Source organism: Phyllobacterium endophyticum (assembly GCF_003010935.1).
GTDB classification, from domain to species: Bacteria; Pseudomonadota; Alphaproteobacteria; order Rhizobiales; family Rhizobiaceae; genus Phyllobacterium; species Phyllobacterium endophyticum.
Map to the genome: position 1 here is coordinate 56597 of NZ_PGGN01000002.1, position 56948 is coordinate 113544.

54 protein-coding genes (2 of these 54 running past the window's edge) are annotated in these 56948 nt (G+C 56.4%); 28 read left to right on the top strand and 26 right to left on the bottom strand.

The genetic code is table 11. The features are described from left to right. The 3 genes in view from CU100_RS08150 to CU100_RS08160 are tightly spaced (at most 18 nt apart) and all read right to left on the bottom strand, a layout consistent with a single transcriptional unit that may run on beyond the window. Positions 1 to 96: the 5' end (the start) of a retropepsin-like aspartic protease family protein gene (locus CU100_RS08150; protein ID WP_106716115.1), read on the bottom strand. The gene continues 609 nt to the left of window position 1, outside the view; 96 of the gene's 705 nt are visible here — the first part of the coding sequence; its start codon is at positions 94 to 96; its stop codon lies off the left edge, out of view. Positions 97 to 101: 5 nt separating this feature from the next. Then, positions 102 to 332: a DUF1289 domain-containing protein gene (locus CU100_RS08155; RefSeq protein ID WP_106716116.1), complete on the bottom strand. Its 231-nt coding sequence runs from the start codon at positions 330 to 332 to the stop codon at positions 102 to 104. Positions 333 to 350: 18 nt separating this feature from the next. Beyond that, positions 351 to 1124, bottom strand: coding sequence for an adenosylcobinamide-GDP ribazoletransferase (locus CU100_RS08160; RefSeq protein ID WP_106716117.1), 774 nt, complete (start codon positions 1122 to 1124; stop codon positions 351 to 353). A gap of 113 nt (positions 1125 to 1237) precedes the next feature. Between CU100_RS08160 and cobT the strand changes: the two genes are divergently transcribed. Continuing rightward, positions 1238 to 2257, top strand: a complete 1020-nt coding sequence (gene cobT, locus CU100_RS08165) for a nicotinate-nucleotide--dimethylbenzimidazole phosphoribosyltransferase (RefSeq protein ID WP_106716118.1) — start codon at positions 1238 to 1240, stop codon at positions 2255 to 2257. 38 nt (positions 2258 to 2295) lie between these two features. Here the strand turns inward: cobT and CU100_RS08170 are convergent, their stop codons facing one another. After that, positions 2296 to 2742, bottom strand: coding sequence for a DoxX family protein (locus tag CU100_RS08170; RefSeq protein ID WP_106716119.1), 447 nt, complete (start codon positions 2740 to 2742; stop codon positions 2296 to 2298). A gap of 88 nt (positions 2743 to 2830) precedes the next feature. Further along, the gene (locus tag CU100_RS08175) at positions 2831 to 4354 is read right to left on the bottom strand and encodes a sensor histidine kinase (RefSeq protein ID WP_106716120.1); all 1524 of its coding nucleotides are present in this window, start codon (positions 4352 to 4354) and stop codon (positions 2831 to 2833) included. 252 nt (positions 4355 to 4606) lie between these two features. On the opposite strand from CU100_RS08175, the gene CU100_RS08180 reads away from it, so the two are divergent. The 4 genes from CU100_RS08180 to CU100_RS08195 all read left to right on the top strand — a co-directional run bounded on the left by CU100_RS08180 (position 4607) and on the right by CU100_RS08195 (position 6985). Further along, positions 4607 to 5152, top strand: a complete 546-nt coding sequence (locus tag CU100_RS08180; RefSeq protein ID WP_245419007.1) for a thermonuclease family protein — start codon at positions 4607 to 4609, stop codon at positions 5150 to 5152. Then, a complete protein-coding gene (locus CU100_RS08185; protein ID WP_106716122.1) occupies positions 5152 to 5763 on the top strand; it encodes a glutathione S-transferase family protein in 612 nt (203 codons plus the stop codon). The genes CU100_RS08180 and CU100_RS08185 overlap by 1 nt, the downstream gene beginning before the upstream one ends. Before the next feature lie 12 nt (positions 5764 to 5775). Continuing rightward, positions 5776 to 6396 carry a uracil-DNA glycosylase family protein gene (locus CU100_RS08190; RefSeq protein WP_106716123.1) on the top strand — a complete coding sequence of 207 codons (621 nt, stop codon included), beginning with the start codon at positions 5776 to 5778 and terminating at the stop codon, positions 6394 to 6396. Positions 6397 to 6505: 109 nt separating this feature from the next. Then, positions 6506 to 6985 carry an Lrp/AsnC family transcriptional regulator gene (locus CU100_RS08195; RefSeq protein WP_106716124.1) on the top strand — a complete coding sequence of 160 codons (480 nt, stop codon included), beginning with the start codon at positions 6506 to 6508 and terminating at the stop codon, positions 6983 to 6985. 23 nt (positions 6986 to 7008) lie between these two features. Here the strand turns inward: CU100_RS08195 and CU100_RS08200 are convergent, their stop codons facing one another. Beyond that, positions 7009 to 7878 carry an NAD(P)-dependent oxidoreductase gene (locus tag CU100_RS08200; protein ID WP_106716125.1) on the bottom strand — a complete coding sequence of 290 codons (870 nt, stop codon included), beginning with the start codon at positions 7876 to 7878 and terminating at the stop codon, positions 7009 to 7011. A 61-nt stretch (positions 7879 to 7939) separates the two neighbouring features. On the opposite strand from CU100_RS08200, the gene CU100_RS08205 reads away from it, so the two are divergent. After that, entirely contained in the window at positions 7940 to 10396 is a 2457-nt protein-coding gene (locus tag CU100_RS08205; protein WP_106716126.1) for a penicillin acylase family protein, read from the top strand. Positions 10397 to 10407: 11 nt separating this feature from the next. On the opposite strand, the gene CU100_RS08210 is transcribed toward CU100_RS08205, so the two are convergent. The 8 genes from CU100_RS08210 to moaA form a co-directional block, all read right to left on the bottom strand. Next, complete coding sequence (locus tag CU100_RS08210; protein ID WP_106716127.1) at positions 10408 to 11028, bottom strand: glutathione S-transferase family protein; 621 nt, start codon at positions 11026 to 11028, stop codon at positions 10408 to 10410. Between the two features lie 26 nt (positions 11029 to 11054). Continuing rightward, entirely contained in the window at positions 11055 to 11891 is an 837-nt protein-coding gene (locus CU100_RS08215) for an ABC transporter permease (RefSeq protein WP_106716128.1), read from the bottom strand. Continuing rightward, positions 11888 to 12601 (bottom strand): ABC transporter permease, encoded by a 714-nt coding sequence (locus CU100_RS08220; protein ID WP_106716129.1) that lies wholly within the window; start codon positions 12599 to 12601, stop codon positions 11888 to 11890. The genes CU100_RS08215 and CU100_RS08220 overlap by 4 nt, the downstream gene beginning before the upstream one ends. Before the next feature lie 129 nt (positions 12602 to 12730). Then, a complete protein-coding gene (locus CU100_RS08225) occupies positions 12731 to 13522 on the bottom strand; it encodes an ABC transporter substrate-binding protein (RefSeq protein WP_106716130.1) in 792 nt (263 codons plus the stop codon). A gap of 215 nt (positions 13523 to 13737) precedes the next feature. Continuing rightward, positions 13738 to 14262 carry a molybdopterin-guanine dinucleotide biosynthesis protein B gene (mobB, locus tag CU100_RS08230; protein ID WP_106716131.1) on the bottom strand — a complete coding sequence of 175 codons (525 nt, stop codon included), beginning with the start codon at positions 14260 to 14262 and terminating at the stop codon, positions 13738 to 13740. Further along, positions 14259 to 14888, bottom strand: a complete 630-nt coding sequence (gene mobA, locus CU100_RS08235; RefSeq protein WP_245418968.1) for a molybdenum cofactor guanylyltransferase MobA — start codon at positions 14886 to 14888, stop codon at positions 14259 to 14261. Before mobA ends, mobB begins: the two co-directional genes overlap by 4 nt. 2 nt (positions 14889 to 14890) lie before the next feature. Continuing rightward, positions 14891 to 15814, bottom strand: a complete 924-nt coding sequence (locus CU100_RS08240; protein WP_245418969.1) for a DMT family transporter — start codon at positions 15812 to 15814, stop codon at positions 14891 to 14893. Between the two features lie 98 nt (positions 15815 to 15912). After that, positions 15913 to 16902 (bottom strand): GTP 3',8-cyclase MoaA, encoded by a 990-nt coding sequence (moaA, locus tag CU100_RS08245; protein ID WP_106717164.1) that lies wholly within the window; start codon positions 16900 to 16902, stop codon positions 15913 to 15915. 237 nt (positions 16903 to 17139) lie between these two features. Here moaA and CU100_RS08250 point away from each other — a divergent pair, with 237 nt between their 5' ends. Further along, positions 17140 to 17520 (top strand): gamma-butyrobetaine hydroxylase-like domain-containing protein, encoded by a 381-nt coding sequence (locus CU100_RS08250; RefSeq protein WP_106717165.1) that lies wholly within the window; start codon positions 17140 to 17142, stop codon positions 17518 to 17520. 1 nt (position 17521) lies between these two features. Here the strand turns inward: CU100_RS08250 and CU100_RS08255 are convergent, their stop codons facing one another. After that, positions 17522 to 18130: a L,D-transpeptidase gene (locus tag CU100_RS08255; protein WP_106716133.1), complete on the bottom strand. Its 609-nt coding sequence runs from the start codon at positions 18128 to 18130 to the stop codon at positions 17522 to 17524. A gap of 294 nt (positions 18131 to 18424) precedes the next feature. Between CU100_RS08255 and CU100_RS08260 the strand changes: the two genes are divergently transcribed. Continuing rightward, positions 18425 to 20362: a L,D-transpeptidase family protein gene (locus tag CU100_RS08260; protein WP_106717166.1), complete on the top strand. Its 1938-nt coding sequence runs from the start codon at positions 18425 to 18427 to the stop codon at positions 20360 to 20362. Positions 20363 to 20369: 7 nt separating this feature from the next. On the opposite strand, the gene CU100_RS08265 is transcribed toward CU100_RS08260, so the two are convergent. The 6 genes from CU100_RS08265 to CU100_RS08290 all read right to left on the bottom strand — a co-directional run bounded on the left by CU100_RS08265 (position 20370) and on the right by CU100_RS08290 (position 25887). Further along, a complete protein-coding gene (locus CU100_RS08265; RefSeq protein ID WP_106716134.1) occupies positions 20370 to 21110 on the bottom strand; it encodes a proteasome-type protease in 741 nt (246 codons plus the stop codon). A gap of 31 nt (positions 21111 to 21141) precedes the next feature. Next, positions 21142 to 21939, bottom strand: coding sequence for a transglutaminase family protein (locus tag CU100_RS08270; protein WP_106716135.1), 798 nt, complete (start codon positions 21937 to 21939; stop codon positions 21142 to 21144). Between the two features lie 5 nt (positions 21940 to 21944). Then, positions 21945 to 22886, bottom strand: coding sequence for an alpha-E domain-containing protein (locus CU100_RS08275; protein WP_106716136.1), 942 nt, complete (start codon positions 22884 to 22886; stop codon positions 21945 to 21947). Between the two features lie 66 nt (positions 22887 to 22952). Next, positions 22953 to 24365, bottom strand: coding sequence for a circularly permuted type 2 ATP-grasp protein (locus tag CU100_RS08280; RefSeq protein ID WP_106716137.1), 1413 nt, complete (start codon positions 24363 to 24365; stop codon positions 22953 to 22955). Positions 24366 to 24590: 225 nt separating this feature from the next. Then, complete coding sequence (locus tag CU100_RS08285) at positions 24591 to 25028, bottom strand: BA14K family protein (RefSeq protein WP_106717167.1); 438 nt, start codon at positions 25026 to 25028, stop codon at positions 24591 to 24593. A 175-nt stretch (positions 25029 to 25203) separates the two neighbouring features. Further along, the gene (locus CU100_RS08290) at positions 25204 to 25887 is read right to left on the bottom strand and encodes an HAD family hydrolase (protein ID WP_106717168.1); all 684 of its coding nucleotides are present in this window, start codon (positions 25885 to 25887) and stop codon (positions 25204 to 25206) included. A gap of 195 nt (positions 25888 to 26082) precedes the next feature. Between CU100_RS08290 and rpiA the strand changes: the two genes are divergently transcribed. The 4 genes from rpiA (at position 26083) to CU100_RS08310 (ending at position 29601) form a co-directional block, all read left to right on the top strand. Beyond that, positions 26083 to 26790 (top strand): ribose-5-phosphate isomerase RpiA, encoded by a 708-nt coding sequence (gene rpiA / locus CU100_RS08295; protein ID WP_106716138.1) that lies wholly within the window; start codon positions 26083 to 26085, stop codon positions 26788 to 26790. A gap of 89 nt (positions 26791 to 26879) precedes the next feature. Continuing rightward, complete coding sequence (locus CU100_RS08300; protein WP_106716139.1) at positions 26880 to 27458, top strand: DUF2059 domain-containing protein; 579 nt, start codon at positions 26880 to 26882, stop codon at positions 27456 to 27458. A gap of 117 nt (positions 27459 to 27575) precedes the next feature. Next, positions 27576 to 28970, top strand: a complete 1395-nt coding sequence (gene gor, locus CU100_RS08305; RefSeq protein ID WP_106716140.1) for a glutathione-disulfide reductase — start codon at positions 27576 to 27578, stop codon at positions 28968 to 28970. Continuing rightward, positions 28963 to 29601, top strand: coding sequence for a gamma-glutamylcyclotransferase family protein (locus tag CU100_RS08310; RefSeq protein WP_170113776.1), 639 nt, complete (start codon positions 28963 to 28965; stop codon positions 29599 to 29601). The genes gor and CU100_RS08310 overlap by 8 nt, the downstream gene beginning before the upstream one ends. A 1-nt stretch (position 29602) precedes the next feature. Here the strand turns inward: CU100_RS08310 and CU100_RS08315 are convergent, their stop codons facing one another. Continuing rightward, on the bottom strand, positions 29603 to 30481 hold the full coding sequence (locus CU100_RS08315; RefSeq protein ID WP_245418970.1) for an alpha/beta hydrolase family protein: 879 nt from the start codon (positions 30479 to 30481) through the stop codon (positions 29603 to 29605). Positions 30482 to 30699: 218 nt separating this feature from the next. Between CU100_RS08315 and CU100_RS08320 the strand changes: the two genes are divergently transcribed. The 8 genes from CU100_RS08320 to gltX all read left to right on the top strand — a co-directional run bounded on the left by CU100_RS08320 (position 30700) and on the right by gltX (position 39864). Then, positions 30700 to 32079: a class II 3-deoxy-7-phosphoheptulonate synthase gene (locus tag CU100_RS08320; RefSeq protein ID WP_106716142.1), complete on the top strand. Its 1380-nt coding sequence runs from the start codon at positions 30700 to 30702 to the stop codon at positions 32077 to 32079. Between the two features lie 81 nt (positions 32080 to 32160). Then, complete coding sequence (locus CU100_RS26790) at positions 32161 to 32334, top strand: hypothetical protein (protein WP_170113777.1); 174 nt, start codon at positions 32161 to 32163, stop codon at positions 32332 to 32334. A 108-nt stretch (positions 32335 to 32442) separates the two neighbouring features. Further along, a complete protein-coding gene (gene nhaA / locus CU100_RS08325) occupies positions 32443 to 33618 on the top strand; it encodes a Na+/H+ antiporter NhaA (protein WP_106716143.1) in 1176 nt (391 codons plus the stop codon). A 64-nt stretch (positions 33619 to 33682) separates the two neighbouring features. Further along, positions 33683 to 34099, top strand: a complete 417-nt coding sequence (locus CU100_RS08330; RefSeq protein WP_170113778.1) for a GFA family protein — start codon at positions 33683 to 33685, stop codon at positions 34097 to 34099. 61 nt (positions 34100 to 34160) lie between these two features. Beyond that, on the top strand, positions 34161 to 34511 hold the full coding sequence (locus tag CU100_RS08335; protein WP_106716145.1) for a diacylglycerol kinase: 351 nt from the start codon (positions 34161 to 34163) through the stop codon (positions 34509 to 34511). A 44-nt stretch (positions 34512 to 34555) separates the two neighbouring features. After that, on the top strand, positions 34556 to 36241 hold the full coding sequence (locus tag CU100_RS08340; protein ID WP_407070315.1) for an NAD+ synthase: 1686 nt from the start codon (positions 34556 to 34558) through the stop codon (positions 36239 to 36241). A gap of 358 nt (positions 36242 to 36599) precedes the next feature. Continuing rightward, positions 36600 to 38414: an ABC transporter ATP-binding protein gene (locus CU100_RS08345; protein ID WP_106717170.1), complete on the top strand. Its 1815-nt coding sequence runs from the start codon at positions 36600 to 36602 to the stop codon at positions 38412 to 38414. 76 nt (positions 38415 to 38490) lie between these two features. Then, the gene (gltX, locus tag CU100_RS08350) at positions 38491 to 39864 is read left to right on the top strand and encodes a glutamate--tRNA ligase (protein ID WP_106716146.1); all 1374 of its coding nucleotides are present in this window, start codon (positions 38491 to 38493) and stop codon (positions 39862 to 39864) included. Here gltX and CU100_RS08355 read toward each other — a convergent pair. Further along, a complete protein-coding gene (locus CU100_RS08355; protein WP_106716147.1) occupies positions 39782 to 40711 on the bottom strand; it encodes a DUF2865 domain-containing protein in 930 nt (309 codons plus the stop codon). The two genes, gltX and CU100_RS08355, sit on opposite strands and share 83 nt — an antisense overlap. Positions 40712 to 40794: 83 nt before the next feature. Then, on the bottom strand, positions 40795 to 43092 hold the full coding sequence (locus tag CU100_RS08360; protein WP_106716148.1) for an NADP-dependent malic enzyme: 2298 nt from the start codon (positions 43090 to 43092) through the stop codon (positions 40795 to 40797). A gap of 221 nt (positions 43093 to 43313) precedes the next feature. Here CU100_RS08360 and CU100_RS08365 point away from each other — a divergent pair, with 221 nt between their 5' ends. From CU100_RS08365 to CU100_RS08375, 3 genes are all read left to right on the top strand, one after another. After that, on the top strand, positions 43314 to 44135 hold the full coding sequence (locus CU100_RS08365; RefSeq protein WP_106717171.1) for a UDP-2,3-diacylglucosamine diphosphatase: 822 nt from the start codon (positions 43314 to 43316) through the stop codon (positions 44133 to 44135). Next, a complete protein-coding gene (locus tag CU100_RS08370; protein ID WP_106716149.1) occupies positions 44125 to 45201 on the top strand; it encodes a glycosyltransferase family 4 protein in 1077 nt (358 codons plus the stop codon). Before CU100_RS08365 ends, CU100_RS08370 begins: the two co-directional genes overlap by 11 nt. Before the next feature lie 162 nt (positions 45202 to 45363). Then, a complete protein-coding gene (locus CU100_RS08375) occupies positions 45364 to 46533 on the top strand; it encodes an MFS transporter (RefSeq protein ID WP_106716150.1) in 1170 nt (389 codons plus the stop codon). Here the strand turns inward: CU100_RS08375 and dgcA are convergent. Next, complete coding sequence (dgcA, locus tag CU100_RS08380; RefSeq protein WP_106716151.1) at positions 46530 to 47513, bottom strand: N-acetyl-D-Glu racemase DgcA; 984 nt, start codon at positions 47511 to 47513, stop codon at positions 46530 to 46532. The genes CU100_RS08375 and dgcA overlap by 4 nt on opposite strands. Positions 47514 to 47571: 58 nt before the next feature. Here dgcA and CU100_RS08385 point away from each other — a divergent pair, with 58 nt between their 5' ends. From CU100_RS08385 to CU100_RS08400, 4 genes are all read left to right on the top strand, one after another. Beyond that, positions 47572 to 48747, top strand: coding sequence for an ABC transporter permease (locus CU100_RS08385; protein ID WP_106716152.1), 1176 nt, complete (start codon positions 47572 to 47574; stop codon positions 48745 to 48747). Positions 48748 to 48755: 8 nt separating this feature from the next. Further along, positions 48756 to 49622 carry an ABC transporter ATP-binding protein gene (locus CU100_RS08390; protein ID WP_106716153.1) on the top strand — a complete coding sequence of 289 codons (867 nt, stop codon included), beginning with the start codon at positions 48756 to 48758 and terminating at the stop codon, positions 49620 to 49622. 3 nt (positions 49623 to 49625) lie between these two features. Beyond that, a complete protein-coding gene (locus CU100_RS08395) occupies positions 49626 to 50618 on the top strand; it encodes an MlaD family protein (RefSeq protein WP_106716154.1) in 993 nt (330 codons plus the stop codon). 69 nt (positions 50619 to 50687) lie between these two features. Further along, a complete protein-coding gene (locus CU100_RS08400) occupies positions 50688 to 51275 on the top strand; it encodes an ABC-type transport auxiliary lipoprotein family protein (RefSeq protein ID WP_106717172.1) in 588 nt (195 codons plus the stop codon). Between the two features lie 194 nt (positions 51276 to 51469). Here CU100_RS08400 and CU100_RS08405 read toward each other — a convergent pair whose 3' ends face one another. Continuing rightward, positions 51470 to 56446 (bottom strand): apolipoprotein A-IV repeat region-like domain-containing protein, encoded by a 4977-nt coding sequence (locus tag CU100_RS08405; protein WP_106716155.1) that lies wholly within the window; start codon positions 56444 to 56446, stop codon positions 51470 to 51472. A gap of 303 nt (positions 56447 to 56749) precedes the next feature. On the opposite strand from CU100_RS08405, the gene CU100_RS08410 reads away from it, so the two are divergent. After that, positions 56750 to 56948, top strand: partial view of an Hpt domain-containing protein gene (locus CU100_RS08410; RefSeq protein WP_106716156.1) — the 5' portion only. 170 nt of this gene lie beyond the right edge of the window; 199 of the gene's 369 nt are visible here — the first part of the coding sequence; it begins with the start codon at positions 56750 to 56752; the stop codon falls past the right edge of the window.

A 56948-nucleotide genomic window follows, 5' to 3' on the forward strand; every position in this document is an offset into this window, starting at 1 on the left:
GGCCACACCAAGAATTGACCCGCTGTCATTGTTGGCCATCAAAAGTAGCAGCGTGGCGCCAATCAATGCAATTATGATCCAGAAGAGGCGGCCCATCGTCGTCAGCCTTGTTGTTTTTCGCGCGCCAAAAGACTGCGCCGTGTTTCGCGGCGAGGTCTACGCTCAACGGTTTCCAGTCGCGCGGCCAAGTCGGCCATGACGCTGCGGCGAGCCTCGGGTGACATGATCGACCACGCGCCTATTTCCTCACGCGTGCGCCCGCAGCCGAAGCAGAAGCCGGTTTTCATGTCGATGGCGCAGACAAGGACGCAGGGTGACTCGGTTATGGTCATGATAGAGATCTGGTACGGTTAGAGCACGATGACAAGGCCGAGCAGCAGTGAATTTGTCGCGAGCTGCTGCATCGCGCCGAGCGTATCGCCTGTCTGCCCGCCAATCTTGTCGCGGCAGAGGGCGGAGAAGCCGAGATAGACCAGCGCAGTCAAACATACTGCGACGACGATCCCGAAAAGCCCGCCCGCAGCGCCATAGCAGATTGCAAGAACAACAGCGCCAATTATAAGTGCGTAGTTAGCAGCTTCGACGCTTGGCGTTCCTGATTGATCAGCGACGCCACCGAGACGTACGGATGGCAGGGATTGCCAGAGTTTCACCATAACGGACCGGCTGCCAGCTTCCGTTCCTATGAGAACAAGCACCGCCTGAAACGTATCAAGTTCGTCTATTATTGTCGCGAACAATGCGGCTCGCAAAAACACGGAGACAACCAAGGAGAGAGCACCATAGGAACCGGTCGCCGAGTCCTTCATGATCTCGAGGCGTCGATTGACGGTTGCGCCGCCGTAGAAGCCATCCGCCACGTCGGCAAGACCATCTTCGTGGAGTGCACCCGTCGCAATCATCAATGCAACAATGACCAACAAGGCGGTTATGCTATCGGGCAGGTCGAAGGCTTGAGCGATCAGCAGCACGAGCGAAGCGGGCAGCGCGATAAGCATGCCCGCTAGCGGAAAACCGCGCACAGCGTCACTTAACGGGCCGTCATATCCCTTGAACCAGCTTGCGGAGAGGGGCATTCTTGAAAGGAAGCCCAGCGCCCGCATCGTGTCTTTGATCAAGCCCATGTTGTATTCCTCTAACCACGGCGGTCGCGACACTCTGTGCCGTGCGTGGGCCTTTGCGTTTTATCACCCAGCGCTTATAGGACGGTGTTTGCCAATTTGCCATCGCAAGGAACATCATGACCACCGGTCTGCCGTTTGACGATTTTCGCACGCTTATTGCCACGTTGCCGGGACCCGATGAGGCGGCTGTTGCAGCTGTACGACGCCGGGACGCCACCCTCACCAAACCGCCGGGTTCGCTCGGGCGAATGGAGGAGATCGTGGAGTGGCTTGCGGCCTGGACCGGACGCTCCCGCCCACAGATAACGCGCCCTCTGGTCGCGGTTTTCGCGGGCAACCATGGCGTTACCGCCAAAGGCGTTTCGCCCTACCCCTCCTCGGTCACCGCGCAAATGGTGGAAAACTTTGCGGCCGGTGGCGCTGCGATCAACCAGATCTGCATCGCCAACGATCTCGGCCTTAAAATTTTCGACCTCGCCCTGGAATATCCAACCGCCGATATTACCGAAGAAGCGGCAATGGACGAGAAGACCTGCGCCGCCACAATGGCGTTTGGGATGGAATCGATTGCTGGCGGGACCGACCTTCTTTGTATCGGTGAGATGGGGATCGGCAATACGACGATCGCGGCTGCAATTTTCCACGGCCTCTATGGGGGAACGGCGGAAGATTGGGTAGGTCCGGGCACCGGTTCCACCAGTGACGGCATGCGGCGCAAGGCCGATGCCGTGCGCACAGCAGTCGCACTCCATGCATCCCATTTGAAGGACCCTCTGGAAGTTCTTCGACGCCTTGGGGGGCGTGAAATCGCGGCCATGGTCGGGGCAATTCTCGCGACGCGCGTAGAGAAGATTCCGGTGATCATCGATGGTTACGTTGCGACTGCCGCCGCGTCGATCCTGCACGCGGCGAATCCCGATGCAATCGAACACTGCCTGTTCGGCCACGTCTCTGCGGAACCGGGCCATCGCAAGGTGCTGGAGAAACTTGGCAAGAAGCCATTGCTCGACCTTGGCATGCGCTTGGGAGAAGGCACGGGGGCAGCGTTAGCGGCCGGTATCGTCAAAGCGGCAGCTATGTGCCACGGCGGCATGGCAACATTTGATCAGGCGGGCGTCAGCAATCGGGATTGAAGCAGAAGATCCGCTATAAGACCTTCTGTAGGCAAGAGCTAAAACTCCCTGCCGAGCCTGGCGTCGACGGAATGGTTACTCGCGCCGCGAATGACAAAGAAAAACAGGATTGCTGTCCACAGAATGGATTTTTCTGATCCGCTCCATCCTTGTCCTTGCACGAAGCCGTGGAAATATATCGTGACGGCGAGGACAATCATGGTGGCAAATGCCGCTGGACGGGTCAGCAGGCCGATTACCAAAAGGATGCCGCCAAGGAATTCGGTCGCTGCGAGGAGCGGTGACCAGAATACGCCGGGGTAGAAGCCGAGGCTTTCGACCATTCCCACGGATCCCATCGGATTGATGATCTTGCCCGAGCCGTGGACGACGAGCGCCGCCCCGGCCACCACACGCAGTATTGTCTCCGAAACTTCTCCCAAAGCAGTATAGAGTCCACCAAGCCCCGGGATGATCAAAGGGCGGTTATTGCCACTCGAATTCATGGATACGTTTCCCACCGTTGTTGCATCGAGTGAGGAATGGCGGGCTGCTAAATGACGAGCAAATAACAATAAGTTGAACTGGAGTGTTCTAGGCAGCACTCTTCTGCAGAAGCCTCTTCTGAAGTGCTCGTGCATTCGGTAACACACGGCCTCGCGGGAACGTCGCCAAAGCCTCTGTTCCCTCGCGCAGCTTGGAGAACAAATGAAATTCTCCATCATGGATGTGGACGAGCGCCTGAACGATGGGCAGTCCCAGACCCGTGCCCTGTTCTGCATTCTTGATTGCAATGGAGCCCTGACCGAAAGCGGAGAGAACAACCGGTATTTCCTCAGGCGGAATGCCAGGCCCCGTGTCGCGCACGGAGATGTACTGCCCGCCGCCAGCAGTCCATCCAATCTTAACGAAGATCTTTCCATTCGGTGGTGTGAATTTGACGGCATTGGCCATGAGATTGAGCAGAATTTGCCGGATCGAGCGCTCGTCCGCGTTGAGCCGCAACATACCTGTCTCGAATTGTGGAACCAGCGCTATATCCTTGTTGCGTGCCTTCAAATTCATCATGTGAATGCATTCGCTGGCGATGTCGGTCAGCATGAGCGGCTCTTCGTTGATTGAGTACCGCCCGGCCTCGATACGGCTCAAGTCGAGTATTTCGTTTATGAGGTTGAGCAAATGTTCGCCAGACGCGTGAATGTCGCTGGCATATTCGCGGTAGGTGCCGTTGTTGATTGGACCAAGCACCTCCTTGGCCATAACTTCCGAAAACCCTAGAATGGCATTGAGAGGCGTGCGTAGTTCGTGGCTCATCGAGGCCAAGAAGCGCGACTTGGCAAGATTTGCTTCCTCTGCACGCCGCCTTCCTTCGTCAGACATGGCATTGGCAGTCTCGAGTTCAGCAATGAGGCCATCCTTTTCCGCCTGCAAGGCCAAACTCATTGCAACTGATTGGTTGAGGCGGGTTGCAACCAGATAAAAAAAGGCCAGGCCGGCCACCAGCATTATCACCATCGTCGCCTGAACGGGATTGTCGAAATGCTTCCATGCGAGCAGCGTGTAAGTCAGAACTGGAAGAGTGAATGCCGCTAGAATGGCTGCACGAAGTGCCGATGAGATTATCGCTGTGATCGCCATCGCGAGGATGATGACCACGGCCTTGACTACCGGAAACAAGCTTGCACCGCATGTTGTGCAATCGAGAAACGTGAAGCAAGCCCAACCCAGGCTCGTCATGAAATGACCGCTAAGATAAATGATCTGCCACTTCCGGATTTCCTCGTCGGTCACTCCTGTTTTTTCCAGACGCCGCGCCAGAAGTCCCAAAATTGCATAAAGTCCAATCGCAAAGGCAGCCCAGGGCACGATCGTCTGTTCAAAACCGGCGAACACGCCTGACACGACAATCATGGCAATCAATAGCGGAATGGTTGCTGAGTTTATGATGAGCGCGCGCGTGTGCATGAAAAGCAACTCACGGTCGAACTGGCGGCTGCCTGCGCGCTGCATCAGACGATCGCGAGCTCCGCGCATAACGTCCGTCAGGTCCTTGTTGCGCGGCAATCTGCGGCGATCAACAATGTTCTTGTCTGCGCTGGTCGCGTCGAGTGATGCCATGCATCCCGTTCCAGATGTAAGTTGGCGATAAAAATCTGCTCTTGTGGCCAAAAGCCTATTCACAAATGATTAACACAAGTTCAAACCAAAGCTGAGAATGATAGCGACCGAATTAGCCCGAAAGGACTACATGAACTATCCTGTGATCTTTGAGTGCCCATGAGCAGAGGCTACCGCACCCCTGATCGCAGGTGGCGCCGTGGACCGCCCGTGCGGCGTTCCTTTGGTCGCAGGGTGCTGGACTATGGCTTGGTGGCAATCTTCTTCATCCTGGTCGCTGCGCTGGCAGCTAGACTGGGCCAGCCAAAAGCTCCGACACAATTGCTGACTGGCAAAGCCTATGTCATCGACGGCGATACGCTTTCCATTTCGGGCAACCATATCCGTCTCAAAGGCATTGATGCTCCCGAGCTCCAACAGAATTGCGGCGCGGATGCATGTGGCAAAGCATCCAGACAAGCATTGATTCAGCTGATCCAGGGCAGGCCAGTCCGGTGCGACGAACAAGGCCGCGACAAGTACAATCGCAGCTTGGCTATCTGCTCCATTGGTACTTTGAATCTCAATCGCGCCATGGTTGAGGCTGGACAAGCGATCGCTTATGGCAATTATCGTGATGTTGAACTTCGGGCCCGCAGGGATAAGAAAGGAATGTGGTCAGGAACATTCGAAACACCGCAGGAGTGGCGTAGGGAGCACGAACAGTTGTCTGAGTCTACGGAACCACAAGTCAACGGTGCCAGTGGTTTCATTGACCGATTCATCGCGTGGGTCCGCGTGGTAGTGGGAGGTCTATGATGAAACTATATGACGGGGGACGCGCGCCCAATCCGCGTCGCATTCGTATCTTCCTGGCGGAGAAGGGTGTTGATGTGCCGCTTGTACCGGTGGACATGTCTGCCATGGAACATAAAACGCCACAATATACGGCGCTAAACCCATTTCAACGCCTGCCTGCCCTGGAACTCGATGATGGAACTGTTATCAGTGAGTCGGTGGCAATATCGCGGTACTTCGAGGAATTATATCCCAACCCGCCATTATTCGGCACGGGTGCCCTCGGCAAGGCTCAGGTCGAGATGTGGAACCGCCGAGCTGATCTTCACCTTCTTACGCTGGTCATGGCGGTATTCCGGCACACGCACCCGGCCATGGTTGAGTGGGAGGTACCGCAAATTCCCGCTTGGGGAGAGGTGAACCGGCCGAGGGCACTGGCGTCGATGAAGATCATGGATGATCAGCTGGCAACCAGTGAGTTCATAGCCGGCAATGAGTTTTCAATTGCCGATATCACTCTGCTGGTATCCATCGACTTTCTCAAGCTCGCCAAGATCCAGATGCCTGAAGAACTGGGAAACCTGCGCCGATGGCACAATGCAGTGTCGAGCCGCCCCAGTGCGAAAGCGTGAGATCCGAACTACTTGAAGTCACCACTCGATTCTTTGTCCTTGGAAATCAAAGCGTGCCGGATATGCCGTAACGCACCGCGCTACGGTGTCCCTTTAACGAATGAGCCAAATCCGGTTTGTGTCCTATCGCCGGTCGCACGCATCGTTATCTGCGGTCAGGCCCCGGGTATTCGCGTGCATGACACCGGGCTGCCGTTCAACGATCCCTCCGGCGTCCGCTTGCGCGATTGGCTCGGCGTCGATCGCGAGACATTTTACGATCCGGGCAAGTTCGCAATTGTGCCCATGGGCTTTTGTTTTCCAGGCTATGATGCGCACGGCAGCGATTTGCCTCCTCGCCGCGAATGTCGTGAGACATGGCACGATCAGGTCTTTCTCTCAATGCCGCAGGTTGAACTCATTCTGGCGATCGGTCAGTACGCGCAGGCCTATCATCTCGGTACGCGCCGCCGCAGCAGTGTGACAGAAACAGTATCCAACTGGCGCGAATATTTTGAGCGGGATTCGACCCCCTCAATTCTGCCGCTTCCACACCCGTCATGGCGCAATAGTTCATGGTTGAAAACGAATCCGTGGTTTGCTCAAGACGTTCTCCCCTTGCTAAAGGAGAAGGTCAGAATTCTAACTTTGTAGGTTTTAGAACGAAACTTTTTCCGAGATCAAAAAGTTTAGAATAATTTTCTTGTACGCTGCCGACTTATCAGCCCATAAAGTATCCTATTCCAATGGGATGAAAGCAAACATGGACAGACTCGACCGAAAGATACTTCGTCTCCTGCAAGAGGATGCAACGCTTGCCGTGGCTGATGTCGCCAAGAAAGTCGGACTATCCACCACGCCTTGCTGGCGTCGCATTCAGAAGCTGGAAGAAGATGGCGTGATCCAGCGTCGCGTGGCGATCCTTGATCCCATCCGTGTCAATACAAGGGTCACAGTCTTCGTGTCTATCCGCACCGGTTCGCACAGCAATGAATGGTTGAAGCGTTTCTCGGAGGTTGTGCAGGAATTCCCGGAAGTTGTTGAATTCTACCGGATGAGCGGCGACGTGGATTACCTCCTGCGTGTTGTCGTCCCGGACATCGCCGCTTATGACGCCGTCTACAAGCGGTTGATTAGCAAGATCGACATTCGGGACGTATCGTCTGCATTCGCCATGGAGCAGATCAAGTACACCACCGAATTGCCGCTTGACTATATGAGCATCGACAAGGAATCGAACTGACCTTCAGTTCGAGTCTTCCCGCACTATCTCTCCAGTCGCGCCAGCAAGGATGACGTGTCCCAGCGTTTCCCGCCCATGACTTGAACATCCTTGTAGAACTGATCGACCAAGGCAGTGACCGGCAATCTGGCACTGTTGCGGTCAGCTTCGGCAAGGCAGATGCCGAGATCCTTGCGCATCCAGTCTACGGCGAAGCCGAAATCATACTTGCCGGCGTTCATCGTTTTGTGGCGATTTTCCATCTGCCATGAACCGGCGGCTCCTTTTGAAATCACCTCGATGACTTTTTCAATGTCGAGGCCGGCTTTCTTACCGAAGTGAATGCCTTCGGCGAGGCCCTGCACCAAGCCCGCAATGCAAATCTGATTGACCATCTTGGTTAATTGACCGGCGCCGGAGGGGCCCATCAAACCAACCATCTTGGCGAAGGAATCTATGATCGGCTTTGCTTTCTCAAAAGCCTCCTCGGAACCGCCGACCATGACGGTGAGAGCACCGTTTTCGGCACCCGCCTGACCGCCCGAAACAGGCGCATCGAGGAAATGAATTCCGCGCTTGTGCGCTTCCGCATCGAGTTCCCGCGCAACTGCCGCAGACGCGGTGGTATTATCAATGAAGATGGCGCCTTTCTTCATTGCGTGAAATGCGCCGTTCTCACCAATCGTCACCGCACGCAAATCATCGTCATTGCCCACGCATGAAAAGACGAAATCCTTGTCCCTTGCCGCTTCCTGCGGCGTCGCCGCATCGCTGCCACCAAATTGCTCAGTCCATTTCTTCGCCTTCTCGCTGCTGCGATTGAAGACCGTGACCTCATGGCCGCCGCGCGATTTCAGATGACCCGCCATCGGGTAACCCATGACTCCAAGACCAATGAACGCAACCCTTGCCATTCCGCGATTTCCTCTGTCATATGAGATTTTTTCTTGAAGCGATTTGGGGGAGGTTAGAATATTGCGGCGTATACTCAAAGTCCTATTATGGATCGTGTTCTCCCTCATCCCCATTGCGCTGGTCGGCGTTATCCTTGGTTATGTCTGGCTCGCACGCTCGGTGACGCCTGCAACCGGAGAGATGGTCCTCACGGGTCTGTCCGCACCGGTTACAGTCACGCGCGACGGAAATGCTGTTCCGCACATTAGCGGCGCTTCGATCCAGGACGTGTTGACGGCATTGGGCTTTGTCCATGCGCAGGAGCGTTTGTGGCAAATGGAAGTGAACCGCATGGCAGGCCAAGGCCGTTTGTCGGAGCTTTTTGGCGACAAGACTATATTCACTGACCGCTTCATCCGGTCGATGGGCCTTTACGAATCCGCCCAAAGCTCCGCCTCGGCACTCGATGAGACGGACCGGAAAAAGGTTGATGCATATGTTCGCGGCATCAATGCGTTTATCGACAGTCCCGGGCCGGTCTTCGGCTCGAAATATTCTCCCGAGTTTGTTATTCTTGGCCACGCTCCGGAGCACTGGACCTCTGCTGATGTGATCGTGACGCTAAAGCTGATGTCCGTAACGCTTGCTGCAAATATCGACGATGAAGTCTTTCGTTTGAAATTCTCGCGGCTTGGCATGAGCGATCCTGAGATCACCGACTTGCTGCCTCCGGTACCAGGTGATACGCCGCCGCCCTTGCCGGATTTGCGGCAGGTACTTGGCCTGCAGAGTGGTACACTGAAGACAGGCGCAGCAGCGGCTGACAGCCAGTTCGCGGCGTTGAACGAGATCATGTCTACCGGCGCGTCCAACAATTGGGTGGTAGGCGGGGCACGAACCGAAACTGGCAAGCCGATCCTCGCCAACGATCCACATCTCGGCTTGACGGCACCCGCGCTGTGGTATCTGGCGCACCTGCAGGTCAAGAACGGTGAGGGGTCTTCCAAGAATCTCGTCGGCGTCACGTTGCCGGGAGCACCCTTGGTGCTCCTCGGACGCAATGACAGGGTGGCATGGGGCTTCACAAATACCGGATCCGACGTTCAGGACATTTTTGTCGAGAGGATCAATCCTGCCAATCCAGATGAGTATGAGACGCCTCAGGGCTTTTCACCATTCGAGAAAACTCCGGTTGCCATCAAAGTCAAGGGTGGTGACACTGTAACCTTTGAACGCAGGACCACACGCCACGGTCCGGTCTTGCCGGCGGATTATCGCGGGCTTGATCACTATCTGCCTGGTGCCACGGTCGCATCCCTGTCCTGGACCGCTCTGGCCGGCGATGACAAGACGATCTCTGCCGGGTTGAAACTGTGGGATTTTGCGAATGTCACTGATTTTCAGGATGGCATGCGTGACTTCGTGACGCCGATGCAGTCGATCGTGATTGCGGATACCGATGGAAATATCGGCATGATCGCGCCCGGCAGGGTACCCGTGCGTGACCCAGCCAATCAAATCATGGGGCGAGCGCCATCCCCGGGTTGGGACGCCACCTATGACTGGAAAAGCTTCATTCCCTACGAAGAACTGCCGCGCATCTATAATCCCGCGGACAATGTGCTCGCAACCGCCAATACCAAGATCGTCGATGCAAATTATCCGCATTTCCTCACGTTCGACTGGGACGAGCCATGGCGTTTTGATCGCATCAAGACGCTGATCTACAACGCAAACCAACAAACGCTCGAGACGAACGGCAAGGTCCAGGGCGACGCGTACACCAGTGCTTACGCGGCCTTGGCGCGCGTCATGCTGAAACTGATGGACGGCAGAGAGGATGTAGACCTCGACGTGATCAAGCGATTGCGGGCGTGGGACTTTACGGAAGATCGTACGACGGCCGAGCCGCTATTGTTCAACGCTTGGCTCAGAATGGCCATGAAGCGCATGCTTGAAGACGATCTCGGCGATGCGTTTCCATCCTATTGGCAGGCTCGTGCCGACGCCATGATGCGTTGGCTTGAGCCGAATGGCGCGCGTGACTGGTGTGATGACGGTCGTACGCCTGTCAAGGAAAGCTGCGGTGACATCCTGGCTCTGTCACTCGGCGACGCAATCAAGGATTTAGATGCGCGTCTTGGTTCGGATCGTTCGAAATGGAACTGGGGCCTACTCCATTACGCCTACGGCGCACACCGCCCCTTTGCTCAGGTCAGCCCGCTGGACCAGCTATTCAATGTAACAGTGCCCGCATCTGGTGGCGCCTACACCCTCGATCGTGGCAAGTCGGCATTCGCGGATGATGTGAACCCCTACCGCGTGACCCATGGATCCAGCTATCGTGGGCTGTTTGATCTGGCCGATCTCAATCGCTCGACTTATATCCAGACCACAGGCCAGTCAGGCAATGTATTCTCGTCCAATTATCGCGACTTCGCCGAAAGATGGGCCAATATCCGTGGGATCACAATTTCGACCGACGAGCGGATGTACCATGACGGACTGTTGGGCATATGGCATCTGAAGCCTCAATGACCTGTCCAGACCTAGGTTAATGCCGTCATCACTGACTTCTGGTAGGCCGGACGTTCTTTCAAGCGTTCATACCAGGCTTGAAGGTTGGGAAGATCCGGGCGTTCGATCGGCATCTCGAACCAGGCATAGGCAAAGCACCCAACGGGGATATCCCCGATGCCGAAATCTGAGCCCGAGAGATACGGCTTCGTGGTGAGGGCGGTATCTACGATTGCGAAGAGCTTGCTGCAAGCTTGCAGGCCCTTCTCCATCGCCGCATGATCACGTTGTTCTTCGGACATGCGAACGCGGTTCCAGAACAAGTCTCGAAAAGGAGCGGCGAGGGTGGACGTCGACCAGTCCATCCATCGTTCGGCCTTAGCACGGTGTGCGGCGTCGGGAATGAATAGTGACGACTGTCCGTATTGTGCGGCAAGATAGCGGACGATCGTGTTGCTCTCCCAGAGGACCAGATCGTTGTCTTCCAGCGTCGGCACCAAACCATTCGGGTTCATGGCGCGGTAGGAAGCATCAGCTACGACACCATAGGCGCCACCGGCGGGAATATTTTCGTAGGGTATACCGACCTCTTCGGCCGTCCACAGCGCCTTCTTGACGTTGGTCGAGTTTATGCGGCCCCAGATTTTCAGCATTGCGGACTCTCTTCGGTAGGTTGATCTCAGCGTATGAGATGGCGCGTAAGTCGACGTTCCAACCAATCCCAGATATGCCGGAGGATTTCCACCAAAATCAGATAGATGATGGCTGCCCAAAGATAGGCCTGAAAGTCAAATGTACGTGAGTAGGCGAGGCGTGTGTAACCCATGAGATCGTAAACCGTGATCAGAGCCACGATTGCCGAGCCCTTGATCATCAATATGATCTCGTTGCCATAAGGTCGCAAGGCGACGATCAGGGCTTGCGGCAGGATCACTTTCCAGAAAGTCACGACCTTGGAAATTCCGAGCGAGGCCGCTCCTTCCCATTGACCGAGTGGAACGCTGCGAACTGCGCCTCGCAGTATCTCGGCCTGGTACGCGGCCGTGTTCAAAGAAAATGCGAGCAGCGCGCAATACCATGCCTCTCGAAAAAACGTCCAGAGGCCGACGGCTTCCAACTGCGGCCTGAAGGAGCCGAGCCCGTAGTAGAACAGGAAAACCTGCGCGATCAGGGGAGTTCCGCGAAAGAAATAAACATACGCGTAGGCAATGGCTGAAGCGATGCGATTCTTGCTCATCCGGCCGAGCGCAACAGGAACCGAGATCAACGCTCCGAGGAGTATCGAGGAACTGACAAGCCCTATAGTGGTCTTCAAGCCCTCCAGATAGGATGGGCCGTACTTCTGAATAAGCTCGATATTCCATGCACTGTAGAGATAAACGACTAGCCCGATTAGGAGAGTGGCCCACAATCCCACAAGAAAATGCCCACCGACCCGGCCTCTGGTCCACTTTTTGGGTGGGGCGGGCGGGCGTACTATTGTTGAGGGTCGAGCATTGAGGAAACTGTCGGTCATCGCTTCACTCCGCTTCTTGCGGAGGAGCGCTCAATCGCATCGATGACGAATGACGAAAGGATGGCGAGCACGAGATAGATCATGCAGGCCGTGCCGAAGAACAGAAAGGCGTGTTTGGTAACCCGCGCGGCAACGCCCGTCTGGCGCAGTATGTCGGCAAGGCCAATCGCCGATACCAAAGCCGTGTCTTTGAGAAGAATCATCCACAAATTGGCGAGCCCCGGCAGCGCAATGCGGATCAATTGCGGAAGTATCACCATGCGCATCGTCTGTCCGCTGGAGAGGCCGATGGCGTAGCCGCCTTCGTACTGGCCCTTTGGAATTGCCCGAAAAGCGGAGAGGAAGACTTCGCTGGCGTAAGACGAAAAGACGACGCCCAACGCGAACATACCAGCGATGAACGAATTGATTTCGAGAGTACCTTCGTAACCCAGCAGTTCCCCAAGTTTTTGAATGCCGATCTGGGCACCGAAATAAACGACGAACAGGGTGAGTAGTTCAGGCAATCCGCGGAATATCGTCGTGTACATGTTGGCAGCAAGCTTCACCGAACGTTCAGGAGATTGCTTGCCTAGCGCAACAAAGAAACCGATAGCCAAACCGACAGGCAGCGTGGCCAGCGCAAGACTAACTGTTACGAGAACACCGCTTGCAATGCTCGGACCCCAACCGCCCTCGCCAAAACCCAGTAGCGCTATTGAGCCTTCCATAGGCAACTTTCATCTTTGCGGGCCATTCCCCATTGGCTCTTTTTCGAGCCTGCCCGTCATTATTATTCAAGGCCGTGGATGGCGGTGTCGCCGCCATCCACGTTTCCTATCAAATCAAGCGCGCTTGACTCAACCCTCGCCGCCGTAGACGTCGATCTTGAAGTACTTGTCGTTGATTTCCTTGTACTTGCCGTTGGCTCGGATCGCCGCGATGGCTGCGGTGAACTTGTCTGCCAAGGCAGTATTACCCTTCTTCACCGTGACGCCGGCACCAGGGCCATGGATAGCGGGATCGGGTGTTATCGTGCCAAGGAGCTTACAGCATGAGCCGGCATCGCTATCGAGCCACTGGCCCAGGACGACAACGTCGTCCATCACTGCATCAATGCGGCCATTGGCAATATCAAGCTTGTACTCATCGGAGGTCGGATACATCTTGATTTCCGAACCGCTGTACTTGGCCTCGGCGTAGTTGGAATGGCTGGTCGATCCTTGGACGCCCAAGGTCTTCCCCTTCAAGGACTCGGGCGTGATGTCTTTGACATCGGAGTCCTTTGGCACGGCTATAGCCGGAGGCGTATTATAGTACTTCTTGGAGAAATCGACCTTCTCCAGTCGTTCAGGCGTGATCGACATCGATGCAATAATCGCATCGAATTTTCCAGCCTGAAGTGCTGGTATCATGCCGTCCCAATCTTGGGAAACCCAGGTACATTCAGCCTTCATCTCCGCGCAGAGCGCGTTGCCGATGTCGATGTCGAAGCCCTCAAGCTTGCCATCGGAGGTAAGATTGTTGAAGGGAGGATAGGCTCCTTCGGACGCGATTGTCAGTTTCAGTGCGTCCTGCGCGTGCGCCGCGCCGATGGAAACGGCTAAAGCTGCAGCGGAAATCGCGAGTGCGAGACGCTTAATCATAAGCATTATTGAACCTCTCTTTTATTTCCCGGCTGTTCCCCTGTTTTTGGACAGCCTTCCGGGTAGGTCGCAGTTTATGTCACTGCTCCTGACAGGATATTCCCACTAGTTTTCTTTCAATTGCAACCGGGAATCGTGCGTTACCAGACGAATCTGACAGCCAGAAACACGCAAACTGATTGGTCCTTGAACTTTTGTTGCACACGTCCTGGGTTGAAACGTCATTTTGCTCCCCGCCTGGCGAGAAGACCCGTTTCGCGTTCGATCAGATCAGCCAGGGCGGCAACATCGTCAAGATCATAGACAGGCAGTGTTTCATCCTGGACGGGGTAATCGCTGGCGACTGCAACGATGAGTGGATCTCCTGCGGCCAATCGCTCCGTGGATCTACCTTCCTTACGACGAGTTTCGATCTTCTTGTGCCCCTCACGCTTGTAACCTTCCACCAGAACAAGGTCACAGGGTGCGAAACGGCTAATGATGTCGGCCAAGGGCGGCTCGGCTTCGTCGGCCAGTTCGTGCATAAGGGCCCAGCGACGGTCAGAGACGATCGCCACTTCGCCTGCCCCTGCCTTGCGGTGGCGAAAGGAGTCGGTACCCTCCTTGTCGATGTCGAAATGATGATGTGCGTGCTTGACGGTGGAAACCTTCCAGCCCCGGCTTGTCAATTCACCGACGAGTTTGACTGTCAGCGTTGTCTTGCCTGAGTTCTTCCAACCGGTTATCCCAAATATACGATGCGTCATGATATAGCGTTCCACCGCCGCCGCGCTTCGTTGATATCTTCGGGCGTGTTGATGTTGAAAAACGGGTCAAGGGGCACGCCCGATTGCTCCGTCCGAATGGGAAACTCCGCAATCTTGTGCGGATGTCTCTCCAGCCAGGCCATAACCCTGCGGTGATTTTCGTTGCTTAACCACCGGCGGAGGTCGCTTCTCAGAGACACGGGCCAGATGCCGAATACAGGATGCAGCCTGCCACCGGAAGCCGCGACGCAGATACAGCCCCGCTCGTCTGCAACGGAACGGCGAAGCGTATCAACCAGATCATCTGGGAAGAACGGCGTGTCAGTCGCCACAGTCGCAATATGGGTGAAAGGCAGCGCCTGACCATTCGCCCATTCCATTGCGGCTAGAATGCCTGCGAGCGGTCCTGCAAAGCCATCTATGTCATCCGGAACTACCGGAATCGGCAATTCCATGAATAGAACTGGCTCATTGTTGCTGTTCAGTACGACCGGAGTGATTTGGCGCGAAAGCCGTTCAAAGACATGGTCGATCACGCGCTTTTCGCCGAACGGCAGCAAGGCCTTGTCTATACCATCCATCCTTCGGGACTGTCCGCCAGCCAGTATGGCACCTGCAATTCGCAAATCTATACTCCATCGGGTGACGTGGTCGCCGCCGTCGTGGTTGCAACCGGCTTCAACCGGCCGACGATGCGCTCACGGTAGAGCGTATAGAGGCCGCTGCCAATCACGATGACTGAGCCGACAATCATGGGGACGTCCGGCAGGTCGCCAAAAAACAGGAAGCCGAGAACGATCGCCCAGATCAAGCTTGTATACCGGAACGGAGCAACAAAGGCGATTTCGCCTTCTCGCATGGCAAGTATGATGAAGTGATACGCGACCATGATGCAGCAGGCGGCAAGCGTCAGAAGCAGGGTGTTCGTCAAGGACATCGGTGTCCATCCGCCAAGCGGGCCGATCATTCCTATGCCGGCGATTCCCACACCGATCGAAGTTAGGGCCGAGATCATCAGTACTGGTATGGTCTTGGGAACTTTGCGGGTGGCAAGATCACGAACAGAAGCGAATATGACGGTTACCACGATGAGCAGAACATAGGGGCTGACGCCGTCATGGCTCGGCCTGACGATAATCAATACGCCGAGAAAACCAACGATGATTGCGATCCAGCGCCGCCAGCCAACCGGCTCACCGAAGAACAGCGCCGCTCCTAGTGTCACCACCAGTGGCAGCGCCTGCAGAATGGCCGACGTCAACGCAAGAGGCACGTGAACAAGCGCGACGAGAAACGTAACCGTGCCGACCACTTCGCCGATGATCCGCAACACAGTCATCTTGTGAAGCGCCTCACGCAAAGGAACCAACATTCCCTTGTGCCAGGCGAGAGCAAGAATAAGCACTGTCGATATCACGCTGCGTACCAGCATGACCTGACCCATATTCATATCTTCGGCCACGAATTTGACTGTCGCGTCGTTGAATGTGAAGCTTGCCATGCCAATGGCCATGAAAAGACTGCCACGCAGATTGGGAGAAAGCGCCACCATGATGATTTCCGAGCAAGAAGACGATTCTCCTCCAGAATCGCTTCTGTCGATATATCAATCTGTACTACCTGACGCACTCGGAATGTTTTCGAAAGGCTCTAGCCGCCTGTAACACTCATGTGGCGAGAGACCGCGGGGCGATTGTGGCGACGATCAATGATAAAATCGTGACCCTTCGGCTTGCGGCCGATGGCTTCGTCAATGGCATTATTCAGCAGCTCGTTGCCTTCTGACGCGCGCAATGGCTCGCGAAGGTCGGCTGCGTCTTCCTGACCGAGACACATATAGAGCGTGCCGGTGCACGTCAGTCGTACGCGGTTGCAGCTTTCGCAAAAATTGTGCGTCATTGGCGTGATGAAGCCCACGCGACCGCCAGTTTCCTCGATCTCGACATACCGCGCGGGGCCACCCGTCTTGTAGGCGATGTCATTCATGGTGAATTCTTCGGCGAGCTGGGACCGAAGCAGCGACAACGGCAGATATTGATCGGTACGGTCAAGGTCAATTTCACCCATCGGCATTGTTTCGATGAGCGTAAGATCCATGCCACGCCCATGAGCCCAGCGGATCATCTCCGGAATTTCATGGTCATTGAAGCCCTTGAGGGCAACTGCGTTGAGCTTGACTTTGATGCCGGCTTCCTGAGCGGCATCGATGCCTTCCATAACCCGGTTGAAGTCGCCCCAGCGCGTGATGGCCCGGAATTTATCCGGGTCAAGTGTATCGAGAGACACGTTTATGCGCCTTACGCCGTGCCCGGCCAGTTCCGATGCAAAGCGCGCAAGCTGCGATCCGTTCGTGGTAAGCGTCAACTCTTCGAGCGCTCCTGACTGGAGGTGCCGCGAAAGTTCGCCGATCAGATGCATGATATTCTTGCGAACGAGCGGTTCGCCGCCCGTAAGGCGCAATTTCTTGACGCCTTTTTCTATAAAGGCTGTGCAGAGGCGATCGAGTTCTTCGAGTGTCAGCAGGTCCTTTTTCGGCAGGAAAGTCATGTGTTCCGACATGCAATAGGTGCAGCGGAAGTCGCAGCGATCAGTCACCGACACGCGCAAATAACTTATCGTTCGCCCGAAAGGATCGATCATGGGTGCCTGATGTGCTGCTATGTCGAGCAATTGTGCTTGGTCCAAAAGCTTTCTCCTGGAGAAGAAATAGGGTGCATGTGTTTAATTGTCCAGTTCTCGGCGAAGACAAGCGCTGAGGCCTTTGTACGCAGATTGCTAGCTCCCGCGTTCCTTGCCGGCAGCATCTTTCCAGGTGCTTCCGCTTGCGACCTCAAGCGCCTGCGCTTACAGAAGGCGGATCACGAGGAGCGTTCACCGATGACTGATGCCTGGCCCAAAGAATTGCGCGTAAGCAAAGACCGTCGCTCGCTGACGGTTACCTTCGACAATGGTGAAAACCATGTACTCACGGCGGAGCTTCTGCGCGTGGCGTCTCCCTCGGCGGAAGTGCAGGGGCACTCACCCGAGCAGCGCCAGACGGTGCCAGGTAAGATGAATGTGGAGATTGCCAGAATGGAACCCGTTGGCAACTATGCTGTCCGCATAATCTTCGACGATACGCATGATACTGGCTTGTTCAGCTGGGATTATCTGATTGACCTAGGACGCAACAGGGATACGCGCTGGCAGGCTTATCTTGATGAACTTTCCAGCAAGGGTCTAAGCCGGGAGCCGTTTGCCCCAAGGCGTGTGCCCTGAGTTATCTCAGGACAACGACCTTCGTTCCAATATCGACATTGGCGTAAAGATGTTTCACGTCATCATTTGCCATTCGAATGCAGCCCGACGACATAGCTTGGCCAATCGTCCAAGGCTGGTTCGTTCCATGAATTCGATAGACGGTGGAGCCTATATACATGGCTCTGGCGCCAAGCGGATTATTCGGCCCACCGGGCATATATGCTGGAAGGATGCGACCCTTCTTCGCTTCGCGTGAGCGCATGACTGCAGGCGGGGTCCAGCCCGGCCATTCGGCTTTGCGAGAAATCCTGTTGCTGCCGCTCCAAGTGAATCCATCGCGGCCAACGCCGATACCATATGCGATTGCCTGGCCTGGTTCGGTGACATGATAAAGCCGCCGCTCACTCGTGTTGATCACGATCGTTCCGGAACCATAGGTTGCAGGGAATGACACGGATTTTCGCGCGATAGGCGATCGATCCGATACATACTTGCTTGGTTGACGTGCCGGCTGGCCCGCAAGAAATATTTTCTTGATAAGTGTATCTTTCGCGTTTGCAGGTGCCGCAAAAGAACTTAATCCAAATAGCACCGCAAAAATCAACGACGTACCAAGAAATCTATTCATCGCATCCCCCAATCCGATGTCATGAGTCGCTTCTTCTGTGACATTATTGCAAGTTTTACAAAGGAAGTCGTCTTGTCAAACAATCGAACGATAAATCAACATGAATATGAATGTAAATCCGGATAAATGTGTCCAAACCAGCACACAGCTTAAAATTGTGCCGGGGCGAGGTGATATCTGGGGGCGGGGGCATTGTTAAAACAATCTAAATACGATGCGGTCAAACTGGTCACACACCTCTTCCAACGGCTCATGTTCATCCGTGGGCAACACAGTTCCAGCTGGGCGCGTATCATGAATACCTCTTCCAAAAAGAATGCAATTTTCCTGGCTGCCATGTTGTCAGCCACGGCAATCTCCATGTCGCAGGCTTCGGCGGCCAGCAATCTGATGGAACTGCTGTTTGGCAATCGCGGTGTCGGATCCCGTGCTGTCGACCAGACCCAGCAGGCGCATCCTGGGCGGCTGGAGGATGACCAGACAACCAGGCGCGCGAGCGTCCAGCGTCCAACCGCCCCGATCAAGCGCGTCGTCGTTTCAGCGCCTACGAATTACGACTACAAGCCGGAAGGCCTGGTTCAGGTTGATTTTTCGAAAGTGGATACGCAGATCACCGCTTCGGCTGATCATGGGGATATTACGCCATCGATGGCTATGGACGAATTCGGATTGAAGATTGACCATTTGAAGGCCGCTCACGTTCTTGCAGAAAAGGAAATCTCTGACGCGATCGTCTCATACTATGCCACCAAACAGCGTCCGATCTGGACTGCCTCGTATGACGTGACACGGAAGGCAAAGGCAGTAGTGGCTCTTTTTGCCAAAGCGGCAGAAGATGGCCTTGATCCGCAGGATTACACCGTCACGGTGCCCAGCGACTATTATGACCGCTCCGATATCCCGGCAAGGTTGAAGGAGCTGGCGGATTTCGAGCTTGCCCTGTCGGCACGTGCGCTCCGCTACGCGATGGATCAGGGCGAGGGCCGGATCAATCCGAACCGCCTCAGCGGGTTCCACGATATTGCCACAGGAAGGCTCAAGCCGCGGGAAGTGATCAACCAGCTAGCTTCGTCGAATGATCCAGTTGCAACGCTTGTTGCCTTTGAACCGCAGAATAAATGGTATGCCGAGCTGAAAAAGAACCTGCAGGGGCTTGGGGAGACCGACGAACCCATCAGACGCGTTGCTCCGGGCACTTTGATTCGCCCTGGCGAGACCAATCCGGAAATTCGAAACGTCGTGGCGCTGATCAGGACGAAAGCGCCGAAAGACTATATCGCTACGCACGATTCGGTGTTGGCCGCGCACGAGAATGGCGATGTCTATGATGAGACCCTCGTCGAGGCCATCAAGGACTTTCAAAAATCGCAAGGGCGCAAAGCTGACGGAATAATCGGTAGCAGCACGATCAAATCGCTCCAGAGCGAAACAAATGCGTCCAAGCGAGACCGCATCCTTTATTCGATGGAGCGCCTCCGCTGGCTCCCGCACGATTTCGGCAAGCGATATGTTTTCATCAACCAGCCCGCATACAGGGCCCAATATTTCGATGACAACACGGAAAAGCTGGCGATGAACATCGTCATTGGCTCGCCCACAAACCAGACCTATTTTTTCGATGATACAATCGAAACGGTTGTCTTCAATCCATCTTGGGGCGTGCCGCGTTCCATTATCCTCAATGAGATGATGCCAAAGATACTCAGCAATCCCTCCTATCTGGAAAACAGTGGATATGAGGTCTACGACAAGTCGGGCCGCGTGGTCCCGTCAAGTTCCGTCAACTGGTATCAGATCGCTTCAAATGGCGGGGGCGTGGGTATTCGCCAGAAGCCAAGCCTGGACAATGCCTTGGGCGAACTGAAGATACTTTTCCCGAACAGCCATGATATTTACATGCATGACACGCCCGCCAAGTCGTATTTCAAGCGTGACATGCGGGCATTGAGCCATGGCTGCATCCGCCTGGAGCGCCCACGTGATATGGCTGCTGCAGTGCTCGGCGTGCCCGTCGAAGATCTCAAGCAGTACTTCGGTAAGAATGAGCGTAGCGTGAAACTCAAGGATCAGCTTCCCGTCTACGTGTCATATTTCACTGCTTGGCCGGATGCCACGACCGGAGAGATAAACTACTACGACGACGTCTATGAGCGTGATGCCTATCTGGAAAAGGCCATCGCCAAGACGCGTGCAGTCCGGCAGACGGCAAGCATTCAAACTGCGAATCTATAGTTCACAGTCAGTTGCCGGTTTTGATCTCGAAAGGTGGCAGGCTCTGGAACGCAAGTTTCAAAGCCTGCGACCAGCCTTCGGAGACAATCTCATAATAGGGATCATGGCGTTCGATGCGTTTCTCGAAGCCCAGTTTTAGACTGTCCGATTCGTAAAACTGCAGATCGAGCGGCAATCCGACCGACAGATTGGATTTCAAGGTGGAATCGAATGACACGAGTAAAAGCTTGGTAGCCTCTTCGAATGTCATCGCCGGATCGTAGGAGCGGACAAGGATCGGCTTGCCATATTTATGCTCTCCGATCTGGAAGAAAGGCGTATCAGGCGTCGATTCGATGAAGTTGCCCTCCGGATAAATCAGGAAGAGGCGTGGATCGCCGCCCTTGATCTGACCCCCGAGAATGATCGACGCACCAAACGAATCGGCGCGCTGCCCCGCTGAATCGACCTCGTGAATGACGCTCCTGATTGTGTCGCCGACAAGTCGCGCCGTCTGAAACATGGAAGGCATCTCATAGATCGAAGGCGCCCTTTCCGATGGTTGCTTGGTCCGTTCATTGAGAATGCTGATGACAGCTTGCGTGGTCGCGAGGTTGCCGGAGGAAAGCAGCGTGATGACACGATCGCCTGACTTCGCCCAGGTATACATTTTCTTGAAGGTGGAAATGTTGTCCACACCGGCATTCGTTCTCGTGTCAGACATGAAAACAAGGCCGCGGTCCAGTTTGAGCCCCACGCAATAAGTCATAGCGAATCCCGAATTCCCGATAGCAGAGCGATTACTGCTCTACATTGACCTCTACGGCAAGTGATTCAATGCCTGGCCCAAAGCGTACACCGGAAATTGGTGCCGCCTCGCGGTAGTCGAGGCCACAAGCCAAGCGCACGTAGGTTTCGTTTGGACAAATATCATTGGCAGCATCGAAACCAACCCATCCGAGCCCGTCAATGTGGGCCTCAGCCCAGGCATGGCTAGCCGTCTGTTCGACCGTGTTGTTGAGCATGAGATAGCCGGAAACGTAGCGGGCGGGAATATTGAGCAGGCGGGCGACGGAAATGAAAATATGAGTATGGTCCTGGCACACGCCGTTGCCATTGAGGAGTGCCTCCTCGGCCGTCGTATTGATTGTAGTGGTCCCCGGCGTATAGGCCACCCTTTGATGCAGTGCTCCCATGAGTTCGTGCATGAGCGCGAGTTTATCGGACTTGTCCGGCAGTCCCGCAGCCAGACCACGGATAGCTTCTCCGGGCTTGGTCAGCTCTGTCTCACGCTCGTAAAGCCAGGTAGGCATGAAATTATAAACCTTGCCAAGAACTCCGGTCCGGTCTTCCGTCTCCACATGTCCTCCAGCGCGGATGACGAGTTCTTCTACGTCGCGCTCAAGTCTTATGAGCATGGTGCGATTTCCATAGCCATCGCGGTAATTGGCTTCTTGCGTCGCACCCTCGACAGTAACGGACCAATCACTGACCTTCTGTCCCGGGCTGCTCTGCGGATGCATGCGCAGGCGCAACACCGAATAGTGTACCGGAGCGTCATAGCGATAGTGTGAGTTGTGCTGGATATTCAGAAGCATGTTCTTCAATCGAAATTGTAGGCTTGAGCAATCTTGCTGCTCAAGCTGTTTGTCTGATGAATGAGATCGCTCAGGAATTCGTGTAGTCCGTTGTCAAAGATAGTACGGATCTCATTGTTTTCGAGCCGCGTCATGATACTTTCTGACATTTCATGGCACTCGTGTCTCTTGCCGTAGTCCAGAGCAAGGTATTTCAGGTTATCCACAATGTTGGAATAACAGAAGTTTAGCGATCGCGGCATGCGTGAGTTCAGGATCAGGTAATCCGCTATGTTCACTGGATTGTATTCGACATCATAGACCCATCGATAGGAGCGGTGAGCCGAAACGGATCGCAAGATTGACTCCCACTGAAAGTTATCCAGTGTGGTTCCGACGTAGGAAATCGAGGGTAGCAACACGTAATATTTGACATCGAGAATGCGTGCGGTGTTGTCAGCGCGTTCGATGAACGTGCCGATACGTGCAAAGTTGAAAATTTCATTGCGGAGCATGGTTCCATGAAAGGCGCCGCGAATGATGGCGGTTTCCCGCTTGATCTGGTCCAGTACACGCGGCAAGTCCGTTTCGGGAACGGCCGAGGCCAACGTGGACTTAAGGACCATCCACGTTTCGTTGACAGCCTCCCAAGCCTCGCGTGTCAGAGCCGTTCGTACCATTCGTGCATTGGAGCGCGCAGTTTCGACGCATGACATCACGCTTGAAGGATTGTTCAGATCACGCAACAGAAAATCTGAAACGAGACTTGCGTTATATTCCTTGTACTTGCTGTCGTAGCCGATCTTTACTCCCGCGCTCATTAAAACGGATGACCACTCTTCTGGTGCATCTGACGTTTTCGTCAGCGCCATTCGCAGTCCGGCATCGATGAGGCGCGCCATATTCTCTGCCCGCTCTATGTAGCGGAACATCCAGTAGAGACCATTCGCGGTGCGGCCAAGAAGCATTTTCTGGTAGTTTCCCTCTGTGATTCAGGAACCGTCTTTAGCGGTTCTTATTTCTGCATGGATCGTCTAGTCGTCCAGCACCCAGGTATCCTTCGTACCGCCTCCCTGGCTTGAGTTCACGACAAGCGAGCCTTCCTTCAGGGCCACACGTGTAAGCCCTCCGGGGGTGATGCGGATGCGGTCGGAGACCAGCACGAAAGGGCGCAGATCCACGTGACGTGGCGCAAGGCCCTTCTGCGTCATAATCGGTGTCGTCGACAATGCCAGCGTTGGCTGTGCGATGTAATTCTTCGGGTTAGCCTTGAGTTTCAGGGCAAATGCCTCGCATTCCTTTTTGGACGCCGCGGGGCCGACGAGCATCCCGTATCCGCCTGAACCGTGAACCTCCTTGACCACAAGATCGGAGAGATTCTCGAGGACATATTTGAGTGTATCCGGCTCGGAACACCGATGAGTCGGGACATTCTCCAGAATTGCTTTGCGACCCGTGTAGAATTCCACGATCTCGGGCATGTAGGAGTACAGGGCCTTGTCGTCGGCAATCCCCGTACCCGGCGCATTTGCGATCGTGATATTGCCCGAACGGTAAACATCCATGATGCCGGCAACACCGAGCGCTGAATCGCGCCGAAAGGTAAGGGGATCGAGGTAGGAATCGTCGACACGCCTGTAAAGAACGTCAATGGCGCGGTTACCCTCCGTAGTCCGCATCACGACCCTGCCGTTCTCGATCTTCAGGTCGCTTCCTTCGACGAGTTCAACACCCATCTGGTCCGCGAGAAAGGCATGTTCGAAGTAGGCCGAGTTGAAGATACCCGGCGTCAACACGGCGATGGTAGGCGTTCCCTCGCAGCCGGGCGGTGCAACCGCTGCCAGCGATTGTCGTAGCAGCTTGGGATATGTTTCGACAGGGCGTACCTTGATTTGCTGAAACAGTTCCGGAAAAAGCTGCATCATCGTTTCGCGGTTTTCCAGCATGTAGGAAACGCCCGAAGGTGTGCGCGCATTGTCTTCCAGAACGTAGAACTGGTTTTCTTCTGTCCTGACAATGTCCACGCCAATGATATGGGTGTAAACATTTCCCGGTGGTCTGAACCCTACCATCTCCGGAAGGTAAGCATCATTGTGCGTAAAAAGTTCTCGTGGGATTCTTCCTGCACGGATGATTTCCTGCCGGTGATAGATGTCATCCAGGAACGCATTGAGAGCCATGACGCGCTGCTCGATACCTTGGGAGAGGCGGCGCCATTCGTTGCCAGTAATGATGCGGGGAATGATATCGAAAGGTATGAGACGTTCGGCGGCTTCTTCGTCGCCATAGACTGCAAAGGTGATCCCGGTCTTGCGAAAAACGTTTTCTGCGTCGAGTGACTTCTGAGCCAACCGCTCAGGATTCTGGGTGTCGAGCCAGCATTTCAGTTGTTCATATGGCGGCCGCACGTCACCGCTGGTTTTGATCATCTCATCAAATGGCTTCACTCAAAATCCCCTTCATATGAGCGTCATTCAAGCGGGTTCAGCAAAAAAAGCAAGCACATTCCATTGTTGAGGGATGACTGCGGAAGCACGGCTCAAAAATTAGGCAGCTATGGCAAATTCAGGGCAAGCGCAATTCGATCTTCGTCTAATGTGTGAGCGCTGTTGAAGATGAAAAGAGCCCGGTCACCAAAGGGGCCGGGCTCTGGGAACATTACTCAGAATGCCTTAGTAGGGCGATACGCACTGGCGGCGCGGACCATTGTTGGGCTGATATGTGTTGTCATAAGCCCTGTAGGACCGATAGCGATTATAGCACCACCGTGTGTGAGCGCTGCCAGCCCTGTAGACTGGGCGGGGCGCAATGGCATTTCCGATCACCAGGCCTGTACCGAAAGCAGCCAGCGGGAACCATGCGCCATTATAGTAGCGATAACCCGGGCGGCGATAGTCGTAGCCCCGGTGACCTCTGTACCAATAGCGACCACCCCGGTAGCGATCTCCGCGCCAGCGGTCTCGGCGCCAACGATCACCCCGCCAGCGATCTTCACGATAACGGCGGTATTGCACCTGATCCACATTGGTGCTGCCCGTCTCTATGCTCAAAGGCGTCAGCGGCGCCGAGTAGGCAGGCATCGGTCCGACAGAAACCATCCCGACCGCCATCGCAAAGCCAGCCAGTATCGAAGTAAGCTTCCTCAATTTTTCCTCCTGGAATCCCGGGACTGTCTGGTCCCGTTCTTATTGTAAAAGCAAAAACATCTCGGATGATAGGCAAACGCCACCTAACACCTGCAGCTGGTTAACGCGCAGACAAAAAAGTCGTTCCAATTCAGGCGGTTCAGGCGCTGACTGCACCTATCAAATCGTCAGCAAGCTCGACCTTCAACTCACGAAAGTGTGAGATGACCCGGCTTGGTTCATAGCTTGCGACCGGCAGGTCCGAATAGCCGAAATCTACAGCAATCACCGGGATACCAGCAGCCTTCGCTGTGTTGATATCGGTTTGACTGTCGCCGACCATCACACAACGATCGGGGTCACCACCGGCTTTGCGGATAGTCTCGATCAGATGGCGCGGATCGGGCTTGCGGAACTCAAATGTATCGCCACCGCAAATGGCACCGAACCGCGCAGATTGTCCCAGGCCCGCCAGGAGTTTGACGGACAAGCCCTCAAACTTGTTCGTGCATACCGCAAGCAGGTATCCGGCGCTCGACAATTCCTGCATTGCCTGTTCGGCTCCTTCGTAAAGTGCGGAGTGCCCTGGCATGTTTGCACCATAGTGCTCGACGAAAATGTCCACGAGCCAGTCGAGTTGTTCCGGGCTCAGCAGTTTTTGCTGTGCTTCGAACGCTCGCTCGATCATCACGCGTCCGCCGTGTCCGACATAGCGGCGCAAAGTGACCGGATCGACTTTCTGCAGGCCTGCTTCGTCGAGGCAATGATTGAGACTGTCGAGAAGGTCTGGCGCGGTATCCACCAGAGTTCCGTCAAGATCAAATACGACAATAGGTTTGGACATATATGTTCCTGTGGCATCCATAGCCGATTGCGAAACCGAGGACTTGCCGGTTTTCAAGAGGTGACCTTCCCACACTGAAGTATAAGGTGGGCGCAAAATCAAGCGACGAGCCTTGACCCGGTCGCCTGACGTGTTAGGGAGCCAGTGTCAAGTCAAAGCGATGACAAGTCAAAGCTACAAGAAGGCGCACCGTCCATGGATGCCAAATCGCTGAAGATCAAAGCTGCAGCCGAGGCGCTCACCTATGTGAGGGACGGCATGCGGCTCGGTATCGGGACCGGCTCGACCGCCGAGGAATTCGTGCGGCTTCTAGCCGTCAAAGTTGCCTCTGGAATGAAGATCATCGGCGTGCCGACCTCAGAACGTACCGCGGGTCTTTGCCGCGAACTTGGCGTCCAGCTTACCACCTTGGAGGAAACGCCCCAGCTTGATCTGACGATCGACGGTGCCGACGAAATCGACCCGGATCTCTCCTTGATCAAGGGTGGGGGTGGTGCACTGCTGCGGGAAAAAATTGTTGCCGCGGCATCAAGCCGGATGATCGTGATCGCAGACGAATCGAAACTGGTGGGGGCACTGGGTGCGTTCGCCCTGCCCATCGAAGTCAATCGATTTGGGCTTGCAGCGACCAGATTTGCCATCGAACGTGCCGCTGGCGACCTTGAACTTGCAGGTCCGGTTACATTGAGGATGACGAGCAAGGAACCATTTGTTACAGACGGCGGGCATTTGATCCTGGATGCATCTTTTGGCCGCATTCCGGATACAAGAGCTTTGTCGAACGCTCTGCACGCCATACCCGGTGTAGTGGAGCATGGACTTTTTCTGGGACTGGCGCGCGTGGCCATTTTGGCCGGGGCTGACGGGATCAGAACGCTGACCTCCGCGCTTGGCAAGGTGTAAGCGCGTATTTGAATCTGCGCAGAACATTCTGAAAATCGATGATGATTTTTGGGTTCTCGCGACAACGTTGAAAACGGAGCGATAAATTCATGAACCGAGCAACTGGCTTTCGCCGCTTGATTGCACCTTTGGCTGTCGTAATCATGATTGGCGGTCTCGGCGCCGCTCAGGCGCAGGATGCAAACGCCAATAGCAATGTCACTCCGTCGCATCTTGCTGCGGCGCGGGCTGCTATTTCTGCGATCAAGGCTACAGACCAGTTCGATACGATCCTGCCGAATGTTGCACAGCAGCTGAAGGTTGAACTGGTCCAGAAGGACCCTAATCTTGAGTCGATTATCAGCGCAGCCGTCGACGAACAGGCCTTGGCACTTGCAGCGCGCCGGGCCGATCTCGAGAATGAAGCCGCCCGCGCCTACGCCGTGTCCTTCAACGAAGAGGAACTGAACGCAATCACCGGGTTCTACAACTCAGAAGCTGGTAAAAAACTGTTGTCCGAAGGGCCGATCGTTACGCGTGAAGTCATGAAGGCAGCAGGCATCTGGCAACGCGGTATTGCACGGGATCTTGCCCAGGCAGTCGCCGAAAAGGTTGTTGCGGCTGCAGCCGCGACTGCCCCTGCTCAGGCACCGGCCGCACCGGCACCAGCGCAACAAAAGAAGCCCTGAGCTTCAACCCGGTTCGACATACGGAAAAGCCCGGCCGCAATGCCGGGCTTTGTTCTTTTAAGCCGCCACGATACAACCCATTTATGAAGCGCCCACCGAACACGGAGTGATTGCACCATGCCAAGTTATGACTACGATCTATTCGTTATCGGGGGAGGTTCAGGCGGCGTTCGGGCAGGCAGGCTCGCTGGTGCGATGGGCAAAAAGGTTGGTCTCGCCGAAGAGTATCGTATGGGCGGAACATGCGTAATCCGTGGCTGCGTTCCAAAGAAACTGTTTGTCTACGCTTCACAATTTCCCGAACACTTCGCCGCTGCTGAAGGTTACGGTTGGAGCGTTGGAGAAAGCAAATTCGACTGGCCGACTCTGGTCGCCAACAAGGACCGGGAGATTGCGCGGCTTGAGGGGCTGTACCGGCAGGGGCTCGACAATTCAGACGTTGATATTTTCGACAGCCGCGCGGTGCTTGTCGACGATCACACAATCGAAATCCTCGACACCGGAAAACGGATCACGGCTGACCAGATCCTCGTCGCTACGGGCGGCCATCCGAATCCGCATCCGGCTCTGCCCGGACACCAGTTGTGCATCAGCTCCAATGAAACCTTTCACCTTGAACATTTGCCGAAGGCGATCATCATCGAGGGAGGCGGCTATATCGCAGTTGAGTTCGCCAATATCTTTCATGGCCTCGGTGTTGAGACGACGCTGATCTACCGCGGAAAGGAGATATTGTCGCGCTTCGACCACGATTTGCGGCAATTGCTGCATGCCGCCATGGTCGCCAAGGGAATTCGCGTGCGCTGCGTCGATGTGATCGAGGAGGTACGGCGGCAGAGTGATGGCCGGCTCGCCGCGCGTCTTTATTCCGGTGATGAGCTTGTCGCCGATCAGGTCATGCTGGCTATTGGCCGTGCACCGAACACGAAGTCCCTTGGACTTGAGCAGGCGGGAGTCGAGGTCGACGAACTTGGCGCAATAAAGGTTGACGAATATTCGCGCACGAGCCGGACCAATATCTGGGCAGTTGGCGACGTAACCAACCGCGTTCAGTTGACGCCCGTAGCCATCCATGAGGCAATGTGCTTTCTCGAGACGGCATTCAAGGATAATCCCACTAAACCCGATCATCGGCAGATTGCGACGGCAGTGTTCTCGCAACCGGAAATCGGTACAGTGGGACTGACCGAAGAAGAAGCCGGCAAGGAGTTCAGGCAGGTCGAGGTCTATCGGGCTCTTTTCCGGCCCATGCGCAACACGCTGTCAGGCGCCAAGGACAAGATGTTGACGAAGCTGATCGTCGACGGCGACAGCCGGAAAGTCATCGGGGCTCATATACTCGGCCCCGATGCTGGTGAAATGGCTCAGCTCTTGGCGATTCCGATCAAAGCCGGGTGCACGAAAGACGATTTTGATCGCACGATGGCGGTGCACCCCACCGCGTCGGAGGAACTGGTGACTATGTATAAGCCAAGCTACAGATTGGTGAATGGCGAACGTGTCGATGGATGACATAAAAGCCCTCGCTAAAAACGGCAGACTGGTCGCTTATTTTGGTTATGGCTCGCTGGTGAACCGGCAAACATTGCGGACGAACATCGTGGAAGCCGTTCCCGCAAGGTTGCATGGCTGGCGGCGCCTGTGGCGCCCAAGTCGCAGCGAGGCTGCGCTTCCGGCTGCGCTTTTATCGGTCTGCCGGGATGAGGGCTCTAGCGTGGACGGCCTGCTGGTTTTCGACCATTTGGAAAATCTCGCATCTGTGGATTTGCGTGAGGAGAATTACGACAGGCGTAGCATCGAGGCTGCGGACATCGAAACCGCAGCACCTTTGCCAGAAGATGTGCCGATTTACGTTTATGAAGCGCACCAGTTTGAGCCCGCCGAGCCTGTATCGCAGATCATCCTGCAATCCTATCTCGACGCGGTCATGCAGGGATTTCTGGTCGAGCATGGCGAAGAAGGGCTTCGTCGTTTCGTCTTCAAGACAGGATGTTTCAGCACGCCGATCTTCCCGGACCGCCCGTCACCAGCCTATCCGCGTGCCGTTAATCTGAGCGACGAAGAAATAGATATGTTCGACCGGTTGCTCGCGGAAATGGGCGCGAATTTCACCGACGTTTCAAGAGGCGGCGAAGTCGGCTAGGCTACTTGCGTTTCGTGCCTCGAGGTGGCGCCCATGGGTACTTGTCCATGCAGTATCCAGTCGATGACTGCCGGCCAAAGCTTTCTTCGTGCTGCTTGCGGAAAAAGCCGAGATGGCCAACGGGACCTGGAGCGCTTTCATGCGGCGAAAGCCACAGTTCCCGAATTGCGGCGTTGTTGTAGTGGACAAGCAAAGCATCAACCGCTTTTGGCGTACCCCACACGTCATCCGTAATGCCTACGGAAAGGATGGGGATGCGCACCGATTGAAAATGTCTGGCCTCCGGTACCTTCGGATCCGCAAACAGGAAATTCGGATTGCGGCACCAGCGCGCCCAATCGCGGAACACGCTGCCGGGGAGGGCTTCGCCCAATCCGCCCCATTTCGGAAATTTGCCGAACGGGATGGTGAGCGGGACGCCGAGCAGATTCATTCTGGCGAAGACAGCGAATGGCTCTGCCGTATTCCGATAATAGCCCGAAAGCGAGGCGAGTGCAGTATAGCGCTGAAAGTCCGACGAGCGGTTGCTTAGCCCGAGCGCCACGCCGCCAAAGGAATGGCCTATGCCCACGAGAGGATGCGGCCCGGAAATACGCTTTAAATTATCCAGTGCTGCAGGAAAATCCAGCGCACCCCAGTCCTTCATGTTGAGACGTGCCTTCCAACCTTTTGGCGCAACAGATGCTGCGACGCCCCTGTAATCGTAGGTGAGAACGGTCGATGCACCGAACCGGATCAGTCGATCAGCGAAATGACGGTAAAATTTCGCGGGAACAGCCGCAGCTGGCGAGATCAGAACTGCCGGCCCGGCACCGGTGCCTTCAAAAATTGAGCCGCTTAGCGGATAGCCGTCCGAGGCTTCGAAACTAATCTGACGCATGGCTCGCTCCATTTACCTTAACGTCAACGTAAGTCATATTGCGTGACAGGACAACGGCCATCCAAAAGAAACGGACTTTCCGCAGCCGTGCGGTTTTGTCTGCGGGCCAACGGGACTGGTGTATCCCATATAATTGGACTATATGAGCGCCTTCCGGCAAGTCCGGATAAGTCTCAAACGAACGCTACCAATATGGAAAGCAAGTAACAGGTGCAATAATGACGAAGAACTGGACACCGACTTCCTGGAGAGGCAAACCTATCAAGCAGGTGCCTTATTACCCGGACGCTCAGGCTGTGAGCGATGTCGAGGCCCGTCTTCGTACTTATCCGCCGTTGGTTTTTGCAGGTGAGGCTCGCAAGCTCAAGAAGCAGCTTGCCGCCGTCTCCAGGGGAGAAAGTTTTCTTCTGCAGGGTGGAGACTGCGCCGAGAGCTTTGCCGAGCATGGCGCGGACAATATCCGCGATTTCTTCCGCGTGTTCCTGCAAATGGCCGTTGTGCTGACCTTTGGCGCTTCTCAGCCCATCGTCAAGGTCGGCCGTATCGCTGGTCAGTTCGCCAAGCCTCGCTCCTCGGATACTGAAACCAAGAATGGCATTGAACTCCCGATTTATCGGGGCGATATCATCAATGGTACCGAGTTCACGGAGCAGTCGCGGATTCCGGATCCTGCCCGGCAGGAGATGGCGTACCGCCAGTCTGCCGCGACGCTCAATCTTCTGCGGGCATTTGCTCAAGGCGGCTATGCCAATCTGGAGAACGTAAACCAGTGGATGATGGGGTTTGTCGCCGACAGTCCCCAGGGCGAGCGCTATGGCCAATTGGCGCGCCGTATTTCCGAGACCGTAGACTTCATGCGGGCCGTCGGCATCACCGCAGAAACGAACGCGCAGTTGCGCGAGACGGATTTCTACACCAGCCACGAAGCATTGCTGCTCGGCTACGAGGAGGCGCTGACTCGCGTCGATTCAACGTCAGGCGACTGGTATGCGACATCGGGCCACATGATCTGGGTGGGCGATCGTACGCGCCAGGCCGACCATGCGCATGTCGAATACTGTCGCGGCATTAAGAACCCGCTCGGCCTCAAGTGCGGGCCGTCGCTGGAAACGGATGATCTGCTGCGCTTGATCGATCTGCTCAATCCAGCTAACGAGCCAGGCCGCCTGACATTGATTGCCCGCTTCGGTCATGACAAGGTCGCCGATCACTTGCCCAAGCTTATCCGTGCGGTGCAAAAGGAAGGTCGCCAGGTCGTCTGGTCATGTGACCCCATGCATGGCAATACGATCACAGCAAATGGCTATAAGACACGGCCGTTCGACCGCATCTTGAAAGAGGTCGAGGTCTTCTTCGGCGTACACCACGCGGAAGGAACTTATCCTGGCGGCATTCACATCGAGATGACCGGCAACAACGTCACCGAATGCACGGGCGGTGCGCGGGCGATATCGGCAGAAGACCTGCAGGATCGCTACCACACGCATTGCGATCCTCGTCTCAACGCCGATCAGGCGCTCGAACTGGCGTTTCTCGTTGCCGAGCTCCTCAAGAAGGAACGCGACAGCCACCCGCAGAAACTGGCCGTCAACGCCTGAGCGACAGGCTGCCTAGAAACGTTTGGCGAGGGCGGTCTTCAAGATCGCCCTTCGTTTTTATAATATGGTTGAGGCCTGAAGATGATGGCCAGGAGCGGATATAACGCTCTATTCATCAACGCCGCGCCCACCGGCAAATCGTTCAAGCTGACTGTGGCGACACTCGGCCATTGGACACCAGTGGGTGTGATGGAGGAGGAATATCTCTTCTGGGACAATCTTGCATTCATGAAGCAGATCAGTATCGCGCAATAGCTGAGAGCTTGAGCCCCTCGTCAGAAAAGGTGGGGGACCGGAACTTTGGTTGTGGGAATGGTAGCCCTTTGGGCTGGAGTTTTTTGCTGGCGGATTCTATCAAGGGGTATGGATCCCAAACCCGCACGTCGCGTTCGTCTCACAGCGTCCTTCCGTTCCTTCATCGAAAGTGAGGCCGCAGGCGGCATCATTCTCATGGCAGTTGCCGCCCTCGCGCTGATTCTGGCGAACTCGCCATTACGGGAAGAGTATTTCGGCATACTGAAAACCTATATTGGCGGGTTGAGCATTCTGCACTGGGTAAACGATGCCTTGATGGCCGTCTTCTTCCTGCTGGTTGGCCTCGAAATCAAACGCGAGATGATTAGTGGTCAGTTGTCGAACTGGTCACGGCGGGCATTGCCGGGGTTTGCCGCCGTGGGCGGCATGATTGTTCCGGCGCTGATTTTCCTCGCTTTCAATGATGGCGAGACGAGTCGCGGCTGGGCTATTCCTTCTGCGACTGATATCGCCTTTTCACTCGGAGTTCTGTCGCTGCTTGGCTCGCGCGTTCCCTTGTCGTTGAAGGTCTTTCTCACGGCCCTTGCCATCATCGATGATCTAGGGGCTGTCATCATAATCGCCCTGTTCTATACGGAGGGATTGAACATCCCGGCCCTTGCCGGCGTCGCCGCTGTTTTCACCATACTCATGATCATGAACATGATGGGCATAGTTCGGCTCTGGGCCTATCTCGTTCTCGGGGTCATCTTGTGGATACTCGTTTTCAAATCCGGTATTCACGCGACGATTGCCGGCGTTCTCCTAGCCCTGGCTATTCCAATGCAGGGTTTGAAGGGTGAGGCTGATTCGCCGCTGCTTCAACTCGAGCACGCCATCCAGCCTTGGGTAGGCTTCCTCATCGTGCCGATCTTCGGCTTTGCCAATGCCGGCGTGTCCTTTGGCGGCGTGTCGCTGGCCAACCTCGCTGATCCGGTACCTCTCGGGGTCGCCGCTGGCCTGTTCGTGGGCAAGCAGGTCGGGGTATTTTCTTTTGCATGGCTCGCGATCAAGCTGCGCCTGGCCGAGCGTCCCAGCGGCGCAAGCTGGCTGCAGATGTATGGGGTCGCGACGCTATGCGGCATTGGTTTCACGATGAGCCTTTTTATCGGTCTGCTTGCCTTTGCCAATTCACCATTGCTGCAGGACGAGACAAAGCTGGGCGTTCTTCTCGGTTCGCTCTTGTCAGCCGTGTTCGGCGCTTTCCTACTCAGTCTGTCGTCAGGTCGCTCGCGCAGGACGTGAATGCACAAGGTGCTGCTACGTACATGGCATAGTCTGGGTCTCAGCAACGATGGAGGTGACCGGTATGGAGTTGCATCGGGGTTCCTGCCTGTGTGGCAAAGTGCATTTCGAAACACGCGGGAACTTGCGTGGCGTCGTCTACTGCCATTGCTCGCAATGCCGCAAGCAGACGGGTCACTACTACGCTGCGACCAATGTCCAGGCTGATGCGATAGACGTTTTCGGTGAGGAACATATTACCTGGTACCAGGCGAGCGATTTCGCCAGCCGCGGGTTCTGCAAGAATTGCGGATCAGCGCTCTTCTGGAAACACAAGGACCTCGATCACATCTCCGTCATGGCTGGCTCATTTGACCAGCCTTCCGCTCTGCACGGCGAAAGCCACATTTTCGTCGCCGACAAAGGTGATTACTACGAGATCCATGATGACCTGCCGAAATATGCAAAGAGCGGCGGCGGCGTTGTCGTTGCCGGGGACTAGCGGGATTGACGCCAACCAATCTCTCCTTATAGCTGCCGTTGTGGAATATTCGGGGGCGGGCATGCAGCGACTGGTACTGGCGTTCATCAATTCCATGCGAGCGCTTCGTCATTTGGCGCAGCACGAGAAGGCCGTTCAGCAGGAACTGATCCTTTTCATCCTCGCCATACCGCTCGCGGCCTTCATTGCTCCGACGGGTCTCTCCTTTCTGCTCTTGACCGGGTCTGTGCTGTTCCTGATCATGATCGAAGTCCTCAACACAGGTATCGAGGCTGCCTGTGATGCAGTATCCCGCGACTTTCATCGTGAAATTCAGATCGCCAAGGATTGTGGTTCCCTTGCAGTCCTGATCTCGATCATCCTGGTTGCTAGCGTGTGGTTATACACGCTCTGGAACGTGTTGTTTTCCTGATGCGTTCCCGCCCCTGTATTGTTGTCACCTAAATGAAATGATATATGTTCAGTATGAGCAAAATACCCGACACTATCCGCATCGCCGTCGCCCAGCTCAATCCGGTGCTGGGTGACATCAAGGGCAATCTCGCCAAAGCCCGCGAAGCCCGCGCCGACGCTGCGCGCCAAAGTGCAGATTTGGTTCTCTTCACAGAGCTGTTCATTTCCGGGTATCCGCCCGAAGATCTGGTGCTGAAGCAAGCTTTTATGGAGGCCTGTGAAAAAGCAGTGCGGGAGTTTGCGCTGGATACGGCGGACGGTGGACCGGGCGTCATCATGGGAACACCTCTGAAGCGCGAGTCGGGCCTGCATAACTCCGTCATGGTTCTCGATGGCGGCGAGGTGATTGCCGAGCGATTCAAGGTCGATCTGCCAAACTACGGCGAGTTTGACGAAAAGCGTGTGTTTCAGGCTGGTCCCATGCCAGGGCCGGTGAACTTTCGCGGCGTTCGAATCGGCATTCCCATCTGTGAGGATATTTGGGGTGATCTCGGTGTCTGCGAAACGCTGGCAGAAAGCGGTGCAGAACTACTTTGCGTGCCGAACGGCTCGCCTTACTATCGCGGCAAGATGGACGTGCGTTATCAGGTGGCTCTGCGTCAGGTCATCGAAACCGGTTTGCCATTGATTTTCGCCAATCAGCTCGGCGGTCAGGACGATCTGATTTTCGACGGCGCTTCCTTCGCCTTCAATTCGGACAAGAACCTCGCCTTCCAGATGTCGCAGTTCGAGGAACAACTCATCGTCACCACATGGCGGCGCACCCCGGATGGATGGACCTGCGACGAGGGCCCGATGTCGCGAATTCCTGAAGGCGAGGAGGCGAACTACCGCGCCTGCATGTTGGGCCTGCGTGACTACGTCAACAAGAACGGGTTCAAGGACGTCGTGCTCGGCCTCTCCGGCGGCATCGACTCTGCCATCTGCGCAGCGCTTGCGGTGGATGCGCTGGGCGAGGAACGTCTTCGCGCCGTCATGATGCCCTATACATACACGTCGAACGATTCCCTCAAGGATGCGGAGGATTGCGCCAAGCTACTCGGCTGCCGTTATGACGTCGTGCCGATTTTCGAGCCCGTCGAGGGTTTTCTCAAGGCGCTCGGGCCGATATTCGAAGGAACCAAAGAGGGCATCACGGAGGAGAATTTACAGAGCCGGGCGCGCGGGACAATCCTGATGGCAATCTCGAACAAGTTCGGCTCCATGGTTGTCACGACCGGCAACAAATCGGAAATGTCCGTTGGCTACGCCACGCTTTATGGCGACATGAACGGCGGCTATAATCCCATCAAGGACCTCTACAAGATGCAGGTCTATTCGATGTCGGAATGGCGAAACAAGAATGTTCCGGCGGGCGGGCTCGGCCCATCCGGCGAAGTCATCCCGGTCAATATCATCAGCAAGGCACCTTCGGCCGAACTGCGGGAAAACCAGACAGACCAGGATTCGCTGCCACCCTATCCCGTTCTTGACGACATCCTCGAATGCCTTGTCGAACATGAAATGGGGGTCGACGAAATCGTAAAACGCGGTCATGAGCGCGCGACGGTCGAACGCATTGAACATCTTCTGTATATTGCAGAATACAAGCGGCGCCAGTCAGCGCCGGGCGTGAAGGTCACGAAGAAAAACTTCGGGCGTGATCGGCGCTACCCGATCACCAACCGGTTTCGGGACCGGACGCTGTAGACTGTTGCATACTCGCCGCACCTGGCTTCCAAAAATCGTAAGTGGAAAAACCCACTTGGCGGCGGGAAGCGATTCAATTATAAGCCGTCCTCCGGCAATAGCGACCGGGAGGTTCTTGAATGGCACCCATGTATATGTCCCCGCGGGGCGGCGCTCGTTCTTGACACGTGATGACGAAAGGCCCTTCGCCTTTCAATTGACTTCACCGGTCAAGGCAACCCATCGCCGATAGTGGCTACTCCTGCATTCTGGCAGGGCGCCAGAATCATTCATGCCGTACTGACACCATATCCTGCCACGGCATTTCCGTTTTTTGCATTTCCTGTTGAGGCCGGTGCGCATGCATCGGACAATCGTCATGACTTTTTTGAGATTCGACTTGCGCGGCGGCGCATTCCGCAACGTGCTTGGGTTCACCTGGATACACTGGCAGAAACAGCCGGTCCGCGTTACCGTTATCGCTTTCGCCGTGTTGCTCTCGACGCTGGCTGATGTGCTGACGCCGCTCTATTCGGGCCGGCTGGTCGATGCTGTGGTAAATGGGCACGCTGCGGAAGCTGTCGCATGGGATGCTGCTATCGCGGCGTTCTCGGCACTCCTCGCCTTGTCGCTCGGCGCGATTATCCTGCGCCACATCACATTCATGCAGATCGTTTCGTTGACGTTGAACATGATGACGCAAATCGCCTCGGGTGCATTCTATCGCATCCAGCGTTTTTCGACCGATTGGCATGCCAACAGCTTTGCCGGCTCGACCGTTCGAAAAGTCACGCGCGGCATGTGGGCGCTCGATCTGTTGAATGACACGTTGCTGCTGGCACTGTTTCCGTCGGTGATCATGCTGGCGGGATCGACGGCGTTGATGGCTTGGTATTGGCCAATGATGGGCCTGATCATCGGCATCGGGTCGTTCCTGTTCATTGCGGTTACGGCTTCGCTGTCCCTTGGTTATGTCGCGCCCATGGCACGTCTTGCCAATCGGTGGGACACTAGGCTCGGCGGGTCGCTGGCCGATGCTGTCAGCTGCAACATGGTGGTGAAGGGCTTTGGTGCTGAGAGCCGCGAGGACGCGCGTCTGGCCAAGGTCTTGACGAAATGGCGCGACAGGACAGCCCGAACCTGGGTTCGTGGTACATGGAACGGGACGACGCAAGGGTCGATGCTCCTCGTGCTTCGGGCTGCCATCATCGGCTTCGCGCTGATCTTGTGGTCGAGGGGAAAGGCGAGTGCCGGTGATATAACCTTCGTCTTGACTTCGTTCTTTATCTTGCAAGGGTACTTGCGCGAAGTCGGCATGCACATTCGCAATTTGCAACGCTCGATCAACGATATGGAGGAACTGGTTGATATACAGAGTCAACCCCTAGGCATTGAAGACCGCCCGGGTGCGAAGCCGATCCGGATCAGCAATGGCAAGATCGAGTTCGACAATGTGACCTTCCACTACGGTGCACATCGTCTGCCGCTCTACGACCGGTTCTCGGTCACGATCAGGGCAGGCGAGCGCGTCGGCCTCGTTGGGCATTCCGGGTCAGGCAAGACGACTTTCGTCAAGCTGATTCAGCGTCTGCATGATGTGAAGTCGGGCCGAATCCTGATCGACAATCAGGATATCGCCGAGGTCACACAGGCTTCGCTGCGCCAGAAAATTGCCATCGTGCAGCAGGAGCCCATCCTGTTTCACCGGTCCCTGGCGGAAAATATCGCTTATGCCCGGCCCGGAGCGACGCAACTGGAAATCGAGGAAGCTGCCAGGCAGGCGAGCGCGCATGACTTCATCTCGGCATTGCCAAAGGGGTATAGCACGCTGGTAGGGGAGAGAGGCGTCAAGCTCTCGGGCGGCGAGCGGCAGAGAGTGGCCATCGCCCGGGCATTTCTTGCGGATGCTCCGGTTCTCATTCTGGACGAAGCAACTTCCAGCCTGGATTCTGAATCGGAAGTACTGATCCAGCAGGCTATGGAAAGGCTGATGCTGGGACGCACGACGCTGGTGATCGCGCATCGCCTATCGACTGTGCGCTCGCTCGACAGGCTCCTGGTCTTCGATCATGGCCGGATTGCCGAGGAGGGCAACCACGAAGCCCTGATCAGGCTCGATGGCGGTATCTATCGCGGGCTGTTCGAGTTGCAGACGCTCGAACTTACAAAGGGGCTGGTATTGAACGATGACTAGAAATGATGGGCCGCGTGTAAAGCGCGGCCCATCTCGCTCTATTGCCATTCCAGCCACCATCCGATATGCCCCAAGCATGACCATTACTGTCCGTTTTGCACCATCTCCGACCGGTTACATACATATCGGCAACACGCGCATTGCCCTGTTCAATTGGCTTTTCGCCTTGAAAAACAACGGCCAGTTCATCCTGCGGTTCGACGATACGGATACGGTTCGATCCAAAACGGAATATGCCGATGCGACCATCGCGGACCTGGACTGGCTTGGCATCGAACCTGCCCGCATAGAATACCAGTCGAAGCGCATTCCGGTCTACGATGCCGCAGCCGAACGCCTCAAGGCAGCGGGCGTGCTCTACCCCTGTTATGAGACGTCCGAGGAACTCGAACGTAAGCGCAAGCTTCGCTTGGCGCGGCGCTTGCCTCCAATCTACGGGCGGGATGCGCTGAAACTAACTGCTGCCGACAGGGAAAAGCTCGAAGCGGAAGGACGCCAACCCCACTGGCGCTTTCTTCTGCCGAACTTCAAGGACGATCCGTTTGCGATAGAGAGGACTGAAGTTCACTGGAACGACCTTGTGCGCGATAGGGAAACCGTCGACTTGGCCTCGCTCTCCGATCCGGTTCTGGTGCGTGAAGACGGTACATATCTCTATACGTTCACCTCGGTGGTGGACGATATCGATATGGAAATTTCCCACATCATCCGCGGAAATGACCACATTACCAATAGTGGCGTTCAGATTGCCATCATCGAGGCTTTGGGGGCAAAGGTTCCCGACCTTGGCCACATCAATCTTCTGACCACGGCGTCAGGCGAGGGGATTTCCAAGCGTACCGGCGCGCTCTCGATCGGCAGTTTGCGTCGTGACGGCTATGAGCCGATGGCCGTGGCCAGCCTCGCCGTGCTGATTGGAACATCGGAAAATGTGACTGCCGTACCAGACATGGCCACCCTGGCCGATATTTTCGATCCTGCGGCAACGTCGAAATCCGCGTCGAAATTCGATCCGGCTGAACTGGATGCGCTCAACCGCGCGCTGATTCACGCAATGCCCTACGCGCAAGCAAAAGATCGCCTTGCCGCGCTCGGTATCGAGGGCGAACGCGCGGAAGAATTCTGGCTTGCAGTCCGGGGCAATCTTTCGCGGATTTCCGATGCGGCCGGTTGGTGGAAGATTATCAAGGACGGTCCTGCGACGGACGAACAGCTTGCCGATGAGGACCGTGATTTCGTCCGTACCGCTTTCGATCTGCTGCCACGCGAACCTTGGAGCCGCGAAACCTGGAAACTATGGACTGATGCCGTGAAAATCCAGAGCGGACGCAAAGGCAAGCCGCTGTTCATGCCCTTGCGCATCGCCCTCACGGGTTTGTCTTCTGGCCCGGAGCTCGCAGATTTATTGCCCCTTCTTGGTCGGGAAGGAACGCTGGCCCGACGACCCTGACCTTGCGGTTTGGATCGATGGCCCTGTCCTGGCTCAGCGGTCGCGGCAGGGCTGTCTCCTTGCGGGTCGCAGGATCGCCCAGCTGAATGATGGATGACTGCTTTTCCACCGGCTGAACTGCGGCTGTTGCCGATTCGGCTTTTGCTGGCACTGGAGCTTGTAGCTTCAGAGGATCGGCTGCTTTGGCCGGTTCGCCCGGTTTTCCTGTCGCCGTTGTCGCCGCGCCCGAATTTCCAAGTGTGCTGAAATTTACGGCCGATCGTTGGCAGCCGCATTGAGGCGTTGCATTGGCTCCAACCTTTCTGAATTTGAAGGCGTTCGGCATATCCTTGTATTCTTCGCCGCCCAGCGAAATCATTCTTTCGGGATCAGGATGCTCGGTCGGCTGATAAAACAGCTTTGCGCCCGGACATTGCGACTGGCATTGAGCCTGGTCGCGTGAGAAGTTCTCCGCGCCCGTTTCATAGGAAAGTGGAAAATAATAGCCGTCACATGTGCGCACGCAGAGCGTCTGGTATCGGCCGCCATATACTGGTGCCACGCTTGTTTCCGGATCGATCGGCTCGGGCTCGGCACCAAGAACCTCGTATGGGAGCGAACGTGCCGTCTCGCTATGCGGCTCTTCGGGAGGACGCTCGTCAAGCACGGGACAGCTATTGGCATCGAGTGCTGCTTCCACGCGGTCGCGTCTCAAAGAGAGCTCAAAATCATCGACGTCCGCGTTGCGATCGAGTTCTTCAAGGCGCTGCTGCATGCGCGTGCAGATATCCGGATTAGCGGACGAAAGTTGCGTCGCCGCAAGGATTGCGGCCGCTGCTGTGAAGGCGATCTGAAAAATCCGGTGCATTCGATGCCTGAGAGACCATGAATTCGAGCAGGTGTATTCCTGGCACCAGCCACGCCCATGCGGCAGCAATAAGACACCTCGTTTCAATCGACGCGTTGTGATGCCTCCACGACAGCCAGTGCCGTCATGTTGACAATACCCCGCGATGTCACAGATGGGGTCAGAATGTGTGCCGGCTTGGCGGCGCCAAGCAGTATAGGTCCCACATGCAGTGCATCCGTGACCGATTTGACCACATTGAGCGTGATGTTCGCCGCATCCAGATTGGGAAAGACCAGGAGGTTGGCCTCGTCGCTCAAACGCGAATGCGGGAGCACGCGCTCACGCAGGATCGCCGAAAGGGCCGAATCGCCGTGCATCTCGCCGTCCTGTTCGAGATCCGGAGCCTTGACGCGCAGGATCTCCGAAGCGTTTCGCATCTTGGCCGCGCTTTCAGAGTCGCGAGAGCCGAAATTGGAATGCGACAGCAAGGCCGCCTTGGGTTCGATACCGAAACGGCGTATCTCATTGGCCGCAAGGACCGTCTTCTCGGCGATTTCTTCTGCTGACGGCTCTATGCTGACATACGTATCCGTCAGGAACAGGACACCGCGCTGCGATATCAGAAGGCTTAGTGCCGAGAAATTGCGAATTCCTTCCAATTTCCCAATGATCTGATCGACATTGCGCAAGTGGCGCTCAAACCGTCCTTCCAGGCCGCAAATCATGGCGTCAGCTTCACCGCGAACGATGGCAAGCGCAGCGATGACAGTACCGCTGGCGCGGACCATGGTGCGAGCCACTTCCGGTGTTGTGCCGCGTCGTCCTGTGAGATTCAGCAGCAGATCGACATAATCGCGATAACGCGGGTCGTCTTCGGGGTTGATGACATCGAAATCGGTGCCAATCTTGATCTTCAGTCCATAGCGCTGCAAGCGCGTCTCTATGACCTGGGGGCGCCCGATAAGCGTGGGGATTGCGACACCCTCCTCCAGCACCACCTGCGCTGCACGCAACACGCGTTCGTCTTCGCCGTCGGCGTAGATCACGCGCTTCTTCTCCGCCGTTTTCGCCGCGGTGAAGATCGGCTTCATGATCAGACCCGAACGGAAGACGAAGCGGTTGAGACGATCGAGATAGGCGTCGAAATCCTCGATCGGGCGTTCGGCGACACCCGTGTCCATTGCGGCTTTGGCGACAGCAGGGGCAATGCGCAGAATGAGGCGCTGGTCGAAGGGCGAAGGAATGAGATAATTCGGTCCGAAGGTTGGCGTTTCGCCCGAATAGGCGCGGGCGGCAACGTCCGATGGTTCTTCGCGGGCAAGTGCGGCGATAGCCTGCACTGCCGCCATCTTCATCTCCTCGTTGATCGCCCGCGCACCGCAGTCGAGCGCGCCTCGGAAAATGAAGGGAAAGCAAAGGACATTATTGACCTGGTTTGGAAAATCGGAACGTCCGGTACAAATCATCGCGTCAGCGCGCGCCGCGCGCGCCTCATCAGGCATGATCTCCGGGTTCGGATTGGCCAGCGCCATGATCAGCGGGTTGGGTGCCATCTGCTTCAGAAGTTCGGGCTTCAGCACACCAGCGGCCGAGAGGCCCAGAAAGACGTCAGCTCCGCCAATGACGTCTGCGAGAACTCGCGCATCGGTCTTTTGCACGTAGACCGATTTCCAGCGGTCCATCAATGTGTTGCGCCCTTCGTAGACAACTCCGTCAAGATCGCAGACCCATATGTTCTTGCGCTCTACACCGAGCTTCACCAGGAGATTGAGGCACGCGATCGCTGCAGCACCGGCTCCGGAAGCGACGATCTTGATCTTGGATAGGTCTTTTCCGGCCAGTTCCATGCCGTTCAGAATAGCTGCCGCGACGATGATCGCCGTTCCGTGCTGATCATCATGGAAAACTGGAATGTTCATCCTGGCACGAAGCTGTTCCTCGACCTCGAAACATTCCGGCGACTTGATGTCCTCGAGATTGATGCCGCCGAAAGTTGGCTCCAGGGCGGCTACGACCTCGACGATCTTGTTGATCTCATGGGCGTCGATTTCAATATCGAATACATCGATATTGGCGAATTTCTTGAACAGTACGGCCTTGCCTTCCATGACCGGCTTGGACGCAAGCGGGCCAATATTGCCAAGCCCGAGCACGGCGGTACCATTGGAGATGACCGCTACCAGATTGCCACGGCTGGTATAATCCGCGGCTGTTGCGGGATCCTCGTGGATTGCGAGACAGGGAGCAGCTACCCCGGGTGAATAGGCGAGGGCAAGGTCGCGCTGGTTTCCAAGCGGCTTGGTGGCCTGGATTTCCAGCTTACCCGGCTGAGGAAAGCGATGGTAGAACAGAGCGCTTTCTTCAAGATCAGATTTGCTGGGCATTGTTTCCTTGGCCATTGACGATGTCCTCCAGGATTTGGCTCGCGTTTATACACTGGCGATTCAGATTTTCCAGCACGCTAAATCTCATCCAGACGCATAACCGAACTCGATTTCGTTACAAGTGCCTATCTCGCCGAACCATGCACTTTTCGGCGCCGTCATAAGACTGTTGCATGAATCAGGTTTGTGTCAGCCAAGTGGACGTGGCTTTGCGTCGGCTAACGGAGATCAGCATGATGGTCGAAATCGAGGCTAGAAAATTCCGTACGCTTTTTCTGTCCGATGTTCATCTCGGCTCGAAAGGTGCGAAGGCCAATTTCCTGCTGGATTTTTTGAAGTACCACGACGCCGATACGATCTTCCTCGTTGGCGATATCGTCGATGGCTGGCGCTTGCGCCGGAACTGGCACTGGCCGCAGGAGCACAATGATATCGTGCAGAAGCTGTTGCGCAAAAGTCGCAAGGGCGCGCGCATCCTCTATATCGCCGGCAACCATGATGAGTTCCTGCGGGACTTTCAGGGTACGCATTTCGGTGGCATCGAAGTCATGGACCGGATCATGCACGAGACGGCGGACGGGCGAAAATTCCTTGTCATTCACGGCGACCAGTTCGACGTGGTTGTGCGCAATGCCCGCCACATTGCCTACCTTGGTGACTGGGCCTATGACGCGGCGCTGGCCATCAACACGATCATGAACAGGGTAAGGCGCCTGCTGGGCCTGCGCTACTGGTCCTTTTCGGCCTGGGCGAAATTTCGGGTCAAGAAGGCTGTGAACTTCATCGGTTCGTTCCAGACGGTGGTTTCTGATGAAGCCAGGCGCATCGGAGCCGACGGCGTTATTTGCGGCCACATCCATCATGCGACGATCGAGCAGATCGATGGCATCGAATACATCAATACCGGCGATTGGGTTGAAAGCTGCACGGCCATCGTAGAGCATTTTGATGGCCGCATGGAACTTCTGTCATGGACGCATCTGATCGGCGAACAGGCCGGCTTCGCACCAGTAGTGCAGCTCGCTGACAAGCGCCCCAAGGCGGCTAATGCAGCCTGAGGGGTCGGCAAAGCGCCTTGTCATCATCTCCGATGCGTGGCACCCGCAGGTCAACGGCGTGGTCCGGACACTGACCAAACTCTGCGAGCAGATGGAAGCACGCGGCTTCGAGGTGACCATCATCTCACCGGCCGATTATCGTTCGGCACCTTGCCCGACCTATCCCGAGATCCGCCTTGCGTTGACACATCCATCTGCGATCCGAGCACGCATCGAAGCACTGCAACCGGCTTTCGTCCACATTGCCACGGAAGGTCCTCTCGGCATCATGGCACGGCGGGCGTGCCTGAAGAACAACTGGCGCTTCACGACCAGCTTCCATACCCGCTTCCCCGAATATCTGCGCGAGCGGCTGCCTGTTCCGCTGTCGTGGTCCTATGGCTTCTTGCGGCGCTTCCACAATGCAGCCGAGCATTGTCTCGTTCCGACGCTGTCAATCCATGATGAACTCGTTGGACGAGGCTTCACGACACTCAAAGTCTGGACGCGCGGCGTCGATCGGGAGCTTTTTCGGCCGCAAACCGATGTGGATCTCCACTTGCCAAGACCGATCTTCCTTTGCGTCGGCCGGGTGGCACCGGAGAAGAACCTTGAAGCCTTCCTGTCGCTCGATCTACCCGGCACAAAACTGATCGTGGGCGACGGTCCCGATCTCGAAGATCTGCGGCGGAAATATCCGGACGCAGCGTTTGCCGGCAAGAAAGAAGGCGAGAATCTTGCCCGTTTCTACGCGGGATCGGACGTATTCGTTTTTCCCAGCCGCACAGACACATTCGGTTTGGTGCTGCTTGAAGCCATAGCTTGCGGGCTGCCCGTGGCGGGTTTTCCCGTACCAGGCCCGAAGGATGTAATAGGCGCCTCGGGTGCCGGCATTCTCTCCGACGATTTGCGGGAGGCTGCACTAGGCGCACTGGCAATGGGCCGGGTTGATCCTGATGCCAGACTCAAGGGCTTCAGTTGGGAAGCCTGCGCCGACATATTCGAGAGCGTGCTGACGACGATTGGTCGTGCCGCCGCGTCAGCACCACGCGGGGCAAACTCCGGCGCCGTGACATCGACCCGTTAGCGGCAAAATATTACGGATGATCGCCCTCCCGTTTCTAGGCGCTTGGCGAATTTCGTGTTAGTTGCGAATCTTGGGCAACGCAGGATTGCGATTCCGCCTGAACCGCTCGATCTTCCGAAAGTTTTTCCATGATAGCCGCCGCAGCGGACTCTAGGTCAGAATATGCCGTTTCGCTTTGAGCTGCGGGTTGCGCTGGCCTATTTTGCGATTTTCACATCGAGCGGCATGCATCTGCCCTATTTTCCGTTGTGGCTCGAATATCGCGCCCTGACACCGACGCAAATCTCTATCGTCTTGTCCATGCCGTTGTTCGTGCGTGTCGTCGCCGCGCCGCTGGTATCGATGCTCGCCGACCGTTCGAATGATCGCGCTCACATATTGAGCATCGCGACGATCTTGGCCGTTATCGTCGCTGCCTTCTATCTCGTCCCGTTCGGCTTTGCGGGAATCCTGGTCGTGTCGCTATTGCTTGCCCCGCCGTGGACCTCGCAGGTGCCGCTCGCCGATACAATCGCGCTCTCCGGTGTCCGCCGCTATGGTGCCGATTTCGCCCGTATGCGCGTCTGGGGGTCGATCTCTTTCCTGCTCACCTCGTTCGTCGGCGGCGTGTTCATTCAGCATGTTGGCGAGCGCATCATTCCCTGGGCGCTTCTGGCGACCCTGGTTGTAGCATGCGGTGTCAGTTTCATCGTGCCGCGTATCGGCAAGCCGCGACGCCTTTCGCCGCTCTCCGATGTCGATATTGCCGACGCGGGCAGGGCGCTGCGCCGGCCAGCCTTCGTGACCTTTTTGATTGCAACTGGCATTACCCAGGCCAGCCATGCCTATGGTTACAGCTTCTCGGCAATCTATTGGAAATCGATAGGCATCGGAGAAACGATGATCGGTGCGCTATGGTCGATCTCCGTCGTGGCGGAAGTGATCATGTTTACATTTTTCCGGCGATTGTTCGGCGGGCTGCATCCTGCGAATGTGTTGATCATCGGTTCCGCCGTGGCGATGTTTCGCTGGGCGGTTTTTCCGCTCATAGCACCAGCCGGGCTTGGAGTTGCCGGTTTTCTCGTCGTACAGAGCTTGCATGCCTTTTCATTCGCATTGTCGTTCCTCGGCATGCAGAAAATGATTGCACTTACCATACCCGAGGAACGCGGCGGCACAGCGCAGGGACTGTCGACGTTTTTCATCGGAACGTCGCTCGCCATCGCTACCATGGCGTCAGGTCCGCTTTATAGCGTCACAGGCATTCACGGGTTTTTTGTCATGGTCTTGCTTGCGGCATGCGGTCTTGGCCTTGCCACCGTTTCGCTCCGGCTCGAGCAGCGGGAGGACTAGCCCCACAACTCGGGTTCGGGCGGCGAAAGGCGGCTGCCTTCGAACCTGAGACTTGGCTTGCGGTCTTCCCTGAGGATCAATGGTCCATCGAGATCGACAAAATCCGCATCCTGCGCCACCAGAACTGCAGGTGCCATCGCCAGCGACGTACTGACCATGCAACCCACCATAATGCCAAATCCAAGCTCGCGGGCACGCTTCTGCATTCGCAGCGCCTCTGTCAGGCCGCCGGTCTTGTCCAGCTTGATGTTGATAGTGTCGTAGCGGCCTTTCAGCATGTGGAGGTCGTCTGTTCCGTGAGCGCTCTCGTCAGCGCAGACGGGCACCGGATGCGGAATTTCCGCGAGGATCGCGTCCTTGCCGGCCGGCAAAGGTTGTTCAATCAGGACGACGCCCGCCTTTGCCGCCGCCAGCATGTTCTCCACAATATTGTCGTCGCTCCAGCCTTCGTTGGCATCGAGAATGATGCGGCTTGAAGGTGCTGCTTCCGCGACTGCCCGAATGCGCTCGGCATCATTGTCGCCGCCAACCTTGACCTTGATCAAGGGCCGGTCCGAGAGGGCTCGGGCAGAGGCAGTCATCGTGTGCGCATCGCCGAAGGAGACGGTGACCGCTGTTGTAAGAGTGCGCAAAGGTGACAAGCCAAGAATATCGGCGACAGCTTTGCCGCTTCGCTTTGCCTCCAGGTCCCACAACGCGCAGTCGATGGCATTGCGAGCGGCCCCGGCACCGATGAGCCCCTGCAGATCATCCCGTGAAGCGCCATTCATGAGCGCCCCGCTCAGGCCTTCTATTTCGGCGCAGACGGACTCGATGCTTTCGCCGTAACGCGCGTAGGGGACGCATTCGCCGCGCCCGGTATAGGTTCCATCGGTCAATATACAGAGCACGATGGCCGCCTCGGTTTTCGCGCCGCGAGAGATTGAGAATGTCCCGGCGATGGGCCAGCGCTCCACCTTCAATTCAACCCTGATTGCCATTATTTCGCGCCTTAATTGTTCAAGTGACAGAAAGCATGAGACTCGATATGTGTGTGTGATGTTGACCGATAGAGCAAGCAATTCAAGTGCTTCTACCGCTGCGCCGCCTCACGTTGAATTCAGCAAGGACGGTGATCGCGCGGCAGTCACGCTATCGGGTGCATGGACCACGCGCAATGTTCGCCGCGTCGATGAGCGGATGCGCGAAATCGGCCAGGACAACAGCTTTTCCAGCGTAACAATCGAGCTTTCTGGTATTGAACTTCTGGACACGGCAGGAACCTGGCTGATCGAACGTTTGCGAACCTCGCTTGAAAAGGCCGGCAAGCATGTTGCTATCGAAGGGCGTTCCGAAAGCTGGGGTGCTTTGTTCGATGCTGTCGGTGAAGCTGCATCCGCATCTGACGAGCAGGTTCACGTCGAGCGGCCGTCGGCATTGATTCGTTTTCTCGCAACAATCGGCAGAACTGTGTATGCCTTCGGTGACGATTTCACCAAAGCCATGCATATCCTTGGCGCAACGGTTCGTGGCGCCCAGATGAAGGGGAGCGGGCGCAGCGGCATCAGGCCTGCTGCCATCGTACACCAGCTCGACAGCATGGGGATCGGCGCGGTACCTGTGGTCGTGCTTATGTCGACGATCATCGGTGCGATCATCGCTCAGCAGGGGGCATTCCAGCTACGGTATTTCGGCGCCGAGATATTCGTCGTTGATCTTGTCGGTATTCTTGTGTTGCGCGAGATCGGTGTGCTCTTGACGGCTATCATGATCGCCGGACGTTCGGGAAGTGCGATCACCGCGGAAATAGGCTCGATGAAAATGCGCGAAGAAACGGACGCGCTGACTGTTATCGGGCTCAATCCCGTCGGCGTTCTGGTTTTTCCGCGTTTGGTGGCATTGGTGATTGCCTTGCCGCTACTGACGATCATCGCGGATTTTTCGGCGTTGGGCGGAGCGATCGTCATTACATGGGCCTATTCCGGTATTCCGCCGGAAGCATTCATTCAGCGGCTTCGCGACGCCATAGATACGTCAAGCTATCTTGCAGGGCTCATCAAAGCGCCGTTCATGGCCATGATCATCGGCATCATGGCTTCCGTCGAAGGCATGAAGGTTGGCGGTAGCGCCGAGTCGCTGGGGCAACGCGTGACGGCATCCGTGGTCAAATCTATTTTCGTCGTCATCGTTGTCGATGGCATTTTCGCGATCTTTTACGCATCAATCAATTTTTGAGCCAAACAATGACTCCCGCAACAAGCAAACAACCAGACGATGCGCGTGAAGTAATCCTCGCGGTAAAGGATGTCAGCGTCTCGTTCGGCAAGGCAAAAATTCTCGACAATCTGTCTCTCGATGTCTATCGCGGCGAGATTCTTGGCTTTGTCGGCGCATCCGGCACGGGCAAGTCCGTGCTGATGCGTGCCATCCTGGGTCTCAATCAAAAGCAGAGTGGCCAGATAAAGATATTTGGACACGATATAGACCGCGCCTCCGAGCAGGAGAAACTTGCCGTCGATATGCGCATGGGCGTGCTGTTCCAACAAGGTGCGCTGTTTTCTGCATTGACCGTGCTCGAGAACATCCAGGTCCCGATGCGCGAATATCTCGATATTCCGCAGAGGCTTATGGATGAACTTGCCCGGCTGAAGATTGAACTCGTCGGCCTGAAGCCGGATACGGCAGAGAAATTTCCCTCGGAATTGTCGGGCGGCATGATCAAACGTGCTGCATTGGCCCGGGCGCTATCGCTCGATCCGGAAATTGTCTTTCTCGACGAGCCTACCTCGGGGCTAGATCCGATCGGTGCGGCGGAGTTCGACGAACTCATCGCCAATTTGCGTGATACAATGGGCTTGACGGTTTATATGGTGACCCATGACCTCGACAGCCTGTTCGCCGTTTGCGACCGAATCGCGGTATTGGGAAAAAAGAAGGTTCTTGTTGAAGGAACCATTGATGACATGCTGGCGTTCGACGATCCGTGGGTTCAGGAATATTTTCGTGGCAAACGCGCGCGCCAGATCGTATCCAACGGCGACAACAGGCGTCGGCCTAGCCGCGAGCAGACCAGAGGACAATCCACGGCACAGCAGGATCAGGCGAAGTAATATATGGAAACCAAAGCCAACTATGTCCTGGTCGGTGTGTTCACTCTCGTAGTGTGTATCCTCGCCTTCGGATTTGTTTATTGGATTGCCCGTTACGGCGATCGCAGCGAAACCGCGACACTTGAGATCCGCATTGTCGGCTCCGTTACAGGCCTTGCAGAAGGAAGCCAGGTCCTGTTCAACGGTATCAAGGTCGGCACGGTGAGGCGGCTTTCGATCGACGCCAATAATCCTGATGCGGTTATTGCCCAGACCGAAGTCAATGCGACCACGCCTATTACCCGGTCCACGCAGGCGACCCTTGGCTTTGCGGGTCTGACCGGGCAGGCGTTCATCGAACTCAAGGGTGGAAAGCTCAACGAGCCGAACCTCCTGGAGGAAGCGGCCAAGGATGATCAGATCGCGCGTATGGACGCCGATCCCTCGGTAGTAAACAACCTGTTGCAGAAGGCGCAGACGATTCTTGAGCGCGTGGACACCGCTGTGGGTTCGATAGAAAGCTTCATCACGGAAGTGAAGGGGCCCCTGGTCGATACCGTCAATAACACCAAGAAGTTTACCGATGCGCTCGCCAATAATTCCGATGTCATCGAGAAATTCAGCCAGAGCGCAGAGGACGTTCAGGCGGTGGTAAAGGAAGCCCGTCAGATGATGACACGCCTCAACACCGCGTCGACGCGGGTCGATGGCGTTCTTGCCAAGCTGGACAAGCAGCTTTCCGAAGAAGACGGCAGTGTCGTCAGGGAAGCGCAGGATACGCTTAAATCCTACCGGGCGGTCGCAGACAATCTCAACGCCCGTCTCGGGCCTATTGCCGACAACATCAATCGTTTCTCCGGACAGGGGCTGCGCGACGTGCAGGCGCTCGTCAATGAGAGCCGTCAATCTGTGCAGCGCATCGAGCGTGCAATTACCGATCTTGAAAAAAATCCACAGCGCGTGATTTTCGGCGGCGGCGGCAGCGTTCCCGAGTATGACGGACGCACACGCCGTTGACTTTGAGCGATTCGCAACGCATGAAAGTCAACGGGTTGGGTGCGTTCGCATGACACGGACAGAGGGGCGCTGGTGAAAACGAGAACGACGATTGCCGCTCTGCTGATAGGCTTGTCCGTGTCGGCCTGCGCGAGCTCCAAGAAGCTTGACACTTTCGATCTTTCCAGCGCTTCGCCAGATGTATCCTCACCGAGGAAGCAGGGGCGTCAGATTCTCATCGCGGCGCCCTCGGCGCTCAAGGCGCTCGACGGGGAGAATATTGTCGTTCGATCAGGTCCGAACTCGATTTCCTTCTTGAAGGGAGCGCAATGGGCTGACCGCCTGCCAAACATCGTTCAATCCCGTCTGGTCCAAGCCTTCGAGAGTACAGGGCGGCTCGGCGGCGTCGGCCGTCCCGGCGAAGGCCTCGCCATCGATTACCAAGTGATCAGTGATATTCGCTCATTCAATATCAACGTTGCGGGGGCAAACGCCGCCGTCGTCGAAATCGCCATCAAGATATTGAACGACAAGAACGGGACAGTGCGCTCATCGCGTGTGTTCCGCTCGAGTTCGCCAGTAAGCGGCGAGGGCAACGCCTCCTATATAGCCGCGCTCGATCGGGCTTTCGATGCTGCCGCGAGCGACATTGTCAGATGGACGCTGTCGGTGATCTAGGGGCATATCGCTCCCGCTTTATGCAATCTTCAGAATGTTCTCGTTGGTCCGGGGGTCGCGATAGGTGTGCCCGTGCTGACTGGCGGCTTGCGATAGGTACGCCTGTCCGCGCATCTTGCTGCAGTATCCTCCCTGACCCTCTACAACAAAAAACGCGGCCGAAGCCGCGTCTTTCATGCTCAAAAACCGTAGCTTTATTTGAGGCGGTTACTCGCGTGCGCCAGCATCGTGTAAACTTTGCCTGTGTCGGACGTCAGGTAGTTCTGCGCCATGACATTGTCGCGGTCGTTGCGGCTGACGTCTTCGAGCAGGCGTTCGAAATCATCCATGTAACGGTCGACGGCGCGTTTGAATTCGCTGTCGCCCTGATACTTGCGCTTGATCTCGTCGAAGGTCTGCTGACCTTTCAGCGTGTACAATCGGCGGGTGAACACGTTGCGTTCGCCGGCACGATAACGCTGCCAGAGTTCGACAGATGCCTCGTGATCGATCGCTCGCGTGATATCTATCGACAGCGAATTCAGCGACTCAACCACCTGACCGGGTGAGCGCCCATTCTCGGGTGCCTTTGCTTTGGGCTCGGCCGCGGCTTCATCGCTGGATGCACGGCGCAGGAGATCCGAAACCCAGCCATTGCCCGCGGGGCGTGCGGCCGGCGCCGCATTGCCGCGAACGTCGAGAGTGCCCCGCATTGCAGGTGCCTGCGCCGGGGTGGAAGCCGGTGCGGGCGCTGAGGCGCGTGGTGCTGCTGCTGGTTCGGTGCGCTGCGGTTGTGCGGCGACGGCCGATGTCCGGCCAGGCGTTGCAGCGCGCACAGCGCGGGCTTCTCCAACATCAGTCAACCGGCCGGATTTCTGAACGATTTCCGCAAGTTCCTTCAGCGCGTTGATCTGCTCGGCGACGGCCTTTCGCATCTGCGCCGTCGATTGTTTGGCTTCTTCCGGCATGTCCATGACACCGCGTTGCAGCTCGGCGCGGGTTTCCTCAAGCTCCGCGCGGATGGCAGCAGAAGAGCGGCGGATTTCATCGGTTGCATTGGCGAACTTCTGGGATGCCTGCTCGACGACTTCTGAGATCGAACTGCGGATTTGCTCGGTCGTCTGGGTTGCGCGGCCTTCAGCCCGGTCGAAAGCTGAGGATACCAGCGATTCGAATGAGCGCATGGTCTTCTCGACGTTTTCCGACTTGGCGATCAGGCCGGCGGCAAGCTGCTGCAGTGCTTCCTGACGTTCATCGAAGGTGGACGCGAGGTTGGACTGCGACGCATTGATAAGTTCAGAAGCCTTGTCGAGCATGCTCCCGTGCTCTTCGAAGCTCTTGGCGATGGCCGATATATCGGTCAGCGTCGAGTTTGAGAGCTGCGAGAGTTTGCCGAGATTGCCATCGATGAGACGGGTAGATGTCTGGAACGACTCGGCCGCCTTCGTTGCGTTCTCGGCGAAGGTCGTCGTGGTGTCAAGCAAGCGTCCATCGATATCGCCGAGGTTCTTGGTAGCCATGTCGATCAGTTCGCCAAGCTTGGCATTGGATGCAGAGAGACGGTCGATGAGGTTGCTTACGTCATCGGTGAGGCCTGCCTTCGCGGCCTGGACCGCCGTAATGGTCTCGGCCGTGCGGCTGGCAATGGCATTGATCAGGGCAGCGTTCTCGACCCGCAGCCGCTCTGTTGCCGCGGTTGTGGCCTCGACCAGTTGTGACGCCAGCGTGCGGCCATTGTCGGCAAGGCTGTCGACCAGCGGTTGCGCTGTGTTGTCGAGGATGCCGATGATCTCCTGCGAACGGGCAGCAAGAACCTCGTTGAGTTCGCGGGTGCTTTCCGCAAGCTTCGACGCCGTGGAATCCGTCGCCGCGGAAAAGCGCGCTTCCAGTGCCTCCAGATTGGCAGCTGCTTCGCGAGCGCGCTCGCCAAGACGTCTCTCGGTTTCAGCAAGGCTTTCGTTCATGCGCTGGCTGAATGCTTCGCCATGTCCGTCGAGCGCTTCCCCGGCTTTCTGTGCTTCGCCAGTGAGTGAGGATGCGGCTTCGGTAATCTTGTCCCTGAGGCTGCGTGCTACGACGGTAGCGCTCTGCTCCAGCGATCTGCGTACGTTCTCGACACCCATCTCCAGGGCGTTCTGCATTGTCGATGTGCGTTCGTCGATCGTTCCGCCGTGATTGTCGAACGCCTTTGCCAGCACCTCGGCGCTGTCCTGCAGGATAGCCTGAAGAGCGGCGGTACGGTCGCTGATAGCACTTGCCTGGTTGTCCAGGGTCTGGCCGATTGCAGCGTTCCCCTGTTCCATGGCGGCGCGGATACCGGCGATGCGGTCGTCTAGCAGACCCGCATGTTCGTTCAGCGTGTCGCCTATGCGTGTATCGCTGTCCGCAAGTGCCGCACGTATGGCCGCGGCGCGTTCTTCAAGGGCACCGATGTGGGATGCCAGAGTGTCACCAAACTGGCTGTTGCTGTCATTGAGTGTGGCGCGAATGCCTGCAGCACGTTCCTCGATCTCGCTGGCATGGCGGCTGAGCGTGCCGGCGATCTGGCTGTTGCTGCTGTCAAGCACCGACCGTATGCCCGACGTGCGCTCCTCGATGTCGTTCGCGTGTTGGGCAAGCGTCTCGCCGATCCGCGCATGGGTGTTTTCGAGCGCCGACTGGATGCCGGCAGTACGCTCGTCGAGCGAACTTGCATGCAGGGCGAGTGTCTGCCCGATCCGCTGGTCGCTATTGCTCAGCGCCTGCTCGATACCGGCGGTGCGATCCTCGATGGCGCTCGCATGGGAAGCCAGGACGTCGCTGATGCGGGCATCGCTGCTGGTAAGTGCCGATTCGATGCGGTTTGTCCGGTCGTCAACCGAGTCGATGAATCCGCCGAGCGTCTCGTCGATGCGTGCACCGCTGGTCAGCAATGTCGACTGAATCTCGGCATTGCGGGCGTCGATGGCTTGCGTGTGTGCCGACAATGTTTCGGCAAGCTTGCCGTCGCTGCTCGACAGGGCGAGCTGAATTTCCTGATTGCGTTCCTCGAGGCTCTTGGTGTGGTGATCGAGTGTTTGGGCGATCTTGGCATGCGTGTCGACGAATGCGGCACGCATCCCTGTCGTGCGGTCCTCGATGATCTTGGCATGGGCGTCGAGCGTCTGGCCAATGCGAGAGTCGTTGGCCTGAATTGCCGCTTCGATGGTCGAGCTGCGCAGATCGATGATACGCGTGTGCTCGTCCAGCGTTTCGCGAATCTTCGCATCCGTATCTGAGAAAGCTGCATGCATGCCGGATGTGCGATCTTCGATTGCCTTGGCGTGCTGCTCAAGCGCCGAGCCGATGCGGGCATCATTGTCGTCGAGCGCCGAGCGCAGGCCTGCAGTCTGGCTTTCCAGCGATGAGCCATGGCCCTCGATGATCTGGCCGATCGCGGCAGTGCTGCTTTCGAGGATGGTCTTCAGGTTCGATGTATGATCGCCGATCTGCCCGGCCTGTTCGCGAATGACAGAGGCTGCGCGGTCTGTTTCGACGGACAGCGTTGCGGCGAGTGCTTCGCGGCTTTCGACAAGTTTGTCGGCGAAAGCCGCTGCATTGGTCGACAGAAGGCTGCCGACCGATTCCGACAGGCTCGAGAGATCATTGCCGATCTTGGCCTTGGTTTCGTCGACGATACCGTCGATAGAGGCGCGGCCATCGGTGAAGGTCTTGGCAATGTCGCGGGTACGTTCGATGAGCTGTTCATTGATCTGGCGGGCACGCGCCTCGAGTGCGGAATTGAGACGCTCGGTGCTTGTATCCAGTGATTGTGCGCGTGTTTCGAATTCGGCGAGCAGCGAGCGGCCACGTTCGTTGATCGTCGTGTCGAGACCGGCGAGGCGGGTATCGAATTCACCGACCAGCGTTTGCGTGGCATTTCCGAGCAGCGACAGCATGCTGTTGGTGCGACCGTCCAGCGTATCGGCGAGCTTCATCGTCACGGCGTCCGTCTGTTCCGACAGCGCCGCGATGCGCATTTCCAAAAGATTAGCAAAGGCTTCGCCGGAAGTGCTGATCTTGTGCGAGATGTCGTCCGAGCGGGAGACAATCGATTCGGCAATCGTCTGTCCGCTCTGCGTCAGCCGGTCGATTAGACTTTCTCCGGACTGGCTGATTGACATCGTGAGATTGGTCGAAGCGTTGGCGAGATTGTCACGCAAGGCATCGCCGGCCTGGGAAAGCTCGTCCTTCAGTTGCTCATGCGCACTCGAGATCGACGCGCGGACGCGCTCGGCGTGGCCGATCACCGACTCGCGCTCGCCCCCGAGGCGATCAACAAGCGTGCGGATGCGATATTCATTGTCCGTATAGACGCGTTCCAACTGATTGACTTCGGTCTGCACGAGTGTCTCGAGCTCGACGGCGCGGGCGAGGGTCCGCTCCACGCCTTCGCTCATGGCGGCAACTTCGCGGCGTACCGCCTGGCCAAGGGACGCGACGCGATCCGAGGACATCATTTCTGGCTCGGACAGGCGCATTGCCGCTTCAGCCATCGAGCGCGCGGCATATTGCATTTCCTGAGCGCGGCGGATCATGACCGCGAAGGCCCAGAACAGCATGATGGGCACGACTATCGCGACGACCATGGCAATCGCATGGGGTGCCGCTGCAAAGTCTGCGAAGGAGCGAATGGACCGCAACTCGGAGCCATAAAGCGCATTGCCCAGAGCAAGCACTGCTGCCGCCCAAAGGACACTGACGACAACAGTTAACAAAGCGTAGGATTTTGGCGCAGGTACGCTGCTTGCCTGACGTGAAACCTTTGCGGTTTGCAATAGGTCGTCATTCGCCGGCTTGAAGGTCTGGGCGGGCACGGCGGGCGCTTTAGGCGGCGCGGGCGGTGCGGCCGGGATGGGATTGGCCGCCTTGATCTGCGGCTTTGGAGCAGGCAAGGGTATCGCTGGCTCAGAGGAAACAGTGGACTTGATTTCCGGCGCTTTCACAGGCTCGGGGGCGGCGGGCGGGTCAAGTTTTTCCGCTGCCAGTTCCTGGGCTGCCTGTGATATCTGCGCTTCCAGATCCGTGAAGGACAAGAGTTCGTCGTCAATAGGTGACAAATCCATGTCCATTCCAAGCGTGGACTCATCGAAGTCGATTTCGAGAGCCTTTTCAAGAGCTTGGCCAAGTTCGTCTTCGGCCTTCACTGCTTTGCTTTTCGGGGCTGTGGCCATGCTTACCTCACAATATTGGGCGGTGACCACATGTGAAGCCCACCGCACCATACTCTTTACGCCGCTACTGTATCGTACTGGCACATGCAATGGAAAGAAACAATGGATTCGGGAAATGCTTAAAAGTTTAAACACAAGGTTAATTTTTTCGGGTCGAGCGAAATTTCAAACGCACACCAAAATTTACCCTTCGTTGACCATAACAAGCCATTTCCCCGCGGCGCTTGCCACGTTTTAACCTTAGATCAGAGGCATTTGAGTAAACTTGTTAGTTCAATTGTAAGGCGTTCAGGAGAGTACCCAATGGCACAACAAGCATCGATGGCTTTTGCATCGCCGGGAGGCGAAAAGTCGAAGCCATCCCGCAAGCGGCCGATAGATCTTGTCCATCTTACCCGCGAAACATACGGTAACCGGGCCCTCGAAACTGAAATTCTCAGTCTCTTTTCTCGCCAGACATGCGGCATCGTGGACCGGCTGCTCCACGCCAATACTGACGAGC

What these genes read in the sequence shown, in the direction of transcription:
- CU100_RS08200 (WP_106716125.1), bottom strand. Translation starts at nt 7,878, where the DNA reads ATGGCAAGGGTTGCGTTCATTGGTCTTGGAGTCATGGGTTACCCGATG.
- CU100_RS08385 (WP_106716152.1), top strand. Translation starts at nt 47,572, where the DNA reads ATGTTGACCGATAGAGCAAGCAATTCAAGTGCTTCTACCGCTGCGCCG.
- CU100_RS08225 (WP_106716130.1), bottom strand. Translation starts at nt 13,522, where the DNA reads ATGCTTATGATTAAGCGTCTCGCACTCGCGATTTCCGCTGCAGCTTTA.
- CU100_RS08260 (WP_106717166.1), top strand. Translation starts at nt 18,425, where the DNA reads ATGAATACCTCTTCCAAAAAGAATGCAATTTTCCTGGCTGCCATGTTG.
- CU100_RS08405 (WP_106716155.1), bottom strand. Translation starts at nt 56,446, where the DNA reads ATGGCCACAGCCCCGAAAAGCAAAGCAGTGAAGGCCGAAGACGAACTT.
- CU100_RS08330 (WP_170113778.1), top strand. Translation starts at nt 33,683, where the DNA reads ATGGAGTTGCATCGGGGTTCCTGCCTGTGTGGCAAAGTGCATTTCGAA.
- CU100_RS08155 (WP_106716116.1), bottom strand. Translation starts at nt 332, where the DNA reads ATGACCATAACCGAGTCACCCTGCGTCCTTGTCTGCGCCATCGACATG.
- gor (WP_106716140.1), top strand. Translation starts at nt 27,576, where the DNA reads ATGCCAAGTTATGACTACGATCTATTCGTTATCGGGGGAGGTTCAGGC.
- CU100_RS08285 (WP_106717167.1), bottom strand. Translation starts at nt 25,028, where the DNA reads ATGGCGGTCGGGATGGTTTCTGTCGGACCGATGCCTGCCTACTCGGCG.
- CU100_RS08365 (WP_106717171.1), top strand. Translation starts at nt 43,314, where the DNA reads ATGGTCGAAATCGAGGCTAGAAAATTCCGTACGCTTTTTCTGTCCGAT.
- CU100_RS08210 (WP_106716127.1), bottom strand. Translation starts at nt 11,028, where the DNA reads ATGCTGAAAATCTGGGGCCGCATAAACTCGACCAACGTCAAGAAGGCG.
- CU100_RS08195 (WP_106716124.1), top strand. Translation starts at nt 6,506, where the DNA reads ATGGACAGACTCGACCGAAAGATACTTCGTCTCCTGCAAGAGGATGCA.
- CU100_RS08275 (WP_106716136.1), bottom strand. Translation starts at nt 22,886, where the DNA reads ATGCTTCTTGGCCGCACCGCGAATGGTCTCTACTGGATGTTCCGCTAC.
- CU100_RS08240 (WP_245418969.1), bottom strand. Translation starts at nt 15,814, where the DNA reads ATGGTGGCGCTTTCTCCCAATCTGCGTGGCAGTCTTTTCATGGCCATT.
- CU100_RS08395 (WP_106716154.1), top strand. Translation starts at nt 49,626, where the DNA reads ATGGAAACCAAAGCCAACTATGTCCTGGTCGGTGTGTTCACTCTCGTA.
- CU100_RS08390 (WP_106716153.1), top strand. Translation starts at nt 48,756, where the DNA reads ATGACTCCCGCAACAAGCAAACAACCAGACGATGCGCGTGAAGTAATC.
- gltX (WP_106716146.1), top strand. Translation starts at nt 38,491, where the DNA reads ATGACCATTACTGTCCGTTTTGCACCATCTCCGACCGGTTACATACAT.
- CU100_RS08335 (WP_106716145.1), top strand. Translation starts at nt 34,161, where the DNA reads ATGCAGCGACTGGTACTGGCGTTCATCAATTCCATGCGAGCGCTTCGT.
- CU100_RS08290 (WP_106717168.1), bottom strand. Translation starts at nt 25,887, where the DNA reads ATGTCCAAACCTATTGTCGTATTTGATCTTGACGGAACTCTGGTGGAT.
- CU100_RS08175 (WP_106716120.1), bottom strand. Translation starts at nt 4,354, where the DNA reads ATGGCATCACTCGACGCGACCAGCGCAGACAAGAACATTGTTGATCGC.
- dgcA (WP_106716151.1), bottom strand. Translation starts at nt 47,513, where the DNA reads ATGGCAATCAGGGTTGAATTGAAGGTGGAGCGCTGGCCCATCGCCGGG.
- CU100_RS08265 (WP_106716134.1), bottom strand. Translation starts at nt 21,110, where the DNA reads ATGACTTATTGCGTGGGGCTCAAACTGGACCGCGGCCTTGTTTTCATG.
- rpiA (WP_106716138.1), top strand. Translation starts at nt 26,083, where the DNA reads ATGGATGCCAAATCGCTGAAGATCAAAGCTGCAGCCGAGGCGCTCACC.
- CU100_RS08345 (WP_106717170.1), top strand. Translation starts at nt 36,600, where the DNA reads ATGACTTTTTTGAGATTCGACTTGCGCGGCGGCGCATTCCGCAACGTG.
- CU100_RS08220 (WP_106716129.1), bottom strand. Translation starts at nt 12,601, where the DNA reads ATGGAAGGCTCAATAGCGCTACTGGGTTTTGGCGAGGGCGGTTGGGGT.
- nhaA (WP_106716143.1), top strand. Translation starts at nt 32,443, where the DNA reads ATGGATCCCAAACCCGCACGTCGCGTTCGTCTCACAGCGTCCTTCCGT.
- CU100_RS08370 (WP_106716149.1), top strand. Translation starts at nt 44,125, where the DNA reads ATGCAGCCTGAGGGGTCGGCAAAGCGCCTTGTCATCATCTCCGATGCG.
- CU100_RS08320 (WP_106716142.1), top strand. Translation starts at nt 30,700, where the DNA reads ATGACGAAGAACTGGACACCGACTTCCTGGAGAGGCAAACCTATCAAG.
- CU100_RS08375 (WP_106716150.1), top strand. Translation starts at nt 45,364, where the DNA reads ATGCCGTTTCGCTTTGAGCTGCGGGTTGCGCTGGCCTATTTTGCGATT.
- mobB (WP_106716131.1), bottom strand. Translation starts at nt 14,262, where the DNA reads ATGACGCATCGTATATTTGGGATAACCGGTTGGAAGAACTCAGGCAAG.
- CU100_RS08255 (WP_106716133.1), bottom strand. Translation starts at nt 18,130, where the DNA reads ATGAATAGATTTCTTGGTACGTCGTTGATTTTTGCGGTGCTATTTGGA.
- CU100_RS08270 (WP_106716135.1), bottom strand. Translation starts at nt 21,939, where the DNA reads ATGCTTCTGAATATCCAGCACAACTCACACTATCGCTATGACGCTCCG.
- moaA (WP_106717164.1), bottom strand. Translation starts at nt 16,902, where the DNA reads ATGATCGATCCTTTCGGGCGAACGATAAGTTATTTGCGCGTGTCGGTG.
- CU100_RS08170 (WP_106716119.1), bottom strand. Translation starts at nt 2,742, where the DNA reads ATGAATTCGAGTGGCAATAACCGCCCTTTGATCATCCCGGGGCTTGGT.
- CU100_RS26790 (WP_170113777.1), top strand. Translation starts at nt 32,161, where the DNA reads ATGATGGCCAGGAGCGGATATAACGCTCTATTCATCAACGCCGCGCCC.
- CU100_RS08160 (WP_106716117.1), bottom strand. Translation starts at nt 1,124, where the DNA reads ATGGGCTTGATCAAAGACACGATGCGGGCGCTGGGCTTCCTTTCAAGA.
- CU100_RS08300 (WP_106716139.1), top strand. Translation starts at nt 26,880, where the DNA reads ATGAACCGAGCAACTGGCTTTCGCCGCTTGATTGCACCTTTGGCTGTC.
- CU100_RS08185 (WP_106716122.1), top strand. Translation starts at nt 5,152, where the DNA reads ATGAAACTATATGACGGGGGACGCGCGCCCAATCCGCGTCGCATTCGT.
- CU100_RS08355 (WP_106716147.1), bottom strand. Translation starts at nt 40,711, where the DNA reads ATGCACCGGATTTTTCAGATCGCCTTCACAGCAGCGGCCGCAATCCTT.
- CU100_RS08310 (WP_170113776.1), top strand. Translation starts at nt 28,963, where the DNA reads ATGGATGACATAAAAGCCCTCGCTAAAAACGGCAGACTGGTCGCTTAT.
- CU100_RS08315 (WP_245418970.1), bottom strand. Translation starts at nt 30,481, where the DNA reads ATGCGTCAGATTAGTTTCGAAGCCTCGGACGGCTATCCGCTAAGCGGC.
- CU100_RS08360 (WP_106716148.1), bottom strand. Translation starts at nt 43,092, where the DNA reads ATGGCCAAGGAAACAATGCCCAGCAAATCTGATCTTGAAGAAAGCGCT.
- CU100_RS08250 (WP_106717165.1), top strand. Translation starts at nt 17,140, where the DNA reads ATGACTGATGCCTGGCCCAAAGAATTGCGCGTAAGCAAAGACCGTCGC.
- CU100_RS08340 (WP_407070315.1), top strand. Translation starts at nt 34,556, where the DNA reads ATGTTCAGTATGAGCAAAATACCCGACACTATCCGCATCGCCGTCGCC.
- CU100_RS08215 (WP_106716128.1), bottom strand. Translation starts at nt 11,891, where the DNA reads ATGACCGACAGTTTCCTCAATGCTCGACCCTCAACAATAGTACGCCCG.